A 56,193-nucleotide genomic window follows, 5' to 3' on the forward strand; every position below is an offset into this window, starting at 1 on the left:
AGCCCCTGTCCGTCAATGGCTTTCGCGCTGATAATCGCGTTTTTCGTCGCCTGCACCGCACCGTGTAAATGCATGTGCTGCCCAGCCCTTAAGGTTAAATCGCCACCCTGTGGCACTTCACCGTCAGCGGTTACGCCACTGGCCATTAACCCGGATTCGGTTTGGACAATGTCATTAGCCGTCACAACAATATTCTTTTTGGCCAGTATGCGACCTTCCTGTTTAAACGTTTTATCACTGCCAAGTGCGATATCACCATGCGCCTGAATATTGCCTGAGTTATTCAGGTCTCCACCGGTGTTAATCTGTAAGTTGGTCTGACTGTTAATCACCCCGGCATTACGGATGTTATCCGTCGCTTTGAGCGTTAAGTTTTCCTTGCTCAGTATCTTACCGCTATTGCTTACCTGACCGGTGGTACTGACCTGAAGACCGGCTTGACTGCCGATTGACCCGGCGTTAGTAATGCGGCCTTTTGCCTTAACCGTCATATTGCCCTGACTGACCCATGTACCGGTATTGACGATTTTACCTTCCGTTGTCAGGCTAAAATGACCTTTACTGCTCCCTAATTCACCGGCATTACGAACCCCAACCCCTTTCTCGGTGCCCACCATCTGGATTTTACCGGCATACATCCCGCCCAGTGCTGACACATCCAGTGCCACTTCCGGTTTTGGACTGTTATCCTCCGCTAACGGCGTGATAGTCTGTGCATTGCGGCTGACTTTATTACGACCGGTCACCACATTTAAATCATTGGCCCATACCGCCGAATTTATTGACACTGAACGGGCAATTAAATCCGTGTAACTTTGTCCGGTGCTGTCGAGCCCTTTACCGGCTACCGAAATATGCCCCTGCTCAACCTGATAACCGGTTAACTCTCCGTTGTCTATTATCGGTTTACCTGTGGTGAGCGTGCTTCGGTCTGCGTTAATAAAACCACATCCGTGACAGCTAATCCCGGACGGATTGGCGATGATGACCTGCGCTTTTTGACCGGCAACCTCAATGACCCCATTTAACTGGCTCGGGTTACGGGAGTTGACTTCGTTTAAGATGATTTTTGCTGAGCCTGTTTTTAAGTACTCATTACCTTGTACATAACCGCCAATCTGAGTTTGAGTGATTTTGCCGCTGTTATTTAAAATCACCCCACGCTGTGAAACATCAAACTGCTTGTATTTATTATGAGAAAGCCCTTTTTTGTTTGGCGTCTGAATATTGACCTGCGTGACCCCATTCGCTGCCTGAATAACCTGCGCCTGCTGCGTTTTCTTTGCCTGCGGGTCGGCAATAATTTGACTGCCATGAGCCGGTAAAGAGAGGGTGACAAACCCGAATGATATCGACATCAACAAGGTAACCGGTTTTAATGTTGCCAACACGGATTTAGATAAAGTCTGACCTAAACCTGATGTTGATTTTTCGTGACCGGTAGGGGTTTTTGCTATGTCAGCCACCACCATCTGCATGCCACGTTTTTTATTAAAGATAACCCGATATAAATCCTTATTCATGCTAATACCCTTATATAACCTTATACTGTAATTGTTTTGTTTATTATTGTTTTATGATGTTATTGTTTTTCTGTTAATCTATTGTTGTTTTGCTAATGTTTTCTTGAGTGAGTTATTGGCTGACGTTGTCCGGGACTAATCCTCTAAATTTGCAACGTCAGGCAATAAGATTAAAAACTCCAGTTAAGTGAAAAGCCTAATGTCATTGGATTAGTTTTAAATCCTTTTGGCTTACGAACAGGCATGCCGGCAAACAGGTCATAGTACATGCCAAAGTTACTGCCACGTACCCCCACCACACTGCCGGTTAAATGCCGACCTAACAGATATTCACTTTTTGCCCCGGATACTTCACCGGTATCAAACCCTAAATACGGCTCATGATTTAACGGTGCCTGCCATGACAACTCATTACGGACATACCAACCGCGGTCAGCTTTTAACGTCAACTCGCCATCAAAGCCACGTACACTCCAGCGTCCGCCAATCGAAAATTGGTCAGGTGAAGTTAAATTCCCTTTGCGCGTATATTGTCCCTGATAATCCAGACGATACCGGAACTGTTGTGAGCCCAGTGTAAAAGGAATGTTGGAGGAGAAATTAACGGAAATAATTTCCGCTAATGGAGTGATATTGGCCTCCCGGTCATACTCTTCCGGTGCCTTTTGGGCATTAAACCATCGTACCCCTTTTTGGAAAGAGACGCCGGCATCAAAAACCATATCATTGACATAATGACGATGTTGCAGTCCCAGCTGCCAGTAAGTCGTTTTTCGGCGCTGGATTTCAATTTCATTATCATCAATATAGTTATGCGATTGCTTTAATGTGATGCCATAATTAAGGGTGGTTTTTTGCGATTCATTTCGATGAATGACCCGACTTAACTGGAAATTGGCATTACGGCTGCGACCACTGTATTTGTAATCAACGAGTTGTCCGGCGACGGTTTGATGGTATTTATTCCCCGATAACGAGGCACTGAATAACCAGTAGCCAAACGGGACGGAGTAAGAAAACAGAAAATTCCGTGAGCCATATTTACTTTTGCCACTTAAATCCCGACCACCGGTGACATAAAAAGCATCACTTAACGATAATAAATTATCTAAATATAAAGTCACGCCACCCTGGTCTCGCCCGGTGCTTTTGGTCCCTGAATCATCGACTGATAAGCCTAAACGCCACATCTTAGACTGTTTTCGGCTGATAACAATATCACTTTCACCCGGTTTATCGCCCGGCACCAACTCCATCTGTGCGCTGACGGTTGGCAAACGTTGCAGATTTTCAAGTCCCTGCTCAATATCACGTAAATTCAGCGATTGTCCGGCATGTGCGGGCATAGCGGTGTATAACTGTGCATATTTATCACTCTCAGGGGCATAATGCACGTCACGAATTTTCCCTTCGACTAATAATAATTTCAGTTCACCCTCGTTTAGGTCTTGTTCTGGAGCAACCACCCGGGTTGTGATATAACCATAACTGATTAAGCGATCTTGAATCGCACTCATTAACAGGTTAATCCCTTCCGCCCCTAAACAGCGCTGCTCGGCTTGCTGTGCTAATTTTTTTAAGGGAACAAACCAAGCTAACTTATCACGTTCAACCAAATTAACTTTTTGAATATTGAAGCATAAAGGCTCCTGAGGGAATTGCATTTCCCCTAAGCTATCAATCGGTGGTAATAAGCGAATATCTGGCGAGGCAGGCGTTAATGTTTCCTGCAAGGCTTTATCATGCTCTTGCTGACGAATAAGCTGATTATCACTGAGGATCTTTAACCCTTCAGGCGGTTCAGTAGCAAACAGAAACGGTGAGACAGAGCAGAGTAAAACTGAGACGGGTAAATAAACCTTTAATAACGAATCCATAACAATACTTATATTATTTTAACAATAATCACATTCCATTGACATTGAGCTATGTTACTGTAAAGAAGATTGATTTGTCTACAATTATTTTATGCTTAATAATCAAAAAAAGAGGTTTGGAATAATTATTAGATTTTATATGTTAATTCTTTGTAAATTAGAGTGAGATAATTTTAAGTGTGATTGATTTAAATGAAGCTATCAATAACTACTATCTGTAAACTAAATTTATTATTAACTCTATAAACTATACAACATTGTTTCTCTATAAGCAGAAATTAATCTAAATTTAAATGTTTTAGCCTTCAATACCAACTTAGACTGGCAAAGAATAGGTAAAAGCTTTATACTAGCCGTTATATTGAGTATGGTAATTCCATACCGATTTACTCCGTTCTTTAACATCATCAATTGGAAGAAAATTATGCATCCGATGCTTAATATTGCTATTCGTGCTGCTCGCAAAGCAGGTAATGTTGCCATTAAGGCTTATGAAAATCCTAGTTCAATCGAAATTGATACTAAAGGTGCTAACGATTTTGCAACCAACGCAGATCGTGCTGCTGAAGCTTTAATTATTGAAACAATTAAAAAAGCGTATCCAGATCACACTATTATCGCTGAAGAAAGTGGTCTTGCTAAAGGTAGCGATGCCGATACGCAGTGGATAATCGACCCAATTGATGGTACCACAAATTTTATTAAGAATATCCCACATTTTGCTGTGTCTATCGCTGCTCGAGTTAAAGGTAAAACCGAAGTGGCAGTGGTTTATAATCCAATGAGCAATGAATTGTATACTGCTGCACGTGGTAAGGGTGCTCAGCTAAATGGCTATCGTATTCGTGTCAGTAATGCTAAAGATTTAAATGGAAGTATACTGGCAACCGCATTTCCATTTAAAGCGAAACAATATAGCGATAGCTATTTTGCAGTTTTACAAAAATTATTTACTAAATGCGGTGATTTTCGTCGCACTGGTTCAGCAGCATTAGATTTGGCTTATGTGGCAGCAGGTCGTTTAGATGGATTTTTCGAAATCGGTTTAAAACCTTGGGATATTGCGGCAGGTGAACTCATCTTACGTGAAGCTGGTGGTGTCATTACCGATTTTGCCGGTGGTAATAATTATATGGTATCTGGTAATGTTGTGGCTGGTAATCCACGAGTTGTGAAAGATTTATTAGTGTCTACTCAAAACGATTGGCCAGAAAAATTACGTAATTAATTTCTATTATGAACAGCGTTGTAATAACGCTGTTTCCTCTTATTTATTGCTTGTCTTTTTGATCACTAAGAAAAAGTAATTGATGCAAAGCATCTTGTATTAAAGTGATTATTGTTTAGGTTGGTCAGCTATTGCTGCCATTGTACAATTGATATTTAGTCCTTGGCGATTTAAACAATGGCTTCCCCATTGATACATTGCTTCTAATACAGGTTTAATACTTTTGCCAAAATCTGTTAAGGAATATTCTACTTTTGGTGGGACGACAGGAAACACTTTTCGGTTGATTAATTGATTGGATTCGAGTTCACGTAACTGCTGAGTTAACATTTTTGGTGTGGCGCAAGGAATTTCTTTTCGTAACTGAGAAAATCTTAATGTTTTGTTTGTCATCAGTTTCCATAAAATTAATGATTTATATTTACCTCCAATCATATTGATTGTTGTTTCAACCGGACAGTGAATAACAGATTCCAAGCTTTGCTCGTTGTTATAGGTTTTAACTAAATGATTTTTCACTTAATGCCTCAATAGTATCTTTTTGGATAGTATATATCAAAAAAGTGCATTCTTGTTATTCGAATAATTAGTATTAAAATATTTGTTAAGTAATCAAAAAAATTTGTTGAGAACGTTTTTTAATCTTAACAACCCTCTCACCAAAGGATGCGTCAAATGAAAACAGTTGAATATAATTTTTATGTTGAAGATATGAGCTGCGCATCATGCGTTAGTCGTGTTGAAAAGGCGATTAAAAAGGTTGATGGAGTAATTGATGTTAGCGTGAATCTAGCGACTGAAAAAGCAACCGTTAAAGCAAATTCAAATGTTAATTTAGCAACACTGATGTCAGCGGTAGACAAAGCAGGTTATCATGCGGTGAAAATGACGGATCAGCAAACGCATGCAAAAGATACTGAAAAACAAGCATCACTTTGGCCGATTGTGGTGTCCATTTTATTCGCTATTCCTTTTGTTTTACCAATGTTATTAGAGCCATTTGGTTTCCATTTAATGATGCCTGCATGGTTACAATTTATTCTGGCTTCGATTGTTCAATTCGGTCTTGGTGCTAAATTTTACCGAAGTGGTTTTAGTGCTTTAAAAGCTTTCACTGGTAATATGGATTTATTAGTGGCTATAGGTACCAGTGCAGCTTATGGTTTATCGTTATATCAATTAATTACAGGGCATTATGATCATCTCTATTTCGAATCATCTGTTGTAATTATAACTTTAATCTTAGTGGGTAAATGGTTAGAGTCAAGAGCGAAACATCAAACCACACAAGCGATCGAAGCACTTTCAGCATTAAGACCTGAAGTCGCTTTAGTCAGACAAGGGGATCACGAAATTAGTTTACCGATTAGCCAAGTTAAAGTGAACGATATTGTCGTGATTAAACCCGGTGAACGTATTCCAGTTGACGGTATTATTATGGAAGGCACATCCAGTAGTGATGAATCGATGTTAACCGGAGAAAGTTTTCCAGTTAATAAAACTGTTAATGATGTGGTCACGGGTGGTACCATTAATGGTGAAGGACTGATAATCGTCAAAACTACCACTATCCAATCTGATTCAAAACTGTCTAAAATTATTGAAATGGTCGAATCTGCACAGGCTAAAAAAGCACCTATTCAGCGAATTGTCGATCGTATCAGCGCAATTTTTGTCCCAGTCATTTTGATCATTGCTTTGATTACCTTATTGGCTTGGGGAATTATTTATCATGATTGGCAACAAGCATTACTTCATGCCGTTGCTGTATTGGTGATTGCTTGCCCATGTGCTTTAGGATTGGCAACACCCACAGCGATTATGGTTGGCACGGGTGTGGCTGCACGTCAAGGTATTTTGATTAAAGATGCTGAAGCTTTAGAAACATTGCATAATGTTAACACTGTCGCATTTGATAAAACAGGCACCTTAACAGAAGGTAAACCTGACTTGGTGGAAATCGATGTCGTTGGAACTGAAACACCCGATCAGATTTTGTCACTTGCTGCATCGATGCAAGCAGGTAGTGAACATCCATTAGCAAAAGCTATGTTATCTAAAGCTAAACAGTATGATTATGCGAAAAATATCACATCAGTAACAGGATCGGGCGTCATGGCAACGATTGATAATACCGAATACTATTTAGGAAGTTTGCGTTGGATGAAATCGTTAAACGCCTATTTTGTAAACATGGATGATAAAATAGATGAGCTAACCAGTAAAGGGTACACTATTTCATTTTTGGCTAAACAACAAGCTGAAGATAGTGTCGTGATACTTGCTTTATTTGGCTTTGCTGATGTGATTAAACCTGAAGCGAGAAATGCAATTGATGCATTACATCAATTGCATGTTAATACTGTCATGCTAACTGGTGATAATCAACAAGCGGCAAATTATGTGGGTCAACAATTAAACTTAGATAAAGTGATAGCTGAAGTGTTACCCCAAGATAAAGCCAACTATATTTATCAATTGCAAAAAGAGAGCCATACCAACACCAATAATCAAGTAGCAATGGTAGGGGATGGCATTAATGATGCGCCAGCGTTGGCTGCCGCTGATATCGGCATTGCCATGGGAACAGGTACTGATGTGGCAATGCATACGGCAAGTATTACCTTAATGCGAGGTAATTTATACCTTATCGCTGATGCTATTGATATTTCTCGTCGAACATATAATAAGATCAAACAAAACTTATTTTGGGCGTTTTTCTATAATTTAATTGGTATTCCATTAGCGACATTTGGTTTTTTAAACCCAATGATTGCTGGCGCTGCTATGGCTTTAAGTAGTGTTAGTGTGGTGACTAATGCATTATTACTAAAACGCTGGAAGCCAAGAGCAGAAGCAAAATAAAATTAGCTTGTTAACCTTTAACTTAAGGGGCAATGGATGGTGTCCCTTAATGATTTGATAGCTGATTGATAATGAGCAAGTGGCTTATTTCCTAAGTGACACGAAAATCAATTTGTGATCCTTTTCCTTGCTCAGTCACAAACACACCGACAGCGCAAATAAGTTGTTCATTATAATATATCAAAGGGATGCGTGTTCGCATCCAAGGTGGAATATGGTGTTCTTGCCATAGTTTTTTGATTGCTCTTGAGCCTTGACGATTAACGATTTGAAGTTGTCCTTGAGCATGAAAGCGTACGGTAACATGTTCGTCTCTGTTCGGTAGACGACACGTTAAATCATCTTGATAAAGAGCATGTAACTCACCGATATGATCAGGTAAAACTAAAGGCGAAGTCAGATCCCAATTTATGACTTGTTGTTCAGTATCTTTATAGAGTGGCAATAGATAAAGTAAATTTTGATAACGGCGAATTTGCTTATGGTGTAAAACGAATTGCGGATTAGCATCGTTCTTTGCTTGAACAACGGTTTGCCAAATAAGTGCTAGTTGTTTTTGGCTAGGCATCATAACGTGTTGATGTCGTAGCCACATGCGTAAAATGGCATTGCGTTTATATTCTGAATAATCGCGTAATGGCGACAAGCGTAGCTGACCTTGCTGGGTTAATACTTGATGAAAATCGTTAAGTAACAGCTCGTTAATTAAAGCTTCTTGTTGTTGGCAAAGCGATGCACTTCGGGCAACCATTTGTGAAAACTGAGGCCAACGTTGATCAATAATTGGCAAAACATTTAATCTAAGAAAATTGCGATCATAATGGTCATCTTGATTACTTTCATCTTCTATCCAAGTTAATTGATGCCAATTAGCATACGCTTCTATTTGTTTACGTGAAATAGTGAGTAACGGTCGAAGGTGTTGATGGCTTTCAACGGGCATGGCTGATAATCCAGACGGGCCACTTCCTCTTTTTAAAGCTAACAAAAACGTTTCGCATTGGTCATCAAGATGTTGTGCTGTGCATAGCATTTCATCGCTTTTCAAATGACGATAAATTGCTTGATAACGAGCATTTCGAGCTTGTTCTTCAATATTGCCTGCCGAGATATCAAGCTTAACCTTTTCAATAATAAAAGGGATTTCCCATTGTTGGCATTGTTGTTGGCAATGGCTTGCCCAATTATCTGCATTTTGACTTAAACCATGATGAATATAAATGGCTCGTACTGCTAAATCAGCTTGTTGCTGTTTCAATTTGACTAGTGCATGTAACAATACACTTGAATCAACCCCGCCACTATAAGCTACCAATAGCTTACGGTGTTTTTTTAAACATGTTGAAATGGTCTGTGTGATGGTTTGATCAATCATTACTTGACTTTGATTATCCATGTTTTTCCTGATTATACTAAGCTTTGTAGTGCATTTGCTTTATGATTATGCTGATTGATTCTTTCTAAACCAGCAGCAAGATCCGCAATTAAATCTTCAGGATCTTCAAGACCGATATGTAATCGGATGAGTGTGCCTGTAAAACTAATACCCGAAACAGGTCTAATTTTAGCTAGTTCTTCCGGTTGATTGGCTAAAATTAATGACTCAAATCCGCCCCATGAATAAGCCATAGAGAAATGGGTTAAATTATCCAGAAAATCGGAAAGTTGAACATCACTTAGGCGATCATGAAGTATAAAAGAAAATAGTCCACTTGCTCCCGTAAAATCACGCTTAAAAAATTCATGTCCTTTGCAACTTTCTAATGCTGGGTGATTCACTGTTGCAACTTGCGGGTGATTAGCCAACCATTTTGCTATTTTTAATCCACTTTCATGATGTTGTTTTAATCTGATAGCTAAGGTGCGTAACCCTCGTGCTGCCATATAAGCCGTATCGGCATCGCACATTTGTCCCATTAAATAAGAACGTTCTCGTAGTCTATCCCAGCATCTTTCATTAGCAACCGCGGTACCTAACATTGCATCAGAATGACCAATTAAATATTTTGTGCCTGCCTGAATTGAGATATCAATATCATGATCTAAGGCTTTAAATAATACACCAGCAGCCCAAGTTGTATCCATCATAATAATAATATCAGGATTTACATGGCGAATTGCTTTTACAATGGCAGGCACATCATGCACTTCCATGGTAATTGAGCTTGGCGATTCTAAAAATACGACTTTGGTATTCGGTTTAATATGGTTAGTGATATAGCGACCAACTAAAGGTGAAAAGTAATCGGTTTCGACGCCAAGATCCTTTAAAATATGATTACAAAATTCTTGAGTTGGTTCGTAGCTGGCTTCGGATACAAGGATATGATCCCCTGTTTTTACAAAAGCTAAAATGGCATTAGCAATTGCAGCTGCACCACATGGATAAAGATAACATCCGGCTCCGCCTTCAATTTCAATCATGGCATCTTGAAGTGAAAAGTGGGTTAATGTGCCTCGGCGTCCATAGAATAGTGCCCCTTTGGCTCGATTTTCTGTTGCTTCTTTTTTTGCAGCGACAGTATCGAAGACTAATGAAGAAGCACGCTGAATTACCGAATTTACAGCGCCTTGGGTATAGCGTTTTTTGCGACCAGCATTCACTAATTTGGTTTGTAATGACATGATGTATCCTTAGCTATCTGAGAAATTTTAATAACAGTTAGCATAGCATGCTGTTAAAATAGTAAAAAATAATTTTTATGAATACTGGCTTTTCAATTATGCTAATCGTCCAACTTGCCAATTTAAATACGGCGACAATTAATTATGCGTTGTTATCAGAGCAAATTATCAACGATGCCAATCAGATGAATGGGCAACGTAAAAAACAGTTTTTAATTTGTCGTTCGATATTAGCAGATTTGCTTAATCAGTATTGCCATTGCTCTACCTTGCCAACAATCGTAATCGGTGAAAATAGTCGCCCATGTTTTTTAGATCAAACTCTTCCCGATTTTAATATCAGCCATAGCCAAGATAGGGTAGCTGTCGCGATATCTTTAAACGGTAAAGTAGGTTTAGATATTGAACTTGCTCGCCAGCGTAAACACTATTTAAAAGTAGCAGAAAACTTTTTTGATAATGATGAATATCAATGGATGATAGCGCAAACCGATACATTATCGGCTTTTTGGCAACTATGGACGTTAAAAGAGTCTGCTTTAAAGCTGTATGCGAAAGGTGTTTGGCAAATGAAATCTGTTAAAATTGACCTTAATCACCAATTGATTCATGCTCCTTTTGCAAGTCATTTTTATTATCAATATCAGCAGGTTGACGATGTCCATTTGGCGGTCAATAGTAGTGTGCCAATAACAAGGTTTATCTTACAACGTTAAAGGCGCTAATCTGCCACATAAAAAATGTAGCAGATTAATATGTTGAATTAATTAATCGTTAGTTGTTAATAAACCTGATTCACTTAACGTTTTGTTAAAATCTTTATCCATAAAGAATAGATCACGCTTATTTTCACCGACCAATTCGAGTTTATCGACAATGCTTTTGAAGAGTTTTTCTTCTTCATGTTGTTCAGAAACATACCATTGTAAAAAGTTAAATGTCGAAAAATCTTTCTGTGTTAACGCATAATCAACTAGCGCATTAATTGCTTTGGTAATTTTAAGTTCGTGCTGATAAGCCACTTTAAATAATTCAAGTAAAGAAGGATATTGTGATTCAGGGGCTTCAATTTTGCCAATTAAAGCTAAGGAGCCACAATCTAAAACATAATCAAATAAACGCTCCATATGTTGGCGTTCTTCACCCGCATGATCTCTTAAAAACTTTCCGAAAGATGGAAAATTTTGGTCATCACACCAAGCACTCATTTGTAGGTACAGATTTGAAGAGTAAAACTCTAAATTTAATTGCTCATTAAGCTTTTTGACCATTTGATCAGTTAACATTTTTATTTCCTCACATTGCTATTTTATGACTTCACATTTCAATCGATAACATCGTTGATGTGATTATTATTTAAGTATAGATTAACTATCTATATCATTGATATTGTCTAAATTAGATAAAGGTCTTGAAGTACCTTTCTTTTGTTATTATCTAATTGATATTCCTGAGCTAACCAATTATCAATAGTCTGATAACGCTGTTTAATTGCCGTTATTGCGGCGGTTAGGTATGCTTCTTTAGCAGCAAAAATCACTTTTTGATTTTCAAGTTCGGTTGCCGTTAATTGGTTTTTATTCTGATTAAGAATGGTGTCACGAAAATCTTTTAATAATTGTTCGGTAAGTAAATAGTCTTGCATGACAACGTCTTCACTCACGCCTAATGCAAACAGTGTTAAAGCGACACCAATGCCCGTTCTATCCTTGCCGACAGCACAATGCTGAACTAAGGGTTGCCCATTACCATTTAATAAAATGTCAGTAAGTTTTTGATAAGCAGGATTATTGAAAGGTAATAATTGATAAAGTTTGATCATAAAATCAAAGGGTGACGTTTTTTTAATGGTAAAAATATCATCTTCAATTTCTGAGGTTAAACTGGCTGTCACTTCATCACTTAATGGATTTGCCGGAACATTAATATAGTTGGCATGACGCCATAAATTGTCGGGATAACGATTGATTTCGTTCGGATCTCGATAGTCTAAAATGTAGTGTAATTTTAATTCATTCGCTAAGAAGTCTTTTTCTTGTTCGCTAATACGTGAAAATTCACCTGCACGATATAATTTTCCTTTACGTATTTGACGTCCATCTTGTGTTTTAATTCCACCTAAATCACGAAAATTAATTCCATTTTTTATTGGTACAGCAGATGTCATAACGAATCCTTATTTATTCTTAACCTGCTTGCTATATTAGCATGTTTCTGATTAGAATTAAGCCATTGTTTTATTTTTATCAATAATTGGAGTTCTGCTTATGTCGATGTTATCTATTTTACTTTCTGAAAAACCTGCACCCTCGCAATGGGGTAAAGATGCACTACTGAGTTTTTCAGATGAATCAATTACCATTCATTATAAAACTGAGCATCGTTTAGGGGCAATTCAACGTGCAGGGCGTAAACTCGATAATCAAGGTATTAAATCGGTTAAACTTAGTGGTCAAGGATGGGATTTAGAAGCTTGTTGGCATTTTTGGTTGGGTTATCGTAATGCAAAAAACAACAATAAAGTCACTTGGGCAAAGCTGGATAGGAAAGATAAAGCAGAATTAACACATCGTCTGACCATTATTGATTGGTGTCGAGATATTGTTAACCAGCAAGCGGAAACATTGAGCCCACTTGAATTAGCTACGCAAAGTGCCAAACTCATCAGTCAATATTCGACAGACGTAACATACAAAATTATTTCAGGCGAAGCATTAAAAGAGCATGATTATATGGGGATCTATACTGTTGGTAAAGGCTCAGATAGACCGGCAGCGCTACTTGAACTTGATTATAATCCGGGTAAAAATCCAACAACACCGATTACTGCTTGTTTAGTGGGTAAAGGGATCACATTTGATTCTGGTGGTTATAGTTTAAAACCAAGTAGTTTTATGGAGTCGATGCGCTCAGATATGGGCGGAGCAGCGCTAGTCGCTGGTGCATTAGCGCTTGCTATTGCACGAGGCATAAATCACCGTATTAAACTTTATCTATGTTGTGCAGATAACTTAGTGAGTGGTAGCGCTTTTAAACTCGGGGATATTATTTGTTATCGTAATGGTAAAACAGTTGAAATTGATAATACCGATGCTGAAGGTCGTTTAGTGTTAGCCGATGGGTTAATTTGTGCCGATAATGATAAACCACATTATATTATCGATTGTGCAACATTGACGGGTGCAGCAAAAATTGCGGTGGGTAATGATTATCAATCACTACTTTCATTTGATGATAAATTTGCTCAATTGTTATTGGCAAGTAGCGATATTGAGCATGAAGCATTTTGGCGTTTACCGTTAGCCGAATTTCATCGCTCTCAATTTCCTTCATCATTTGCAGACATGTCCAATTCTGGATTACCTAACACAGCAGGGGCAAGTACTGCAGCGGCATTTTTATCACATTTTATTAAAAATTATCAGCAAAACTGGTTACATATCGATTGCTCAGCCACTTTCCGTAAAAGTGCAACTGCATTATGGGCAACAGGAGCAACAGGTGTTGGGGTAAGAACTATCGCTAACTTATTAAGTAAATTGAAATAAGATTAATATTTGTTTCAGGGGTGATTTATTTGTCGAAGTTTAAGTAAATGTGTTTAAAATTCGAATAATAATTAAGATAAATCATCTAACTGAAACAGATTAGATAATTAAAAAGAGTATCATAAAAATTAATAAAAAAAGAAGTTATATTAATTAGTTTATATGTTCGTAAACAACTCAATGATGGATTGTTATTAAATAATAATATCCATTAATTCAAATAAATAAGTTTAATAATTCTTAATAATTTTCCTAAATACTTTTATGACTAATATTCATAAAATACAAAAAAATAGATGTTTATTTTTTTGAATAAGATAGGAAAATTATGAAAAAGTTATTATTTATTGTATTAACCTCTTTATATTCATCATCTATCTATGCAATTCAATGTCATGTACCTAATGAACAAGAGGAATATGAAGAAATTATTGAAATTTGTAATGAAGAAGCTGAACAAGGTTTAGTTGATGCACAATATAATTTGGCTGTTTTGTATGATAAGAGCGATAAGGGTGATGAATATAAAAAGAAAGCCGCTTATTGGTATCAAAAGGCAGCAGAACAAGGTGATGTTGATGCACAGTTCAATTTAGCTCTTATGTATGATGAGGGAGAAGGCGTTGAAAAGGATAAGAAAAAAGCGATATATTGGTATCAAAAAGCAGCTGATCAAAATGATCCCGATGCGTTGAATAATCTTGGTGCTATGTACTATTATGGTGAAGGAGTTGAAGAAGATAGAGCATTAGCAGATAAGTACTTTAAACAAGCTTGCGACCTTGGAACAAAAGAAGGATGTGAAAATTATAGCAAATAGTCATGGTAGTTTGGTTAAACTGCCTATAAGATTTAGGCAGTTTAGTGATTAGCTGTAAATTTTTATTCTGATTCAACCATTACGATAGCTTTTTTGATATAGATTGGTTCAACAGGAACATCTTGATAAGGTCCCATTCGCTTAGTGGGCACATTTACAATTTTATCTACAATATCCATTCCTTTTATCACTTTGCCAAACACAGCATAACCATAATCTCCGGATGGATCATGATTAAGAAAATTGTTATCGACTACGTTAATAAAAAATTGACTCGTCGCGCTGTCAATGACGTTTGTTCTTGCCATTGCTATCGTACCTCGATCGTTTTTTAATCCATTATTGGCTTCATTTTTGATAGGAGCATTAGTTTCTTTAAGTTTTAATTGATTATTGAATCCACCCCCTTGAATCATAAAACCAGGTATGACTCGATGGAATATAAGATTTTCATAAAAACCTTTGTTGACATAATCAAGAAAGTTTTTAGAAGTTATTGGTGCATGTTCGTTGTCTAATTCAAGCTCAATATCTCCCATACTTGTTTGTAATAAAACTTTTGTATCTGCTAAAGCAATAAAAGATAGTGAAGATAGAAACACTGCTGTAAGTAACGTAATGATTTTTTTCATTATATTCATTCCTTAATCCATTTGTGTGCTGATTATACCGAATATTAAATTAATTTAAATAGTAATTATGCAAAATTCGTAAAATTTCTGGGGTGTCGATCGCAGTTTTGTTTATTTAATATTAATCAAAACATTAAACAATATAATGTTAATGAGTTTAAATGACATTTTGGGTTGTTGGAATCATTACCGATCTATATAGCTAAATAATATTGTTTTAAAAGGTAATTATCTGAATTTATCTTTAATTATTTATCAAGTAAACATTAAATTTTATTCATTAGATTATAACTTTTGTTTAGGGATTGAGAAATTATGCGTTGTTTATTATGTAATATGCCATTATATCTGGCAACTCATGGCGTTTGTAGTCAATGTATAAAAAATTTACCACAGCAAAATAAGGTATGTCATCAGTGTAGTTTACCTCATTCACTTACAACAGAGCGCTGTTATCGATGCATTGAACATAAACCAAATTGGGATATGCTAATTTCAACTAGCGAATATATTAATCCGTTGAAAAAATTAATTCATCAGCTTAAATTTTATCGAAAGGCAGAATTAGCTTTAGCTTTGGCGAGGTTAATGTTTTTGGCATGGTACAAAAGGCGATTATCAGAAGGTATTATTATTCCTGATTTGGTTACCTGTGTTCCGTTACATCATGTTCGGTATTGGTCTCGAGGATTTAATCAAGCAGAATTATTAGCAAAACCAATTGCAAAATGGATTAATCGCGATTTTGTTCCTTATTTACTTGTTCGAAGACAACGAGCTATAGATCAAAAAACTTTGTCACTTAAAGATCGTGTTAAAAATGTTGAAACACTTTATTTGTGTCGACAAAATCTTTCAAACAAATCGGTGTTGCTTATCGATGATATTGTAACAACGGGAAATACGATTAATGCAATTAGTCAGCAACTAAAAAAATGTGGGGCAACCTATATTCAAGTTATTTGTTTATGTCGAACAGTATTGTAAAATTGTAAACAGTCCCTATAATAACCAACATAGTTAGTCAACTATTATAACAAATCAATTAGGTAGTTTATTACCTAATTGCATCAAAAGTGAGGGGTTATGTCTATTATTACTATTTCTGAATCAGCTCAGCAACATTTCAAAAAACTACTAGCTAATCAACCACAAGATACACAAATCCGTGTCTTTGTCATGAATCCTGGTACGCCAAGTGCAGAGTGTGGTGTTTCCTATTGTCCTGCTGATACTGTAGAAGATAGTGATATAGAAGAAAAGTTTGCAGATTTTTCGGTATACATTGATGAAATGAGTGCACCATTTTTAGAAGAAACCGTTATCGATTATGTTACTGATGAATTAGGTTCGCAATTGACGTTAAAAGCGCCAAATTCCAAAATGAGAAAAGTCAGCGATGATGCACCTTTAATTGAACGCGTTAATTATACGATCCAAACTCAAATTAATCCTCAACTTGCCAGTCATGGCGGGATGGTAAGTTTAATTGAACTAACGGAAGACAATTATGTTGTACTTCAATTTGGAGGTGGATGTAATGGTTGTTCAATGGTTGATTATACGTTGAAAGAAGGAATTGAAAAACAATTATTAATGGAATTTCCTGAATTAGCAGGCGTTAAAGATGTGACTGAGCATCAAGCAGGAACACACTCTTTTTGTTAAGAAAAACTAAATAATTTGGATTTAAATCTTGCTTATTGCTAAGATTAAGTCATAATCGCATGATGTCTGCCAGTTCACTTTATGATGGGGTTTTATGAATCAAGTCAGCATTATTTCAGATCTTATCGTTTGGATTGAAAAAAATCTGGAGCAGCCTTTGTCTATTGATCATGTTGCTCAAAAATCAGGTTATTCAAAGTGGCATTTACAACGTATGTTTAAAGAGGTAACCGGTCAGGTACTTGGTACTTACATTCGTCATCGTAGGTTAACTTATGCTGCACTTTCTTTACGAATGACGAGTAAGCCGATTTTAGATATTGCCATGCAATATCGTTTTGATTCTCAGCAAACATTTACCCGTTCTTTTAAAAAACAGTTCAATGAAACCCCAGCAAGTTATCGACGTGCTGAATTTTGGGATCCAACTGGATTGACACCTGCAATCGAGCTTAATAAAACCCAGCTTACACTTCCTGAACCTACATTTGTTAATATGCCAAAACAGACATTTTGGGGTATTACTTATAAGAATAACTGTAATTTAAGTAAATTATTAGAGGAAGAAAATAAATTACGCAGTCAATTTTTTCATAATTATCTTTCCCGCTATACTCACAAAAATGAAATTTTGCCAGATAAGATTTATGCCTTTAACCGAATCTTGAAAAGCAAAGAAAATGCTAATGAACAAGAATTACTCTACACTATAGCGTTAGAACACAATAATCAACTTGAATATATAGAACAATTTGTTAGTGATGGTGGTTTGTATCTTTGTTTTAAATATATTGGAAGACCAGAAAATTTTAAAGATTTTATTTCTCAAGTTCATTTAGCTGCGATGCCTGCTTTAAAAGTTCATTTACGTTCTGGATGTCTAATCGAAATTCACCATAACCGCGATAAAAATACGGTTGAAACTGCTAAGGATATTCAACGAATGGAATGTGATTATTGCGTCCCTGTTGCTACAGAAAATGATGTTCTTATGAAGCAAAATTCGTAGCCATTTCAAATCTTAACCGAAACAAAACTTGCAACTAATTTATAATAAAATAAAGCTATTGCTATTTTAATAATGTTTTTTCTAACCATGTTTTAAATTTTGGAGATGCTTCTTTTAAGCTATTTGAACCTCGTGTCACAGTTGCAATTCCAATACCTAATTGTTCTTTAAGTTGTCTTTGATTAATTGAACCGTCAAGTAATGAATGAATTATCTTAACCCGAGTTATTAAAGCATCACGTTCGTCTACTGTTAAGAGCAATTTAAATATATCAAGGGAATAGCCATCTTTAAATGCTTGATGTAATAATTCTACCGTTTGTTTCCATTCTTGAGTTTTCATCATGCTCACCATTAATATTTTCTGTTAATCTCATTAGAAGTAAGAATATTATGATTTTTTTGACCTAATATATTTTGAAAAATATAATCATAAACCAAAACATTTTTAACATAGTTACGTGTCTCAGTAAAAGGAATGCTATCAATAAAAGCTACTGCATCAAGTTTTCCGTTACTATTTTTAAGCCAATTTTTAACTCGATTCGGGCCTGCATTGTAAGCGGCTGAAGCTAAAATACGGTTGTTACCATTTTGTTGATAAACATTATTGAGAAAATATGTTCCGAGTTCAATATTAGTTATAGGTTCAAATAATTGATTTGAAGAATAATAACTAACCGAACTGACTTTTTTGGACGTTTCTTTGGCTGTAGCAGGCATTAATTGCATTAGACCTTTTGCTCCAGCAGGTGATTGTACACGCGTATCCATTGCACTTTCTTGACGTGAAATTGCTAAGGCATAAGAAAGTGGTATTGCTTTTCCTTTTAGCGCATTAACATATATTTCTTTATACATGATTGGTAGACGTTCTGTCCAGTTATTCCAAAGCTTTCCAGAAATAGTTGCTTGAATACTTAAGTCTCCCCAGCCTTTTTGAAAAGCATATTTGGCTAAATCTAGGTAATCATCTGATTCATTTATATTATTTAACATATATCGCCATTCACGGCTTGATTCTGATAACATTTTCCAAAAACGTAGTTCATTGATACGTTTTATAACAGGCAGATTATCATATTTTGTTTTTAATTTAGAAATTTCTGATTTTGAACTTTTAGTTGATTGGTTATTAAGAGAATAGGGTTGATTAAGCATTTGAGCGCTGACCATACCATAAAAGCCACGATTAGCAGATAATTTTTTGAAAATAGCATTAGCTTCATTTTTTTTCTTATTGTTTAAATATACGCGTGCTTGCCAATATTGCCAATCCTCTTTTAATTTATCTTCTGACGTTAATTTTGATAACCAATAGGCAATTTCTTTAAAATTATTTTCATCAATCGCAAAACGAATGCGTTTTTCAACTAATGATGTGTCATGATATTTGGCAATATAATCATCACGCCATTTTATTTGTTCATTTGTCGCAGAATCATTAAAAAACCTATTTGCTAAATACTTTTGTAATGCAATGAGTTCGACTTCACTAAAATGTTGTTGTTTTTCAAGTTTAGGTAACAACAGTTGAGCAAAATTCATATCTGCTTTAACTAAACGGGGAAAAGAAGCTAAAACAATGTTTTTAGTAAAATTACTTCTTTTAATATTTTTTGAAAAATCTTCCAATTTTTTCGGGTCATCAATTAGCGCATTCAAATTATTTTTAGTTGTTTTATAGTCAGCATTTAGGAGGTTTGTTAGATAACGTGCTAGTTTTAAATTGTTAGCCTTAATAGCCAGTTCAATGCGTAATAAAATCAAATTAGCGGTTTGTTTTCCTGCTTTAGTCCATTCATTGAGTAATGGATCACATGCAGAAGGTAATTCATTACCTGTAAGCCATAATGATTCGACTGTATCAAAAACAGATTGATTCTTTCCTTGTTTTAATAAAGCATATTGATAGCGACAATTTGATGATGTTGAGTTATCGATTGGAAAATGGATAATTGCGTTCCAATCTTGACGATTAGTTAACTCAGCTAAAAAAGATTGAGATAATGAAGCCGTTAAAGGAAAATCATTATAATGGTTAACAAATTCACGGACTGCTTGAGGTGAAATTGATTTAATATTTTTTTGAAAATATTGTACTGCTGCATAGGGATATAGAGGATAATCTTCCAACGAATTAAGTAATGCAGATTGTTCATTAAAATTTAACGATTGATAGGAATTTAGCCATTTTTTATATTTATCTCTCAAATCCTGTTGAGTAGTAATTGCAATTACATGGTTAGTAAAAAGTAATCCTACTATCAAAATATAACGTGCTAATGATTTCATCCCTTTGCTCCTATAACTAGTTGCTTATTAGATTATCATATTTCAGTATAATTCGTCGATGATGAACTTTTTTGAGTAAAAACCTCTCTGATAGAATAGGTCAATAAAAATAATAAAATAAATCCCACTAAAATAGTCAACTAAATACTTGACTAAAATAAACGGATATATACAATACCTCTAATATATAGAGGAGCATGATTAATGAAATTGACATCAAAAGGAAGATATGCAGTAACTGCAATGTTGGATGTGGCGTTACATTCCAATTCAGGCCCCGTATCTCTTGCTGATATTTCAGAACGTCAAGAAATCTCACTTTCTTATCTTGAACAACTGTTTGCCCGTTTACGGAAAAATGGATTAGTCTCAAGTGTTCGAGGTCCTGGTGGTGGTTATGTACTTAGTCGTAGTATGGATCAAATAGCTATCAGTTCTATTGTTAAAGCAGTTGATGAAACTGTACACGCAACAAAGTGCCATGGTCTCGACGGATGTCAAGGTGGTGTTAGATGTTTAACTCATACGTTATGGAATGACTTAAGTGAACGAATTGATGACTTTTTAACAAGTATTACATTAAGTGAATTAGTTAATAATAAAGAAGTCAAAGCTGTTGCTAGTAGACAAAGCAATATCAAACACACCAGCATTAATTAATAAATTGAATACAGAATTTGTCATTAGGAGTCATTAATGAAACTACCTATTTATATGGATTATGCTGCAACTACGCCAGTAGATCCTAGAGTTGCTGAAAAAATGATGCAGTATTTAACTCTAGACGGCGTTTTTGGTAATCCCGCATCTCGTTCACATAAATTTGGTTGGCAAGCAGAAGAAGCGGTTGATATTGCACGAAATCAAATAGCCGATCTTATCGGTGCCGATTCACGAGAAATTGTTTTTACTTCTGGCGCGACTGAAGCGGACAATCTAGCCATTAAAGGTGCAGCACACTTTAATCAGGCTAAAGGTAAACATATTATTACGTGTAAAACTGAACATAAAGCCGTGCTTGATACTTGTCGCCAACTAGAACGAGAAGGTTATGAAGTAACGTATTTAGCACCTGAATCTGATGGAATATTAGATTTAAACAAACTCGCAGCAGCAATGCGTAGTGATACGACAGTGGTGTCTATCATGCATGTCAATAATGAGACAGGCGTCATACAAGATATCGAAAAAATTGGTGAAATGTGTCGTGAAAGAGGCATTGTTTTCCACGTGGATGCAACCCAAGCTGTTGGTAAATTACCGATTGATGTAACCAAATTGAAAGTAGACTTGATGTCTTTTTCAGGTCATAAAATCTATGGTCCAAAAGGTATCGGTGGGCTGTATGTAAGACGTAAACCACGTGTTCGTATCGAAGCCCAAATGCATGGTGGTGGTCATGAACGAGGCATGCGCTCTGGAACGCTACCTGTGCACCAAATTGTTGGTATGGGTGAAGCATATCGGATAGCAAAAGAAGAAATGGCTACTGAAATGCCACGTCTATTGGCACTCAAAAATCGGTTATGGAATGGTTTAAAAGATATAGAAGAAGTTTATCTAAATGGATCTTTAGAACACAGCGCACCAAATATTTTAAATGTCAGTTTTGCTTATATTGAAGGTGAATCGTTAATGATGGCATTAAAAGATTTGGCTGTATCTTCTGGCTCTGCCTGTACGTCAGCGAGTTTAGAACCTTCTTATGTATTGCGGGCACTAGGCCTCAATGATGAATTAGCACATAGCTCTATCCGTTTTTCACTAGGTCGATTTAGTACTGAAGAAGAAGTGGATTATGTCATTGAGTTAATCAAAAACTCTATTGATAAATTAAGAAACTTATCTCCACTTTGGGAAATGTTTAAAGATGGTGTTGATTTATCAAAAATAAAATGGTCAGCCCATTAAAATTAGGAGTAAATTATGGCATACAGTGAAAAAGTAGTCGATCATTACGAAAACCCTCGCAATGTCGGATCGTTCGATCAAAACGATCCGAATGTTGGTAGTGGTATGGTTGGTGCACCAGCCTGTGGCGATGTCATGCGACTTCAAATTAAAGTGAATGATGATGGCATTATTGAAGATGCGAAATTTAAAACTTATGGCTGTGGTAGCGCAATTGCTTCAAGTTCGTTAGTTACCGAATGGATTAAAGGTAAATCTTTAGATGAAGCACAAGCAATAAAAAATACGGATATTGCTAAAGAACTCGCTTTACCGCCAGTTAAAATTCACTGTTCAATTTTAGCTGAAGATGCAATCAAAGCGGCAATTGATGACTATAAGACTAAAAAAGGGCAAAGTTAATGGCTATTACATTAACCACTAGTGCAGCTGATCGTGTTCAAGCTTTTTTAACTAATCGTGGAAAAGGCATCGGTCTAAGATTAGGCGTTAAAACATCTGGTTGTTCGGGTATGGCTTATGTTTTAGAGTTTGCTGATACGATTAATGACGATGACAGTGTATTTGAAGACAAAAATGTCAAAGTTATCGTGGATAAAAAAAGCTTAGTCTATATTGATGGCACTGAACTTGATTTTGTTAAAGAAGGATTAAATGAAGGTTTTAAATTCAATAATCCTAATGCGCATAATGAGTGTGGTTGTGGCGAAAGCTTTAATGTTTAACTGAGGCATCAAGCGTGAATAATTATTTTGAGTTATTTCATCTACCTATTCAGTTACCTGTCGATACGCAGCAGTTAACATTACAATATCAACAATTACAAAGACAGTATCACCCTGATAATTTTGCAACGGCATCGGATAGTGAAAAAATGGCGATTATTCAAAAATCAGCCATGATTAATGATGCTTATCAAGTATTAAAAAATCCTATAAAAGCAGCTGAATATTTCCTATCTTTGCAAGGCTTTGATGTGGCAACGGAACAACATATTATTCATGATGCAGATTTTTTAATGGAGCAATTTGTTTTGCGTGAAAAGCTAGATGATATTGAAAGTCAGTCAAACTTTGAACTATTAGATAGCTTTGGGTCTGAAATATCAGGCCGCAAAAAAGATATTTATAATCAATTGTTGAACAATATATCGCAACAAGATTGGCAATCCGCTCTAAATCAAATCTACAAGATTCGTTATCTTACTCGATTAATAGAACAGATCGAAAAGTTACAAGAAAAGCAATATGCTTTATAATTTAAGATAAATAACACATCAAGTAGAGATAAGTTAAATGGCATTATTACAAATTAGTGAACCAGGTCAAACACCAGAACCACATCAACGTCGGATTGCGGTTGGCATTGATTTGGGTACGACCAACTCACTAGTTGCAACCGTTCGAAGCGGTAAATCTGAAGTCCTGCCAGATTTAGAAGGCGATTTTTTATTGCCTTCAGTTGTACATTATGGCGTTGATCATGATGATAATACTATTATCACAATTGGTAAAAATGCTAAAAACAGTGCTACTTCTGATCCAAAAAATACAGTAAGTTCAGTTAAGCGATTAATGGGAAGACGTCTTTCGGATATAGACATATCTCATTTCCCTTATCCATTATCCATGACAGAAAATGGTGTGCCATTACTAAATTTACCGAATCAGCAAGTTAATCCTATACAAGTCTCTGCTGAAATCTTGATTGCTCTAGCAGATCGGGCTAAAGCGAGTTTGAATGGTGAAATCGATGGTGTCGTCATCACCGTTCCCGCCTATTTTGATGATGCTCAACGACAGGCAACAAAAGATGCTGCTAAATTAGCTGGTTTACACGTTTTACGTTTGTTGAATGAACCTACTGCTGCAGCTATCGCTTATGGCCTTGATTCTGGAAAAGAAGGCATAATTGCTGTATATGATTTAGGTGGTGGGACTTTTGATATCTCTATTCTGCGTTTACATAAAGGCGTTTTTGAAGTTCTATCAACAGGGGGAGATTCTGCTCTTGGTGGTGATGACTTCGATCGTTTACTTGCGGAGTATATTAAAAACGAATTAGGGTTGATTAATCATCATGATGCACAGTTGAATCAGAGAATGATTCATCAAGCGGTTGACATTAAAATTGCTCTCAGCCATCAAGATGCTGTCACGGTAACATTTGATAATCAGGTCTTAACTATAACCCGACATCAATTTGAACAACTCATTGAACCGCTAGTTAAACGAACCTTAGCCGTTTGTCGGCGTGCATTAAAAGATGCTGATATTGATATCGATGAAATTGTTGAAGTGGTCATGGTGGGGGGATCTACCCGAATTCCGTTTGTGCGTGAATCGGTCGGTAATTATTTCAAAACAAAACCTTTAACTTCTATCGATCCAGATAAAGTAGTCGCTATTGGGGCTGCCATTCAAGCGGATATTTTAGTGGGTAATAAACCCGATTCTGATATGTTGTTGCTTGATGTAATTCCCTTATCTTTAGGCATCGAAACAATGGGTGAATTGGTTGAAAAAATCATTCCTCGTAATAGCACGATCCCTTGTGCAAGGGCGCAAGAATTTACAACGTTTAAAGATGGTCAGACCGCTATGATGATTCATGTTTTACAAGGTGAACGTGAAAATGTAGCAGATTGTCGATCGTTGGCGCAATTTATCTTACGTGGCATTCCGCCAATGCCTGCTGGTGGCGCACATATTCGTGTCACTTTCCAAGTGGATGCTGATGGATTGCTAAACGTAACGGCAATGGAAAAATCAACAGGTGTTGAAGCTGCAATACAAGTTAAGCCATCTTATGGGCTAACTGATAAAGAAATTGCAACTATGATTCAAGATTCCATCAATTACGCTCAACAAGATAAGCAAACTAGAATGCTTGCTGAACAAAAAGTTGAAGCAGCAAGAGTCCTTGAAAGTTTACAAAATGCATTAGATAAAGATGCTGACTTATTGAATGAGCATCAGCTTAATCAAATTTTAAATGCTAAACATCGTTTACAAGCGGTAAGCGAATCCAATGATATATACGAAATTGAAAAGCAAATTAAAATTGTTGATAACGTGACGCAGGATTTTGCGGCTAAGCGTATGGATAGATCCATTCGTCAAGCTTTAACCGGTCATAAAGTTGATGATATTTAACTAACGAGATTATTATGCCAAAAATTACTTTTTTACCAAATGCTGAACTTTGCCCTGAAGGGAAAACAGTTGAAGCGCAAGAAGGTGAATCTATTTTAGAAGTCGCTTTACGTAACGATATTGAAATTGAGCATGCTTGTGAAATGTCATGTGCTTGTTCAACTTGCCATTGTATTGTCCGTAAAGGTTTTGACTCACTTGAAGAGAGTGATGAACAAGAAGATGATATGTTAGATAAAGCGTGGGGCGTTGAACCACATAGTCGACTAAGTTGTCAGGCTCGTGTTGCCGATGAAGATCTTGAAGTTGAAATTCCAAGATATAGTCTTAATCATGCCAAAGAAGATCATTAGCCTTGTCGCCATCACTTCATGGCGACAGATTCCTCATTATCATCATTTTCTTAAGTAATCACTACAACTTGTTTGATTAGCTTGAAATTTAATCAATAAAAATGGTTTATCATTATTTTTAAGCTGATCAATAAAGCATCTATTATTAATTATTTCTTGCATTAGTTAATAATTTACGTATAATCATCGCCACTTTGTTTGTTGAATTTTTGATAAGCAAATGCGTATGAAGATATAATCCTTATTTAATAATATTGAATTATATCAACAATACTCCCGATCTGGGGGTTACGAAAAGAACGGATTACACTCTCCTGTCAATCGAAACAGGGTAAGAGGAGTAGTCTTTTGTTATAACTTTTAAATAGTGGAGCTCTGGTCTCATGTCGAACCAAAGAATCCGTATCCGGTTAAAAGCGTTTGATCATCGTTTGATTGATCAATCAACTGCTGAAATTGTAGAAACTGCGAAGCGCACTGGTGCGCAAGTTCGTGGTCCTATTCCATTACCGACACGCAAAGAGCGTTTCACCGTATTGATTTCTCCGCACGTTAATAAAGACGCGCGTGATCAATATGAGATTCGTACTCATAAACGTCTAGTTGATATTGTTGAGCCAACTGAAAAAACAGTTGATGCTTTAATGCGCCTAGATCTTGCTGCCGGTGTTGATGTGCAGATCAGTTTAGGTTAATCCTAAGCTGAATGATTGAGAGGTCTAAACAATGATTGGTTTAATCGGTCGTAAAGTAGGAATGACACGAATCTTCACCGAAGAAGGTGTTTCTATTCCTGTCACCGTAGTTGAAGTTCAAAGCAACCGCGTTACTCAAGTTAAAACTTTAGAGAACGATGGTTATCAAGCTATTCAGGTTACTACTGGCAGCAAAAAAGCAAGCCGTGTAAATAAACCTGAAGCAGGTCATTTTGCTAAGGCTGGCGTTGAAGCTGGTCGTGGTCTATGGGAATTCCGTTTTGAAGAAGGCGAATTTACTGTAGGGCAAAGTATTAACGTTGATATTTTCACAGACGTTAAAAAAGTTGATGTTACTGGAACATCTAAAGGTAAAGGTTTTGCTGGCGTAACTAAACGTTGGAACTTCCGTACTCAAGATGCAACTCATGGTAACTCTTTGGCACACCGTGGTCATGGCTCTATCGGTCAAAACCAAACTCCAGGTAAAGTGTTCAAAGGTCGTAAAATGGCAGGTCACCTAGGTAATGAACGTGTAACTGTTCAAAACTTAGATATTGTACGTGTTGATGCTGAACGCAACCTTTTATTAATTAAAGGTGCAGTTCCAGGCGCAATCAATAGTGACGTAATTGTTAAACCGGCAATCAAGGCTTAACGTCGAGGAGATAGAGATGGAATTAGTAGTAAAAGACGCGAAAGCGCTTTCTGTTTCCGAAACTACCTTCGGACGTGAGTTTAATGAAGCGTTAGTTCACCAAGTAGTTGTTGCTTATGCATCTGCTGCTCGTCAAGGCTCACGCGCACAAAAAACTCGTGCAGAAATCGCTGGTTCAGGCAAAAAACCATGGCGTCAAAAAGGCACAGGTCGTGCTCGTTCAGGTTCTATTAAGAGCCCAATCTGGCGTAGTGGTGGTGTAACATTTGCAGCAAAACCACAAGATCATAGCCAAAAAGTTAACCGTAAAATGTATCGTGGTGCATTAAAGAGTATTTTCTCTGAATTAGTGCGTCAAGAGCGTTTAGTTGTGGTTGAAACATTTACTGTTGAAGCACCTAAGACTAAATTATTAACTCAGAAATTAAATGATATGAATCTTAACGATGTCCTTATCATTACAACTGAAGTTGATGAGAATCTTTTCTTAGCAGCACGTAACTTGCATAAAGTTGATGTGCGTGATGTGGCAGGTATTGATCCAGTTAGTTTGATTGCATTTGACAAAGTGGTTATCACTGTTGATGCCGTTAAACAAGTAGAGGAGATGTTAGCATGATTCGTGAAGAGCGTCTGCTTAAAGTCCTGCGAGCACCACATGTTTCTGAAAAAGCATCTATTTCAATGGAAAAAACAAATACATTAGTATTGAAAGTTGCTAAAGATGCTACTAAGAGAGAGATTAAAGCCGCAGTTGAACAACTATTTGAAGTTAAAGTAGATGACGTTAATACACTTGTTGTTAAAGGCAAAGTAAAACGTCGTGGTCAACAAATTGGTCGCCGTAGCGACTGGAAAAAAGCTTACGTAACTTTAGCAGAAGGTCAAAACTTAGACCTTGCTGGCGTCGCTGAGTAATTCGGAGGAGTAAGAACAATGGCAGTTGTTAAGTGTAAACCTACATCTCCGGGTCGTCGCCACGTTGTTAAAGTGGTTAACCCAGAGTTGCATAAAGGTAAGCCTTATGCACCGTTGCTTGATTCAAAAAGCAAAACTGGTGGTCGCAATAATAATGGTCGTATCACTACCCGTCATATCGGTGGTGGTCATAAACAACATTATCGTATTGTTGACTTTAAGCGTAATAAAGATGGTATTCCAGCAGTTGTTGAACGTTTGGAATATGATCCAAACCGTAGTGCAAATATTGCATTGGTTTTATATAAAGACGGTGAACGTCGTTATATTTTAGCGCCTAAAGGCTTAAAAGCAGGTGATCAGATCCAATCTGGTGTTGATGCATCGATTAAAACAGGTAACTGTTTACCAATGCGCAATATTCCAGTCGGTTCTACCGTGCATAACATTGAAATGAAACCAGGTAAAGGCGGACAACTTGCTCGCTCAGCTGGTAGCTATGTTCAAATCGTTGCGCGTGATGGTGCATATGTAACATTACGTCTACGTTCAGGTGAAATGCGTAAAGTATTATCTGATTGTCGTGCCACTATTGGTGAAGTCGGTAATTCAGAACATATGCTTCGCGTACTAGGTAAAGCGGGTGCAACGCGTTGGCGTGGTGTTCGTCCTACTGTTCGTGGTACAGCAATGAACCCGGTAGACCATCCACATGGTGGTGGTGAAGGTCGTAACTTTGGTAAACATCCTGTGTCTCCATGGGGTCAAAAAGCCAAAGGATTGAAAACGCGTAGCAACAAACGTACTGATAAGTATATTGTTCGCCGTCGCAATAAGAAATAATTAATATAGAGGATTAGCTATGCCACGTTCTCTCAAGAAGGGTCCTTTTATTGACCTACACTTGCTGAAGAAGGTAGAGAAAGCGGTGGAAAGCGGGGACAAGAAACCAATTCGTACTTGGTCCCGTCGTTCAACGATCTTTCCTAACATGATCGGTTTGACCATCGCTGTCCATAATGGTCGTCAGCACGTTCCAGTTTATGTTTCCGACGAAATGGTTGGTCATAAATTGGGTGAATTCGCGCCGACTCGTACTTATCGCGGTCACGCTGCGGATAAGAAAGCTAAGAAGAAATAAGTAGGAGAAAGAGATGGAAACAATTGCAAAGTACCGCCACGCTCGTTCTTCTGCACAAAAAGTTCGCTTAGTTGCAGATCTTGTTCGCGGTAAAAAAGTGTCTCAGGCACTTGATATTTTAACGTACACCAATAAAAAAGCGGCTGTACTTGTTAAAAAAGTATTAGAGTCTGCTATTGCTAATGCAGAGCATAACGATGGTGCTGATATTGATGATCTAAAAGTTGCGAAAATTTTCGTAGACGAAGGCCCAACCATGAAGCGTATTATGCCTCGTGCGAAAGGTCGTGCAGATCGAATTTTGAAGCGTACGAGTCACATCACCGTGATCGTCTCAGATCGCTAGGCTGGAGAATAGCAATGGGTCAAAAAGTAAATCCAAATGGTATCCGATTAGGCATTGTCAAGCCTTGGACATCTACATGGTATTCGGGTACAAAGACATTCGCTGATAATTTAGAAAGTGATTTTAGAGTGCGTGAATTCTTAAACAAAGAATTAGCACAAGCGTCAATCTCTAAAATTGTAATCGACCGTTCAGCAGAAACTAACGTTCGCATTACTATTCACACTGCTCGTCCAGGTATCGTGATTGGTAAAAAAGGTGAGGACGTTGAAAAATTACGTAATGCCGTAGCTTCTATTGTCAATAAGTATAAAGACAAAAGAGAAAAACGTGATGTTGCAGTACAAATTAATATTGCTGAAGTTCGTAAACCTGAACTTGATGCAAAATTAGTTGCTGACAGCATTACTTCTCAGTTAGAACGCCGTGTTATGTTCCGTCGTGCAATGAAACGTGCGGTACAAAACGCAATGAAAGCGGGTGCTAAAGGTATCAAAGTTGAAGTAAGTGGTCGTTTAGGCGGCGCTGAAATTGCTCGCTCAGAGTGGTATCGTGAAGGTCGTGTACCTCTACATACACTACGAGCTGACATCGACTACGGAGTGTCTGAAGCATTAACTACCTATGGTATTATTGGTGTTAAAGTGTGGATCTTCAAAGGTGAGATCCTTGGTGGTATGGCTGCCGTTGAACAAGCAGAAAAACAACCTGCTGCTCAACCGAAAAAGCAGCGCAAAGGCCGAAAACAATAAGGAGCGTCGCTGATGTTACAACCAAAGCGTACAAAATTCCGTAAAGTGCACAAGGGCCGCAATCGTGGTCTAGCTGTGAGTACTGACGTAAGTTTCGGTACATTCGGTCTTAAGGCTGTGGGTCGTGGTCGTTTGACTGCGCGCCAGATCGAAGCAGCACGTCGTGCAATGACTCGTGCAGTTAAGCGTCAAGGTAAAATCTGGATTCGAGTTTTCCCTGATAAACCAATTACTGAAAAACCACTTGAAGTGCGTATGGGTAAAGGTAAGGGTAACGTTGAATACTGGGTTGCTCAGATTCAACCAGGTAAAGTCCTTTATGAAATGGACGGAGTACCGGAAGAAGTTGCTCGTGAAGCATTTGCGTTGGCAGCTGCAAAACTGCCAATTAAAACCACCTTTGTGATTAAGACGGTGATGTAAATGAAAGCAAAAGAGCTACGCGAAAAAAGCGTTGAAGAGTTAAATACTGAACTTCTTAATTTATTACGTGAGCAATTTAACTTACGTATGCAATTAGCTGGAGGTCAGTTGACACAGACTCATATGTTAAAACAAGTGCGTCGTAATATTGCACGAGTTAAAACGTTATTAACTGAAAAGGCGGGTGCGTAATATGACTACTGAAGTAAAAATTCGTACTCAGCAAGGTCGTGTTATTAGCGACAAAATGGATAAATCTATTACTGTAGCTATAGAACGTAAAGTGAAGCATCCGTTATATGGTAAGTTCATTAAACGTACGACTAAATTGCATGTACATGATGAAAACAACGAGTGTGGTATTGGTGATACTGTAGAAATTAAAGAGTGTCGTCCATTATCAAAAACCAAATCTTGGACTCTTGTTCGAATCGTAGAAAAAGCAGTTAGTTAATCTAATCGATTAAAAACTGTACATAATATAATAAACGGCTAAATGCAGCCGTTTATTTTATGCTATCCATTTTATTTGAGTGGTGTTATACTATGCGCCCTCACATATGTGGGTTTTTGGTTGTCTATTCTTATCCATGGTAGTTGAGGTGGATGAAGGTAGATTAGACAATAATTTATTTATACGGAGCATTAAAATGATCCAAGAACAGACTAGGCTAGATGTTGCCGATAACTCTGGCGCACGTAGTGTAATGTGTATCAAGGTTCTCGGTGGATCGCACCGTCGTTATGCAGCGGTAGGTGATATCATCAAGGTTACCATTAAAGAAGCAATTCCACGTGGTAAAGTTAAAAAAGGTGATGTACTTAAAGCTGTTGTCGTGCGCACTAGAAAAGGTGTTCGTCGTCCTGATGGATCTGTCATTCGTTTCGATCGCAATGCTTGTGTTATTTTAAACAATAACAGTGAGCAACCGATTGGTACGCGTATTTTTGGACCGGTCACTCGTGAACTTCGTTCTGAGAAGTTTATGAAGATCATTTCATTAGCACCAGAAGTACTGTAAGGAGCGGGTAATGGCAGCGAAAATCCGTCGAGAAGATGAAGTTATCGTGTTAACCGGTAAAGATAAAGGTAAACGCGGTAAAGTAAAAAGCGTTTTGTCTACAGGCAAAGTGATTGTTGAAGGTATTAATTTGGTGAAAAAACATCAAAAACCAGTACCTGCATTAAATCAAGAAGGTGGAATTGTTGAAAAAGAAGCACCAATCAATGTTTCTAATGTTGCAATTTATAATCCTGATACAGACAAAGCAGATCGCGTAGGCTTTCGTTTTGAAGACGGCAAAAAAGTCCGTTTTTTCAAGTCTACTAATAAATTAATCAATTAAGTAATTTGGAGTGTACGATGGCGAAACTGCATGATTACTACAAAGCACAGGTAGTAAATAAACTGCAAGAACAGTTTGGCTACAAATCTGTCATGCAAGTCCCTCGGATCGAAAAGATCACCTTGAATATGGGTGTGGGTGAAGCAATTACTGATAAGAAATTATTAGATAATGCGGTTGCAGATTTAGCAGCAATCAGTGGTCAAAAACCACTAGTCACTAAAGCACGCAAATCAGTTGCTGGTTTTAAAATCCGTCAAGGGTATCCTATTGGTTGTAAAGTCACTTTACGTGGCGAACGTATGTGGGAATTTTTTGAACGTCTAGTTTATATTGCTCTTCCTCGTACTCGAGATTTCCGCGGTTTAAGCGCAAAATCTTTCGATGGTCGTGGTAACTATAGCATGGGTGTTCGTGAGCAAATCGTTTTCCCTGAAATCGATTATGATAAAGTTGATCGTGTTCGTGGTTTAGATATTACTATCACAACAAGTGCACAATCAGATGAAGAAGGCCGAGCTTTATTATCTGCCTTTAACTTCCCATTTCGTAAGTAAGGTAGGGCATAATGGCTAAACAATCAATGATTGAACGCGATAAGAAACGCGTAAAGCTAGCAGAAAAATATTTTGCAAAGCGTCAAGAATTAAAAGCGATTATCTCTGATCTTAATGCATCAGATGAAGATCGTTGGAATGCAGTGCTTAAATTGCAAACGCTTCCTCGTGATTCTAGTCCATCACGTCAACGTCGTCGTTGTCGTCAAACCGGTCGTCCTCATGGCGTCCTTCGTAAGTTTGGTTTAAGCCGTATTAAGGTTCGTGAATCAGCCATGCGTGGTGAGATTCCTGGTCTTAAAAAGGCAAGTTGGTAATCAGGGGAGTGTTATAGATGAGCATGCAAGATCCTATAGCAGATATGTTGACCCGTATTCGTAACGGTCAAGCTGCGAATAAAGTTGCAGTCACCATGCCTTCCTCTAAGCTAAAAGTGGCTATTGCCAATGTGCTAAAGGAAGAAGGTTATATCGGGGACTTTAAAGTAGTTGGTGACACTAAGCCAGAGTTGGAAATTACACTGAAATATTTCCAAGGTAAGGCAGTAGTAGAAAGTATTAAACGTGTTAGCCGTCCAGGTTTACGTATTTATAAACGTAAAGATGAATTGCCAAAAGTTATGGCTGGACTAGGTATCGCAGTTGTTTCTACTTCTAAAGGTGTTATGACTGATCGTGCAGCACGCCAAGCAGGTCTTGGTGGTGAAATTATCTGCTACGTAGCGTAAGGGAGAAAAAAATGTCTCGTGTTGCAAAAGCACCTGTCGTTGTTCCTGCTGGCGTAGAGGTAAAACTCAATGGTCAGGTAATTACGATTAAAGGTAAAAATGGCGAGTTAACTCGTACAATTAATAATGCTGTTGTTATTAATCAAGAAGAAGGTCAAATTAAATTTGCACCTCGTGACGGCTTTGCGAATGCTTGGGCTCAAGCAGGTACTGCACGTGCGTTGATTAATGCAATGGTTATTGGTGTTACTGAAGGTTTTACTAAAAAACTTCAGCTAGTTGGTGTCGGTTATCGTGCACAAGTTAAAGGTAACGCAATTGGTCTGTCTCTTGGATATTCACATCCAATTGAGCATCAATTACCTGCTGGTGTAACCGCTGAATGTCCATCACAAACTGAAATCATACTAAAAAGTGCTGATAAACAGTTAATTGGACAAGTGGCAGCAGATATCCGTGCTTATCGTCGTCCTGAACCTTATAAAGGTAAAGGTGTTCGTTACGCAGATGAAGTTGTGCGTACTAAAGAAGCTAAGAAAAAGTAAGGTAACACTATGGATAAGAAATCAGCTCGTATCCGTCGTGCAACTAAAGCGCGTCGCAAGATGCATGAACTACTTGCAACTCGCTTAGTGGTTCACCGTACTCCGCGTCATATTTATGCGCAGATTATCGCACCAAACGGATCAGAAGTACTGGCAGCCGCTTCTACATTAGAAAAAGCTATCAGTGAAAGTTTAAAATACACCGGAAACAAAGATGCAGCAGCTGCAGTTGGTAAAGCAATCGCAGAGCGTGCATTAGCGAAAGATATCAAAGAAGTTTCTTTTGATCGTTCGGGTTTCCAATATCATGGTCGAGTTCAGGCGCTAGCAGATGCTGCTCGCGAAGCTGGCCTACAGTTCTAAGGTAGGAGTTAAAGATGTCAAACATCGAAAAACAAGCTGGTGAACTGCAGGAAAAACTAATCGCAGTTAACCGAGTTTCTAAAACCGTAAAAGGTGGTCGTATTTTTAGTTTTTCTGCACTAACAGTTGTTGGTGACGGTAATGGCCGCGTAGGTTTTGGATATGGTAAAGCACGTGAAGTGCCAGCAGCAATCCAAAAAGCAATGGAAAAAGCACGTCGCAATATGATTAATGTTGCTTTAGATAACGATACTTTACAGCATCCTGTTAAAGGTGCTCATACAGGTTCTCGTGTTTATATGCAACCAGCATCAGAAGGTACTGGTATTATCGCCGGTGGTGCAATGCGTGCTGTATTAGAAGTTGCTGGTGTTCGTAACGTTCTAGCTAAAGCATATGGTTCTACAAACCCAATTAATGTGGTTCGTGCAACGATTGATGGCTTAGAAAATATGAAATCACCAGAAATGGTTGCTGCTAAGCGTGGTAAAACCGTCGAAGAAATTTTGGGGTAATTAACCATGGCAAAGACAATTAAAATTACACAAACTCGTAGTTCTATTGGACGCATACCGAAGCATAAAGCAACGTTAGTTGGACTAGGATTACGTCGTATTGGTCATACTGTAGAGCGCGAGGATACTCCTGCTATTCGTGGTATGGTAAACCAAGTTTATTACATGGTCAAAGTTGAGGAGTAATAGTAATGCGTTTAAATACTTTATCTCCTGCTGAAGGTTCAAAGCATGCACCAAAACGTCTAGGCCGAGGTATCGGTTCTGGATTGGGTAAAACAGGTACTCGTGGTATTAAAGGTCAAAAATCACGTTCAGGTGGCGGCGTTCGTCGTGGCTTTGAAGGTGGTCAAATGCCTTTATATCGTCGTTTACCAAAATTTGGTTTTACTTCTCGTAAAGCTCTAGTTACAGCACAAGTTCGCCTTTCTGACTTAATGAAAGTTGAAGGTGATGTTGTTGACTTAAATAGCTTAAAAGTTGCAAATGTGATTAATTCACAAATCGAATATGCTAAAATTATGTTATCTGGTGAAATAACAAAACCTGTAACTATTCGTGGTATTCGAGTAACTAAAGGTGCTAAAGCTGCAATTGAAGCTGCTGGCGGAAAAATTGAGGAATAATTAGAAGATGGCAAAGCAACCAGGATTAGATTTTCAAAGTACCCGAGGCGGTAGTAGTGAGCTTAAAAGACGTTTACTATTTGTGCTTTTAGCGCTTATTGTTTTTCGTCTTGGTTCTTATATTCCCGTTCCTGGTATAGATACTAAAGCATTAATGGAACAATTAGCTAGAACATCACATGGTATTGTGGATATGTTTAATATGTTCTCTGGTGGTGCTTTAAGCCGTGCTTCAATTTTTTCTTTAGGGATAATGCCGTATATTTCTGCTTCAATTATTATGCAGCTATTAACAGCGATTAACCCTAAATTAGCAGAATTAAAGAAAGAAGGTGAATCTGGTCGAAAGAAAATTAGTCAGTATACTCGTTATGGTACTTTAGCCTTAGCTATTATACAGGCGGTTGGTATTTCGACTGGTTTACCAAATATTCCACAATTTGGACACATAGTCGTTAATCCTGGATTTTCTTTCTATTTTGTTGCATCGGTTAGTTTAGTCACGGGTACAATGTTTCTTATGTGGCTTGGAGAACAGATCACGGAGCGTGGAGTTGGTAATGGTATATCTATCATTATTTTCTCAGGTATCGTAGCAAGTCTACCTCCGGCAATATATCAAACTATTGAACAAGCTCGTTCTGGTGATTTGAATCCAATTCTATTATTAGCAATTGCAGTCTTAGTGGTAGCTATAACGTACTTTGTTGTATTTGTTGAGCGTGGTCAACGAAGAATTGTTGTTAATTATGCGCAACGACAACAGGGTCGTCGTGTTTATGCAGCACAACGTTCTGATTTACCATTAAAGATCAATATGGCTGGTGTTATTCCTGCAATATTTGCCTCAACAATTGTTATGTTACCATCAATGATGGCTTCTTGGTTCCAAGGAGATGGTGAGGGATGGCGATATATTTTCCTTGTTATAGGACAATGTTTTGCTCCAGACCAACCATTATATATAATCTTTTTTGCTGCTGCGATTGTCTTCTTTTGTTTCTTTTATACGGCATTGGTATTCAATCCTCGAGAAACAGCAGATCAGCTTAAAAAAGGTGGTGCATTTATTCCAGGGATTCGTCCAGGAGAACAAACATCTATATATATTGATAAAGTGATGACGCGTTTAACGTTAATCGGGGCAATATATATTACATTTGTTTGCTTGGTTCCAATGTTTATGACAAATGCAATGAAAGTTCCAGTTCTATTTGGTGGAACATCTTTACTGATTGTAGTTGTTGTAATCATGGATTTTATGGCACAAGTACAGACTTTGATGATGCCAAATCGTTATGAGTCAATGTTAAAGAAAGCGAATCTTAAAGGCTACGGCCGATAAGTTAGCCAGAAGTTACGGAGAAAAAAATGAAAGTTCGTGCTTCAGTCAAGAAATTATGCAGAAATTGTAAAATCATTAAACGTAACGGCATTGTTCGTGTTATTTGCGTTGAAGGTAAACATAAACAACGTCAAGGCTAATTTATTTAGTCTAAAAGTTGAACTTTTGCATATTTTACTTGCCAAAGTATAGTAAAGCTGGCTAGAATAGCCAGCCTAAATTTATTTGCAGACTTACTGTTTGAGTATCCTGAAAACGGGCTTTTCAGTATGGTGAGTTTGTTAAACATTAACAATAAAGGAGTGCATAGTGGCCCGTATAGCAGGCATTAACATTCCTGATCAGCAACATGCTGTAATTGCGTTACAAGCAATTTATGGTATCGGTAATACCCGCGCTAAGACAATTTGTGCTGAAGCAGGTATTCCTGAAAATGTTAAGATCAGAGAACTATCTGAAGATCAGATTGAGAAGTTACGTGAACAAGTCGCAAAATTTACCGTTGAAGGTGATTTACGTCGTGAAGTAACTATGAGTATCAAGCGTTTATTAGACCTTGGTTGTTATCGTGGCATGCGTCATCGTCGTGGACTTCCAGTCCGTGGTCAACGCACTAAGACTAACGCTCGTACCCGTAAGGGACCGCGTAAGCCAATCAAGAAATAATTGAGGTGATAATAAATGGCAAAGACACCTGTTCGTACACGTAAACGTGTTAAAAAGCAAGTTTCTGATGGTGTAGCTCATATTCATGCATCATTTAACAATACAATCGTAACAATTACCGATCGTCAAGGTAATGCGTTGGGTTGGGCAACCGCTGGTGGTTCTGGTTTCCGTGGCTCTCGTAAGTCCACTCCGTTTGCTGCTCAAGTAGCTGCTGAACGTTGTGCAGAAGCCGTAAAAGATTACGGAATTAAGAATCTGGAAGTTATGGTAAAAGGACCTGGTCCTGGTCGTGAGTCAACAATTCGTGCATTAAATGCAGCGGGTTATCGCATCACTAATATTACTGATGTTACTCCGATTCCTCATAACGGTTGTCGTCCACCAAAGAAACGTCGTGTTTAATTTTTTATTAAACATTGAATGTTTAGGATTATTGGAGAAATAAAATGGCAAGATATTTGGGACCAAAGCTCAAATTAAGTCGTCGTGAAGGTACTGATTTATTCCTTAAATCTGGTGTCCGAGCGGTTGATAGTAAATGTAAGTTAGAACAAGCTCCTGGACAACATGGTGCACGCAAACCGCGTTTATCAGATTATGGTGTTCAGTTACGTGAAAAACAAAAAGTTAGACGTATTTATGGAATTCTAGAACGTCAATTCCGTAATTACTACAAAAATGCTGCACGTATTAAAGGTAATACAGGTGAAAACCTATTAGGCCTTTTAGAACGTCGCTTAGATAACGTTGTTTATCGTATGGGATTTGGTGCTACTCGCGCTGAAGCTCGTCAATTAGTTAGTCATAAAGCTGTTCTTGTTAATGGTCATGTTGTGAACATTGCATCTTATCAAGTTTCACCTGAAGATGTAATTAGTGTTCGCGAAAAATCAAAAAAACAAGCACGTATTAAAGCCGCTTTAGAGTTAGCTGAACAACGTGAAAAACCAACCTGGTTAGAAGTTGATGCTAGCAAGATGGAAGGTGTTTTCAAACGCTTACCTGAACGTTCAGATTTATCTGCTGACATCAACGAACATTTGATCGTCGAACTTTACTCTAAGTAAAGTTTAGCACTTAAGAGAGGACATAATGCAGGGTTCTGTAACAGAGTTTTTAAAACCTCACCTAGTTGATGTTGTTCAATACACTCAAACTCATGCGAAAGTGACTTTAGAGCCACTTGAGCGTGGTTTTGGTCATACTTTAGGTAATGCACTACGCCGCATTTTATTATCATCAATGCCTGGATATGCAGTAACCGAAGTTGAAATTGACGGTGTTCTGCATGAGTACAGTACTAAAGAAGGCGTTCAAGAAGATGTACTTGATATTTTGCTTAATTTGAAAAAATTAGCAGTGCGTGTACATACTAAAGATGATGTTATGCTGACTTTAAATAAATCAGGAATTGGTGCGGTAACTGCATCTGATATCACTCATGATGGTGATGTTGAAATTGTTAATCCTGATTTAGTGATTTGTCATCTTACTGATGCAAATGCTTCAATTAGTATGCGTATTCGTGTACAACGAGGACGTGGTTATGTCCCTGCTTCTGCTCGCGTTAAGTCAGAAGATGAAGAGCGACCAATTGGTCGTTTATTAGTTGATGCATGTTATAGTCCCGTTGAGCGTATCGCTTATTCTGTCGATGCAGCTCGTGTGGAACAACGTACTGATTTAGATAAATTAGTTATCGATATGGAAACTAATGGTACGATTGATCCTGAAGAGGCTATTCGTCGTGCTTCAACTATTTTGGCTGAACAACTTGAAGCTTTCGTTGATTTACGTGATGTACGTCAACCTGAAGTTAAAGAAAATAAACCGGAATTTGATCCGATTCTTCTACGTCCAGTAGATGATCTCGAATTAACTGTTCGGTCTGCTAATTGCTTAAAAGCAGAAGCAGTTCATTATATTGGTGATTTAGTACAACGTACGGAAGTTGAGCTACTTAAAACCCCTAATCTTGGTAAGAAATCACTTACTGAAATTAAGGATGTGCTCGCATCTCGTGGTTTGTCTTTAGGCATGCGTCTTGAGAACTGGCCACCAGCAAGTATTGTTGAAGACTAAAATAAAATTTATATAAGAAGGATAAAGTTATGCGCCATCGTAAAAGTGGTCGTCAACTGAACCGAAATAGCAGCCATCGTCAAGCAATGTTTCGTAACATGACTAGTTCACTTGTTGAACATGAAATCATCAAAACTACATTGCCTAAAGCAAAAGAGTTGCGTCGTGTTGTTGAACCGTTAATTACGCTAGCCAAAAGCGATAGCGTAGCTAATCGCCGTTTGGCTTTTGCTCGTATCCGTGATAAAGATACAGTGAAAAAATTATTTTCAGATCTTGGTCCACGTTTTGCTACTCGTCCAGGTGGTTATGTACGTATTTTAAAATGTGGTTTCCGTGACGGAGATAATGCTCCAATGGCTTATATTGAATTAGTTGATCGCCCTGCAGTAGAAGCAGAAGCAACAGCTGAATAAGATTTTAAATCATTGTATACAAAAGCCGGCTATACGCCGGTTTTTTATTGATGATATCTATCACAGATCCTTTAACTTTGGTTTCCTTATCCTTAAGTTCATCGTATCTAAATCTACTATATTTCTATTCTTTTGATTGATTAAAAATTCAGCTTAGGTTGTTTTTAATAAACATATGGCATGAAAATCTATTGAGAGGGATTAGTTTAATTGAAATTTCAATGTTAATTTATTTTTAAGTAGATTTAGATATCGATGTTTTTACAACTCTTCTGGATACTTCAAATGTTAATTTAAGAACATCTAATAAATAAGTATTAATAGTCTTTTAAAAATAGGCTACATTATTATTTCATCATTGAGATATCTGACTATAAACATAATTAATAGTGTGGTGGTGGTGTTTCCTCAGATAAGTTAGCAATATTCGAAGTTTGAGTGGCTTGTAGTTTTTGTGATAATAGCATTAATTGTTCTTTTAGTTTACTGACATCGGCTTGAAGATTAGTTACAACTTGGTTTAATTCTTCAATGGTGATTTCTTGAAACGCAACTTTGGTTTCTAATAATTCAATTTGTTGTCTCATATCATTTTCACAGTTAGACTTTTTAAATATAAGTTTCTATTTTAAGTAAAATGAGCGATTAAATCCATCCTCGTTCAGCAAACGAGACATATTCACCTTTACCAATTACAATATGATCAATAATGCGGATATCAATTAATTCACAAACTTGATCCAATCTGCGTGTTAAGTTTCGATCTGCTTGACTTGGTTCTGCTAAACCTGATGGATGATTATGTGCTAAAATTAAAGAGGCAGCATTATATTGTAATGCTTTTCTGGCTACTTCTCTGGGATGAACTTCTACACAGTTATAAGTACCAATAAACATTTCTTCAGATGTAATGACGTGATTTTGATTGTCCAGAAAAATGACCATGAAGATTTCACGATCTTTATCTGCTAAGCGACTAGCTAAATAATGGTGAGTTAATGAAGGCGAAGTGAGATAATTTTCATTAGTCATTTTTACTTTTAAATATCGATGAGATAATTCAACAACAGCTTTGAGCTGAGTATACTTAACCGTTCCTAATCCATGTTTTTTACAAAACTGCTCATGACTGGCATTCATCAAATGATAAAACGAGCCAAATTCATTTAATAAATTTTGCGATAATTCTAAAACTGGTAATTTTCGGGTACCTGTACGTAAAAATAGCGCTAGTAATTCCGCATCACTTAGTGTTTCAACACCAAATTGTAAAAGTTTTTCTCTCGGCATTAGTTTGGGATATTCGGGCTGCATCATATTGATATTCCATGCATCAAAAAAATTAATTATTCTTAGAAAATTGAATTAATTGAATTGAAAATTGAGAAAACTGTGAATTGTTTCGCAAAAAAATGGATAATATTTCACATGATGATAAAAAAGCGCTATAAAGCGCTTTTTTGTAAATTAATATGATGACTTAATGGCAACCGCAGCTACCATGACCGCCACCACAACAACCACTATCTTCTTCATCTTCATGATCGTGTCCGCCACAGCCACAACCACCATGCCCATGTTCGTGACCATGTTCACCATGGATATGTCCATGCGCAATTTCTTCTTCGGTTGCTTCACGAATAGCTAACACTTCAACATTAAATTTTAAATCTTGTCCCGCTAACATGTGATTTCCGTCAATTGTCACAGTATCCCCATCAATTGCGGTAATTTCAACGGGTAAAGCGCCATGGTCGGTATCAGCAAAAAAGCGCATGCCAACTTCAAGTTCATCAACCCCGACAAATACATCACGTGGCACATTTTGCACCAGTGCATCATTAAAATCACCGTAAGCATTGATAAGTTCAACATCAAATTTATCACCAACTTGATGACCTTCTAGTGCATTTTCAAGCTCTTGTAATAAATTACCAGCGCCTTGTAAATATTCTAGAGGTGCAACAGCTGTTGCTTCGTCAACCAAAACCCCGTCTTTAGTGCGAACTTGGTATGCCAAACTGACTACTGTGTTTTTTGCTATTTTCATTTTTTCTCCAACAAACTTGTATTGAGCAAACATCTTTAGATTTTAACGGAAAATGAAGGATAAGTATTCATAATTTTTATTTTCCCTGCACTATTTATCGATATGATTATTTGTGTACTCGCTTTTTAAGTTATGATGTTAGTTGGTCATATGATGTATGCATATTGTTAGTGTGAACAAGATAAAAACAATCGATAAAAAATTCTTACAAGAAAGGCGTGGAACTTATGATATATCTGAATAGATTCAGAAATCAAAGGATGAAAATCAAATGAATGTATGGACTGCCCTTTTTAATCCTAAAAAATTAGAAAATAGACGAATAAAAAAAGCATCAATATCAATATTGATGCCTTTTTTATTTTTAAATAATACCTATTATTTAAGTTCTAACTCGTTCATTGCAGCAATGCTAAATCCACCGTCAACATGTACAACTTCACCAGTAATGCCCGATGCTAAGTTTGAACATAAAAATGCCGCGGAATTACCCACGTCTTCAATTGTAACTGTTCGACGAATTGGTGTAACCGATTCACAGTGTGATAACATTTTTCTGAAATCTTTAATGCCTGATGCTGCAAGGGTACGAATTGGACCAGCAGAGATAGCATTCACACGTATTCCTTCTGGCCCCATAGCATTTGCCATATAACGCACGTTTGCTTCTAGAGACGCTTTAGCAAGACCCATTACATTATAGTTAGGGATCGCTCTTTCAGCACCAAGATAAGAAAGGGTCACTAACGCTGAATTTGGATTCAACATCGAACGACATGCTTTAGCCATTGCAACAAAGCTATAAGAACTAATGTCGTGAGCGATAGCAAAACCTTCACGAGTGACGGCATTAACATAGTCACCGTCTAATTGATCGCCAGGCGCAAAAGCAATAGCATGAACAAAACCGTCAAATTTATCCCATGTTTTTGCTAGTTCTGTAAATAGGTTAGTAATACTATCATCGTGAGCAACATCACAAGGTAACACGATTTTAGAACCAAAGTCAGCCGCAAATTCTTCAACGCGTGCTTTTAATTTATCACTTTGATACGTGAATGCTAATTCTGCACCCTCACGATGCATTGCTTGTGCAATACCATAAGCAATAGAACGATTACTTGCAACACCGGTAACGAGTATGCGTTTACCTGTTAAAAATCCCATAAAGTTTTCCTCTATTATTTTACTATACAGTCTAGGATGGTGAAGATTATATGTTGATAAAGTCAACTTCGCTACTATAAATTTACTTTTAATGATTTTGTTTTGGTTGCTGAGTTACCAACAAAACGTTGTTTATCTCATCAATAATTGACTATAATAGTCAACTATTGATTTATTTAACTCGTGATAAAATTTTGAAAAACCTAATTTGTTATAAAACATTACCTGTTTGGAATGCTAAATCATTACCTCAATCATTTTGTGAAAAACATAATACGCAAGTTGGCACTTGGGCTAAGCTCAATATCCTAGTGGGCAGTATCGATTTTGAGATATTAACTGAACAAGGGGAAATCATATCGCAACATCATTATGATGTTTCTCACCAGCCTCCCTTTATTTTGCCTCAGCAATGGCATCGTATCGCTCAGGTATCTGAAAATTTACAATGCCAACTATCATTTCACTGTTTACCAGAAGACTATACTTTTAAAAAGTATCAAATGACCAAAACACATTCTGAAGTGCTAGCGGCAAGCAAAATTATCCCGTTAGGAAAGGTATTGGATTTAGGCTGTGGTTCGGGACGCAATTCGCTCTATTTACAGCTACTTGGTTTTGATGTGAATGCAGTTGATAAATCCGAATTAAGTATTGGTAATTTAAATCAAATCATCAATGATGAAAACCTAAAGCACATTAATGCAAAGGTATATGATATCAATCAAGCAAATTTAGAAGGTGAGTATGATTTTGTTCTTTCAACGGTTGTCATGATGTTTTTACAACCTGAAAAAATCCCTGAAATTATTGATAATATGCAAAAATTGACTAAATCGGGTGGTTATAATCTTATTGTAAGCGCTATGTCTACTTCTGATTATCCTTGTTCTGTGGGGTTTTCATTTACGTTTAAAGAAAATGAATTGCGGAAATATTATCAGGATTGGGAAATACTGAAATATAACGAAAATGTTGGAGAATTACATAAAACCGATAGTCAGGGTAATCGAATTAAATTGAGATTTGCGACTTTGCTAGCTAAAAAAAGGTAATCATTACAGGATGATTCATCCTGTAATTTTTTACATTGATTAATTAGTTGGTACTTAGTTTTTCACCAACAACAAACCAAGCTTTGCGAGAGTTTAATAAATCTTGAGCTGACATCGGTTTTTTTCCGGCTGGTTGTAACAGTGTCATATTTAATGCACCATCGCTTGTTGCAATGCATATCCCTTTTTTGTCTGCTTGTAAAATAGTACCGACTGGTTGATTGTGGTGAGTGGATATCACTTCTGCTTGCCATACTTTCACTGGTTCACCATTAACTTCAAAATAACTAACAGGCCAAGGATTGAAGGCGCGGACACAACGTTCAAGTTGCTGTGCCGATAAATTCCAATCAAGTTTAGCTTCTTGTTTAGATAATTTTTCAGCGTAAGTGACCTGTGATGGATCCTGTTTTTCAGGTTGGATTTTCCCTTCAGTAATGAGTGTTAAAGTATCAAGTAGTCCTTGTGGACCTAATTGCGCCAGTTTGTTATATAACGTTGCACTTGTATCAGAAGGTTCAATTGGACAGGTAAGTTTATATAACATATCACCCGTATCAAGCCCAGCATTCATTTGCATAATTGTGATACCGGTTAAAGTATCTCCAGCCCAACAAGCGCGTTGAATAGGAGCTGCGCCTCGCCATCTTGGTAGTAATGAACCATGCACATTTAAACAACCTAGTTTAGGCATATCAAGCACAGCTTGCGGTAAAATAAGACCATATGCCACCACAATCATAATGTCGGCATTTAGCTCCGCAATGATTTTTTGGTTTTCTTCTGTTTTGAGCGTTGCCGGTTGATAAACAGGGAGATGATTTTCAATCGCTAATTGTTTAACCGGACTTGCGGTTAATTTATTACCACGTCCGGCAGGGCGATCGGGCTGAGTAAAAACTGCAATAACATTATGTTTAGCATCAATTAATGCTTTTAAATGGGTTGCTGCAAAGTCAGGAGTACCAGCAAAAATAATATTTAATGGCTTGGCTGTTTGTGGCATATGTCTATAATCCATCATCAAAAAACTCGGATAATTATAACTTAATTTTCATTAAGAATCTTTAATCAAAAAGAATCGATATGTTGGTTTTATCAAACTGATGATGAATTAATAGTTAAAAAGGGAAAAATATTGGTACTAATGCAATATTCACCGCCATAACGAGAAACGTTAAAGGTACACCGACTTTTACAAAGTCACTAAAGCTGTAACCACCTGGCGCAACGACCATGGTTTTTACCGGCGAAGAGACCGGCGTGATAAAGGAAGCAGAGGTCGCTATAGCCACAGTCATTGCAAACGGATAAGGTGAATAACCAAATTTTATTGCCAGATCAATTGCAATAGGGGCAATGAGTATTGCTGTAGCCGTATTAGAAATAAAGAGACCAACAGTTGAACATAATAAGAAAATGAAGGTCAGCACCATATACGGACTGAAAGAACGTAAATGAATTTCTAACCATGCCGATATGAGCGAAATGCCGCCGGTTTTATTCAGTGCTAAAGCAAACGGCATCATACCGATGATCAAAATGAGTGTTGGCCAGTGTATCGATTTATAAGCACTATTCATGTCGATGCAGCGTGTTGCTCCCATTAAAAGACAAGCTATTAGGGCAGCTACGACATTAGGAACAAGCCCCGTTACCATCAATATAATCATAATAGCTAAATTAATTAATGCTGCAAATGCTTGAGAACTTGCAGGTGCAACATCATCAATATCCGACGGATAATCCAAAACAACAAAATCATTGGTACGAGTTTGTAATTTTTGAATCGATCCCCAATCCCCACATACTAGTAAGGTATCACTCATTTCTAAACGTTCTTGGAATAAGTTATTGGTATCAACAGGGGCATGATTACGCCAAATTCCAATTACGGTTAAAAAGTATTTTTCTCTAAAATCGATTTCATTGAGTGTTTTGCCACAAAGTGACGATTCAGGTAATAGCGCCACTTCTGCCATGCCAACTTCTTTCACTTGTTCCGAAAAATATTCACCCCGTAAAACTTTAGGTTCAAGATTATTGGTCGATAAAAATGTTCGATAATCGGCTTCGGAGTGGGACATATCTAATAATAAAATATCGTTTTCCCGAAATTCTGTTGCCCCGTTAACGGGGATTAACACTTTTTGAAATTTGCGCCAACGTTCAATACCAATAACATTGACACCGTGTTCACTTCGTAAATGTAGACCATCAATCGTACGACCAACAAAAGGCGAGCCTGGTAATATTTGTGCACGATGTGCCCGACCAATTAATTTATAGTCTCTGATTAAATCTGTGATTTTTCTTCTTTGTGGCTGGGTATTTGTCGGAGAAACTTGTTGAGCTGTTAACAACCAATTGCGCGTTAATATACAATAAATGACGCCAACAACAAGCACACCTAACCCAATAGGAGTGATAGAGAAAAAACCGAATTCGGTTAAATTTGCTCGATTTAACTCACTATTAACCACCAGATTAGGTGCGGTTGCAACCAATGTCATCATGCCACTAATTAAAGCGGCAATACACAGAGGCATCATTAATTTTTTAACATGAATACCCGTATGATTGGCAATACTGATGGCAACAGGAATAAAGATAGCGACAACGCCTGTAGAACTCATTATTGAACCCAGTAACGCCACACCGAGCATAATACAGGTAATAATTCGAACATCATTTTTTCCGGATACCTTAAGAATATATTCGCTCATTTTGAACGAAATGCCAGTACGGACTAAACTTTCACCAATGATAAACAATAATGCAATTAAAATGATATTAGGATCGCTAAACCCCGAAAACGCTTCAGCAGGCGTTAAAATACCCGTGACTGAAATAGCTGTAATGGTTAGCAGTGCAATAATATCCATTCTTAATTTGCTGAATGAAAACATTAAAATTGCAATCAATAGCAATAAACAAACAGTAATAAGCGGATAATATTCGATAAAGTAATGAGGCAAAAATGCAGTTAAAGAGGTTAATAAATTTTGCCCGGATGACAAATTTTCCACAAAAAGTCACTCTATGAGAACGATTGGATTTTAACCATAATACCTTGATTTATTGTAATAGGGAATATTTTCCAAAAAAGTTTATTCTCAAAAAAATTAACGAATATTACATTTTTAACATTTTTTGCTTTTTTTTTCATAACCTATTCGCTTTATTAAAACTTAGGTGTAATTTAGTTAACTTAGATTATTTAATCTGTTAATTGTGTCTAGGAGACAGTATGTCATTAAAAAAATCAGTTGCACAAATTATTATCGAAGTCTTAGAGGAAGCTGGTGTGAAACACTGTTATGGTATTGTGGGTGATACACTCAATTACATTACCAGTGCCATTAAAAAAAGTGACATTGAGTGGGTGCATGTTCGACACGAAGAAGTTGGAGCTTTTGCAGCAGGAGCCGAGGCTTATCTGACTAATCAGCTAACTGCATGTGCTGGTTCTTGTGGGCCGGGAAGCTTACATTTTATCAATGGTATTTATGAAGCTCAGCGCAATAAAGCACCTGTTATTCTCTTAGCCAGTCAACTGGTTACCTCACAACAGGGAACAGATTTTCCGCAAGAAGTTGATTTTGAATCTGTTTATAAAAATTGTTCTGTCTTTTGTCGTCAAATTAACGATCCTACTCAAGCAAGACAGATTACGACGGCTGCCGTTCAAGCTGCAATAAATCAACGTGGCGTTGCTGTTCTGGTTATTCCTTATAATATTAGTTTAGAAAAAGTGGAAGATAAAAGTGGGCATAAAATTTATCATCCTAATCCGATCATTCGCCCATCAGATACAGAGCTTGCCCAAATTGCAGAAATCTTAAATAAAAATCAAAAAGTGGCTATTTTTGCCGGACAAGGCGCAAATGGCGCTCATGATGAATTAATCGCACTTGCCGAAAAATTGAAATCGCCCATTGTGCATACATCAAGAGGTAAGGATTTTGTTGAATACAATAACCCTTACAATGTCGGTATGACGGGTATGTTTGGCGTTGAATCAGGATTAACCGCCATTAAAGAGTGTGATGTGCTGCTAATGTTAGGCGCTGATTTTGCATGGTCTCAATTTTACCCAAATGATGCCACCATTATTCAAGTTGATATCGATGCAACTCACCTTGGTCGACGTCATCCAGTGAGTGTAGGTGTTGTTGGCAGTAGTCAACCTACTTTGGCGGCTTTAATCCCTTTAGTTGAAGAAAAACAAGATGCTGCATTTTTAGAAAAATGCCGCCAATTATATATGAAAGCAATGGATAAATTGAACAAAAAAGCCATGCCTTCAAAATCAACGATTCATCCGCAATATTTAACGGAATTAGTTGATAAATATGCTAATGATGATGCTGTTCTATGTGCTGATGTGGGTTCAGCAATGGTTTGGGCTTGTCGACACTTTAATACTAATGGAAAAAGACGCACGGTCATCAGTTTAAAACATGGCACCATGGCTAATGCTATGCCACAAGCTTTAGGCGTACAAAAAGCATTTCCTAACCGACAAGTGATAACGCTATCGGGTGATGGTGGCATTAGTATGCTATTAGGGGATTTACTGACGACTATTCAAGAACAGTTACCGATAAAAATTATTGTATTAAATAACAGCTCTCTCAACTTTGTCGAATTAGAGCAAAAAGTAGAAGGAATTGTGGATCATTACACCGATTTACACAATCCAGACTTTGCTAAAGTGGCTAGTGCAATGGGACTGTTTTCGATCAGAGTAGAAGATTCAGATTTACTTGAAGCAGCGATGCAATCATTTTTAGCACATTCTGGACCTGCCTTATTAGATGTCAAAACAAGTGCTAATGAGCTTGTTATGCCACCGGAAATTCAAGCGTCTCAAGTGATGGGAATGGCGCTATATAGCGTCAAAGCATCATTGAGTGGCAAAATGGGGGATGTTGTAAATTTATTAGTGGATAATTTTATTAAAAAATAATGTTAAATTATCTCGATTATTCTGCCGATACCATCGGCAGAATAGTTGATGATACATTACCAACTGATTAACAATAATTGCAGAAAGTGATGGTTTAGCTGTAACAGATTTTCTGTATGATACATTCGGTATCATTGACTACATCGGCTAAAGGTTGTTCGATATTAACGGTATAAACATCGTTTTCATCTCGAGATGGTTCTTCTAAAGTATCAAATTGGGATTGTAACATTCCCGTTTTTTGATAATGACCTTGACGTTCAGCTAAACGGTTTGCAATGACCTCAAACCCACCTTTTAAATAAATAAAATGAATATTTTTATTTTCGCCTCGAATAATATCTCGGTATTGTTTTTTTAACGCTGAGCAGATAATAATTGAAATTGGATTAACATTGCTCATGGCAAATACTGCATCACTAATTAAACGAAGCCACGGCATTCTATCTTCATCATCTAGAGGCATACCACTGCGCATTTTTAAAATATTGGCTTTAGGATGTAAAAAATCACCATCTAAAAAAGCGGCATCAAGATCATAAGCCACATGTTTGGCAACAGCTGATTTACCACTTCCTGATACCCCCATTAATACAAACACCTGTTGAGTTTTTTGTGACACAAAGACCTCTTACCTTTCCGTTTTTTATCAATAATATTCTGAGTATTTTAATGATATTTTCAATATCGAGAACGCGCTTTTGTGATGAAGATCATGAACTATATTATGCCCAATCATAAATTTATCACAATCAATTTCAAATTTTACTTAAAAAATAGATTTCGATCACAAAAATAATAATTGCCATTTGCTTTTAAATTCGAAAGAAAATAATCTTTCATTATAGCTTTTGATTTCGAAAGTATTATTAAAAAAATGAAGAAAGGCAATAAGGGTGATCAAAGATGAACAAATGTCAGCTCTTTATCGAAGATGATCTTCGATTTAACAATGAACAAGAAGTGCTTACTTATATTAGTGAACAACTACAACGAAAAGGGATTGTCAAAAAAAGTCATTTAGAAGCATTGATAGAAAGGGAAAAAACATTTCCAACGGGTATTGCGCTTGATGGTTATGCGGTTGCCATTCCTCATTGTGAAGCTAAGCATGCTATATCGCCGGCTATCTTTATTGTTCGAACACTATCACCTGTTGCGTTTAATCGAGCAGATGAAGACAGTATTGTAGAGGTTTCATTAATCATTTCACTGGTCGTGACTTCACCAGAAGATCAACTCACGCTTTTAAAAGCATTATTTTCAAATTTACAAGATAAAGAGTTCTATCACTTCTTATTAAATGCACAGCAAGGTCAGATAGCTGAGCGATTTAATAACGTGATATTTAATTAGAAAGTTGTTTAGGAGGCATTATGAAAAAAAAGATTATTGTTGCGTGTGGTGGTGCAGTTGCAACATCAACTTTGGCTGCAGAAGAGATAAAAGAACTCTGCAAAGAAAATAATATTAAGTTAGATCTTGTTCAGTGTCGTATTAATGAAATTAATACTTTTATTGATGATGTCGATTTGATCTGTACTACAGCCAGAATGGATCAAACTTTTGGTGATATCCCGATTGTACACGGTATGCCTTTTGTTTCGGGGGTAGGGATTGATCAGCTAAAAGATAAAATATTGTCGATTCTAAAAGGATAAGTATATGTTTACCGAAATTATGCAGTACATTTTGGATCTTGGCCCTTCAGTCATGTTGCCGATTGTGATTATTCTCTTTTCGTTAGTGTTAAGAATGAAAGTGGGTGATGCCTTAAAAGCTGGCATTCATATAGGCATCGGTTTTGTTGGAATCGGTTTGGTTGTGGGGTTGCTCACAAGTTCAGTTGGACCAGCAGCAAAAGCCATGGCAGAAAGATTTGATATCAGTTTGAATGTTATTGATGTTGGTTGGCCCGGCGCTGCGCCGATGACATGGGCATCACAAATTGCTTTAGTTGCAATTCCCATTGCTATAGCCGTCAATATTGTGATGTTGGTTTCTAAACTCACTCGAGTTGTTAATGTTGATATTTGGAATATTTGGCACATGACCTTTACTGGTGCACTGGTTTATATCGCATCTGGATCCTACTGGTTAGGTATCGCAGGCGTGATTGTCCATGCCATTATTGCTTATAAGCTAGGGGATTGGTTTGCCAAAGATACTAAAGAGTTTTTTGAACTTGAAGGTATTGCTGTTCCGCATGGCACATCTGCTTATTGTGGACCAATTGCGGTATTTGTTGATGCTGTGATTGAGAAAATACCTGTTATTAATAAGATTAACTTTAACGCCGTTGACATGCAAAAAAGATTTGGCGCGTTTGGCGAACCGGTCACTGTTGGATTATTTATGGGGATCTTGTTAGGAATATTAGCCGGATATGGCGTTAAAGAGACATTACAACTTGCTATTCAAACAGCCGCAGTAATGTTATTGATGCCACGCGTAATTAAACCGATTATGGATGGCTTAACACCAATATCTAAACAGGCACGTAAACATTTACAATCTAAATTTGGTGGGCAAGATTTTCTTATTGGTTTAGATCCTGCTCTACTATTAGGACATTCAACCGTTGTTTCGGCTAGTTTAATTTTTATTCCTTTAAGTATTTTTATCGCCATTATATTACCGGGTAATGAGGTCTTACCCTTTGGGGATTTAGCAACGATTGGCTTCTTCATTGCGATGGGGGTAGCGATTCACCAAGGTAATTTATTTAGAATTATTCTTTCTGGTTCCATCATCATTGCTATCACGCTATGGATTGCTACACAAATGATTCCGCTTACGACCCAATTAGCCCTCAATGCAGGTACGATCAATTCCGATACCGGTATTTCAGTCGGTGCTATGGATCAAGGTGGATCGCCTATTACTTATATCATGGTTCAACTAGTCAATTTGAAACAACCTATTGGATTTATCGCTATTGGAATTTTCTATCTTTTCTGCCTATTTTTAACATGGAAACGAGCTCGAAAATATCAAGGTGCAACTGGGCAAAATTAAGTAAATAGAGGCGATAAACACTAAGCAATAAGTTATTGAAATGAAGTTGATTTCTATGCTTTCACTGAAATGTCAGTGAAAGCATGCATTAACAAAATTGATTATTTAAAAAGGAACATAAAATGAAAGTGATTCTAGTCAATGAAGGAGGTACGTTATCTATAAAGGATATTCCAGTACCCCAAATAATCTCACCGGATCAGATTTTAGTTAAAGTCGCTTATTCGGGATTGTGTGGCTCGGATATACCTCGAATATTTCATCATGGCGCACATTTTTACCCTATTACACTGGGGCATGAATTTAGTGGTGTTGTGACAGAATTAGGTAGCGGTGTGACCGAATTTGAAATAGGTGATTTAATCTCATGTGCCCCTTTATTGCCATGCTTTGCTTGTGATGAGTGTAAAAAACATTATTACTCGCTTTGTAAGCACTATACCTTTGTTGGCTCAAGAATAACGGGGGGATTTGCTGAGTATATTTTATTAAATAAAAAAAATGCCTTTAAATTGCCAAAAGGCGTTACACCACTTCAAGGGGCTTTTTTCGAACCAATGACAGTGGGAATGCATGCCATTTTATTAGCTGGTGGTTGCCAAGATAAAAACGTGGTCATTGTAGGCGGCGGTACAATTGGATTGCTTGCTATGCAATGCGCAAAAGCAATGGGTGCCAACACGGTAACTGTTCTTGATATTAATGACGATCGCCTTCTGCTAGCTAAACGCTTAGGCGCAGATCAGGTCTATAACTCAAAAGACCTTACAGCAGATGAAATTTATCAAGCATTATCAATCAATCGGTTTGATCAGTTGGTATTAGAAACGGCTGGATCACCGATTACCGTTAAACTCGCCATTGAGATTGCTGGCCCACGAGCTCAAATTGGTTTGGTTGGCACTTTACATAATGATCTGACGCTTTCAGAAAAAATATTTAGTTTAATTTTACGAAAAGAACTACAAATTTTAGGTAGTTGGATGAATTATTCTGCGCCATGGCCAGGCAAAGAGTGGCAACTGGTAAGCCAATTTTTTGTAGAAGGAAAAATAAAACTGGATGAACTGGTTGCCGGTATCGGTGATTTTGATTCGTTTATTGAGCAAGTTACCAGTTTAAATGGGCGAGCCATGAATGGAAAAATATTGCTCAACTGCAATTAACTATTGATTAACGTCAATCATTGAAAATGAAAACTTATCTTTTGATTTTGTTTGTTATACACTGCTGAAAAGATTTCGAAAAAGGAAATATTATGAACGCAAGTGAAAGACGCCAACAAATTATAGATATTCTTAATATGAAAGGTACGGTATTGGTCAGTGATCTGTCAGAACAGTATGGTGTTTCTGAAGTGACCATTAGAACAGACCTTAGATTATTAGAAAAACAAGGCGTGCTAAGCCGATTTCATGGTGGTGCAACCAAAATTATTGACAATGATGACATCAAGTCATTTAAAGAATTGCAATTAGAAGAACGTTATCAGCGATTTATTGAAGCTAAAAAACGCATTGCAATTGAAGCAGTTAAACATGTTAAAGAAGGCGATATTATTATTTTAGATAGTGGTAGCACCACGATGTTGATAGCTGAAGAACTGGTTAAATTAAAGCATATCACTGTCATTACCAATAGTCTTACCTCTGCTTTTATTCTCTCCGACAATAGTGACATTATGTTATTTATATGTGGCGGAACACTCAGACACAAGACTCGCTCTTTTCATGGAAAAATTGCTGAGCAATCGTTAGACGGCATCTCTGCTGATATTTTATTTGTCGGCGCAGATGGAATCGATGCAAAACGAGGAATAACAACGTTTAATGAAGGTTACACCATTAGTAATATTATGGCAAATGCCGCTAAAAAAGTCGTCGCAGTTTTAGATTCATCTAAATTTGGACGCAATGGAATCAACATCGTGTTACCGCTCAATAAATTAGACACTATCATTACGGATTCGGGTATTGATGATAGGTGTCGACAAGAATTTGAGCAGCAAGGCGTCAATTTAATAGCGGTTTAAGATATTTTTCTGGTCATGGTGTACTACTTTTTTAAGACAATTGAGTGGAGCGAAAAACGTTATTTTCATCAATACGGTTTAAGTCTTTTTTAACCAGTTGAAAATAGGTGTTAGTTTAAAGATTACGGTTGCTCAATGGTTATTTCTCACAAAGCATTAACATGTAGGTGAGAATATGATATTAACGATTACAATGAATCCTTCAGTGGATATCGCATACCCTTTAAATAAATTAATTATTGATGATATTAATCGGGTATCGAATGTAAAAAAGACAGCTGGTGGTAAAGGGCTTAACGTGACCCGAGGTATAAAATTTTCTGGTATACCTGTTTTAGCCTCTGGCATTATTGGTGGAACAACTGGTGAATACATAAAAAAGCAGTTAGACAAAGATAACATTGCTTATTGCTTTTATATAACTAAACAGGAGTCAAGAAACTGCATTGCTATTTTGCATGAAGGCAATCAAACCGAAATTTTAGAGTCAGGCCCAGAGTTGGACAGTAATGATGTTGAACAATTTCTGAACCATTATGAAACCATGCTTGAGCAAGCCAAAATCATCACAATATCGGGGTCATTGCCTCAAGGTTTTCCCATCGATTTTTATGTCAAATTGATTGAACAAGCTGAAAAACGTCAAATTCCGGTGTTGTTAGATTCATCAGGCAAAATGCTCTATGCAACACTGATTTCAAAACACAAACCTTATTTAATCAAGCCAAATAAAGAAGAATTACAACAAATCATTGAGATGAAGATTGATGCGGATGATACCCATTCATTAATCCAGGCACTCAACCATCCGTTATTAAGTGACATTCCGATTATTGTTATCTCATTAGGGAAAAATGGAGCGTTTGCGCGTTGCCATCATCAATATTATCAAGCCTCAATTCCCCAAATTAAGGTCATTAATCCGGTGGGATCAGGAGATATTACTTTAGCTGGGCTGGCAGTCAGCTTGCATGAAAATGAATCGATTGAAATGATGTTAGCTCGAGCTATGACGATGGGAATGCTCAATGCCATGGAATCACAGACAGGGTTTGTGAATATGCGTCATTACGACCACTATTATCAACAAGTGAAAATTACAAAAATTATCTAAAAATATAAGGTTAATTAGGAGTGACTTATGTATCTTATTTCTAGTCAAGAGATGTTAAAAAAAGCCCAACGTGAAAAATATGCCGTACCTGCGTTTAATATACACAATTTGGAAACCATTCAAGTTGTGGTTGATACAGCTAAAAAAATGGAATCACCGGTTATACTCGCAGCAACACCGTCAACTTATCAATATGCAGGCACACCCTACTTAATTAATATTTGCAAAACCGCAGCACAAATGCTGCGCTTTCCATTTGCGTTACATTTGGATCACCACGAAAACATCAGTGATATCAAAGAAAAAATTGAGGCAGGTATTCGCTCGATTATGATTGATGCTTCACATCATCCCTATGAAGAAAATATTGAAATTGTGAAAAAAATGGTTGAATTTAGTCATCAATATAATGCAAGTGTTGAAGCCGAATTAGGTAGGCTTGGTGGGCAAGAAGATGATTTAATTGTTGAAGATAAAGAGAGTGCATTTACAGATCCGGATGCCGCCAAAGCGTATGTCGAGCGCACAGGTATCGATTCGCTGGCTGTTGCCATTGGTTCAGCTCATGGGCTCTATAAAGGTGAACCTAAACTTGATTTTGAACGGTTAGCCAAAATACGCGATAAAGTTGATATTCCACTGGTATTACATGGCGCATCGGGTATCCCTGAAGTGATGGTAAAAAAATCGATTTCCTTAGGCATTTGTAAAGTGAATGTGGCAACGGAATTAAAAATTGCTTTTTCAGATGCGTTAAAGCTAGATTTTAATCATCACCCTGATGCTAACGATCCAAGACATTATATGCAACCAGCTAAATTAGCTATGGCTAAAATTGTGGAAGAAAAAATTCGCATTTGTGGAAGTGCAGGAAAATTATAATAGAAAAGTATGGGTAATTAACTTGAAATGAGCGTTAATTTATTACACTGGCAGTCACTTACTGTCAGTTATTAATGGGGGGTATGTATTGTCACTAAAAAGTGATTTTCATAGTTATAATGGTGAACTCATTTTATTTTTACAAAATGAGTGACTCACGGCTAACATCAAAATACCTCGTTAGGTTTTAGGATTTGATAGAGTGTGCTTAAGTGACTTTTTAAGCACACGATCGACAAAATTAATGTTATTGGATGAGATGATTCAGC

General features: G+C 37.2%; 70 protein-coding genes (2 of these 70 only partly in view). 52 read left to right on the top strand and 18 right to left on the bottom strand.

What is annotated here, in order from left to right; translation table 11 throughout:
- Both GYM75_RS00775 and GYM75_RS00780 read right to left on the bottom strand, forming a co-directional pair.
- A protein-coding gene (locus GYM75_RS00775) for a hemagglutinin repeat-containing protein (protein ID WP_220216321.1) crosses the window boundary here: on the bottom strand, positions 1–1,523 show its beginning. Its footprint begins 6,877 nt before the window's first position; only the first 1,523 of its 8,400 coding nucleotides appear in the window; the start codon lies at positions 1,521–1,523; the stop codon falls past the left edge of the window.
- Between the two features lie 170 nt (positions 1,524–1,693).
- Complete coding sequence (locus GYM75_RS00780) at positions 1,694–3,400, bottom strand: ShlB/FhaC/HecB family hemolysin secretion/activation protein (protein WP_220216322.1); 1,707 nt, start codon at positions 3,398–3,400, stop codon at positions 1,694–1,696.
- A 424-nt stretch (positions 3,401–3,824) separates the two neighbouring features.
- Here GYM75_RS00780 and suhB point away from each other — a divergent pair, with 424 nt between their 5' ends.
- Positions 3,825–4,628, top strand: coding sequence for an inositol-1-monophosphatase (gene suhB / locus GYM75_RS00785; RefSeq protein WP_220216323.1), 804 nt, complete (start codon positions 3,825–3,827; stop codon positions 4,626–4,628).
- Between the two features lie 108 nt (positions 4,629–4,736).
- On the opposite strand, the gene GYM75_RS00790 is transcribed toward suhB, so the two are convergent.
- Complete coding sequence (locus GYM75_RS00790) at positions 4,737–5,063, bottom strand: helix-turn-helix domain-containing protein (protein WP_081299091.1); 327 nt, start codon at positions 5,061–5,063, stop codon at positions 4,737–4,739.
- 240 nt (positions 5,064–5,303) lie between these two features.
- Here GYM75_RS00790 and GYM75_RS00795 point away from each other — a divergent pair, with 240 nt between their 5' ends.
- Positions 5,304–7,493: a cation-translocating P-type ATPase gene (locus tag GYM75_RS00795; protein ID WP_220216324.1), complete on the top strand. Its 2,190-nt coding sequence runs from the start codon at positions 5,304–5,306 to the stop codon at positions 7,491–7,493.
- Between the two features lie 91 nt (positions 7,494–7,584).
- On the opposite strand, the gene tilS is transcribed toward GYM75_RS00795, so the two are convergent.
- Together tilS and metC are read right to left on the bottom strand one after the other, a co-directional pair.
- Positions 7,585–8,868 carry a tRNA lysidine(34) synthetase TilS gene (gene tilS, locus GYM75_RS00800; protein ID WP_370632148.1) on the bottom strand — a complete coding sequence of 428 codons (1,284 nt, stop codon included), beginning with the start codon at positions 8,866–8,868 and terminating at the stop codon, positions 7,585–7,587.
- A 32-nt stretch (positions 8,869–8,900) separates the two neighbouring features.
- Positions 8,901–10,118, bottom strand: coding sequence for a cystathionine beta-lyase (metC, locus tag GYM75_RS00805; RefSeq protein WP_220216326.1), 1,218 nt, complete (start codon positions 10,116–10,118; stop codon positions 8,901–8,903).
- 77 nt (positions 10,119–10,195) lie between these two features.
- On the opposite strand from metC, the gene GYM75_RS00810 reads away from it, so the two are divergent.
- Positions 10,196–10,834 carry a 4'-phosphopantetheinyl transferase superfamily protein gene (locus GYM75_RS00810; RefSeq protein ID WP_220216327.1) on the top strand — a complete coding sequence of 213 codons (639 nt, stop codon included), beginning with the start codon at positions 10,196–10,198 and terminating at the stop codon, positions 10,832–10,834.
- A 51-nt stretch (positions 10,835–10,885) separates the two neighbouring features.
- Here GYM75_RS00810 and ftnA read toward each other — a convergent pair whose 3' ends face one another.
- On the bottom strand, positions 10,886–11,404 hold the full coding sequence (gene ftnA / locus GYM75_RS00815) for a non-heme ferritin (protein ID WP_065558561.1): 519 nt from the start codon (positions 11,402–11,404) through the stop codon (positions 10,886–10,888).
- Positions 11,405–11,511: 107 nt separating this feature from the next.
- Positions 11,512–12,285 carry a tyrosine-protein phosphatase gene (locus tag GYM75_RS00820; RefSeq protein ID WP_220216328.1) on the bottom strand — a complete coding sequence of 258 codons (774 nt, stop codon included), beginning with the start codon at positions 12,283–12,285 and terminating at the stop codon, positions 11,512–11,514.
- Positions 12,286–12,379: 94 nt separating this feature from the next.
- Here GYM75_RS00820 and pepB point away from each other — a divergent pair, with 94 nt between their 5' ends.
- Positions 12,380–13,666 (top strand): aminopeptidase PepB, encoded by a 1,287-nt coding sequence (gene pepB / locus GYM75_RS00825; RefSeq protein WP_363317391.1) that lies wholly within the window; start codon positions 12,380–12,382, stop codon positions 13,664–13,666.
- A 328-nt stretch (positions 13,667–13,994) separates the two neighbouring features.
- Positions 13,995–14,486, top strand: a complete 492-nt coding sequence (locus GYM75_RS00830; protein WP_220216330.1) for a tetratricopeptide repeat protein — start codon at positions 13,995–13,997, stop codon at positions 14,484–14,486.
- Between the two features lie 62 nt (positions 14,487–14,548).
- Here the strand turns inward: GYM75_RS00830 and GYM75_RS00835 are convergent, their stop codons facing one another.
- Positions 14,549–15,121 carry a peptidylprolyl isomerase gene (locus tag GYM75_RS00835; RefSeq protein WP_220217264.1) on the bottom strand — a complete coding sequence of 191 codons (573 nt, stop codon included), beginning with the start codon at positions 15,119–15,121 and terminating at the stop codon, positions 14,549–14,551.
- A 312-nt stretch (positions 15,122–15,433) separates the two neighbouring features.
- Here GYM75_RS00835 and GYM75_RS00840 point away from each other — a divergent pair, with 312 nt between their 5' ends.
- From GYM75_RS00840 to robA, 3 genes are all read left to right on the top strand, one after another.
- Positions 15,434–16,105 carry a phosphoribosyltransferase family protein gene (locus GYM75_RS00840; RefSeq protein WP_220216331.1) on the top strand — a complete coding sequence of 224 codons (672 nt, stop codon included), beginning with the start codon at positions 15,434–15,436 and terminating at the stop codon, positions 16,103–16,105.
- A gap of 105 nt (positions 16,106–16,210) precedes the next feature.
- On the top strand, positions 16,211–16,786 hold the full coding sequence (gene nfuA, locus GYM75_RS00845; protein WP_065558691.1) for a Fe-S biogenesis protein NfuA: 576 nt from the start codon (positions 16,211–16,213) through the stop codon (positions 16,784–16,786).
- 94 nt (positions 16,787–16,880) lie between these two features.
- Positions 16,881–17,795 carry an MDR efflux pump AcrAB transcriptional activator RobA gene (gene robA / locus GYM75_RS00850; RefSeq protein WP_220216332.1) on the top strand — a complete coding sequence of 305 codons (915 nt, stop codon included), beginning with the start codon at positions 16,881–16,883 and terminating at the stop codon, positions 17,793–17,795.
- Positions 17,796–17,856: 61 nt separating this feature from the next.
- Here robA and trpR read toward each other — a convergent pair whose 3' ends face one another.
- Both trpR and sltY read right to left on the bottom strand, forming a co-directional pair.
- Positions 17,857–18,138, bottom strand: coding sequence for a trp operon repressor (gene trpR / locus GYM75_RS00855; protein ID WP_220216333.1), 282 nt, complete (start codon positions 18,136–18,138; stop codon positions 17,857–17,859).
- Between the two features lie 11 nt (positions 18,139–18,149).
- Positions 18,150–20,090: a murein transglycosylase gene (gene sltY / locus GYM75_RS00860; protein WP_220216334.1), complete on the bottom strand. Its 1,941-nt coding sequence runs from the start codon at positions 20,088–20,090 to the stop codon at positions 18,150–18,152.
- 204 nt (positions 20,091–20,294) lie between these two features.
- Here sltY and iscR point away from each other — a divergent pair, with 204 nt between their 5' ends.
- The 35 genes from iscR to rplQ all read left to right on the top strand — a co-directional run bounded on the left by iscR (position 20,295) and on the right by rplQ (position 39,634).
- A complete protein-coding gene (iscR, locus tag GYM75_RS00865) occupies positions 20,295–20,750 on the top strand; it encodes a Fe-S cluster assembly transcriptional regulator IscR (RefSeq protein ID WP_220216335.1) in 456 nt (151 codons plus the stop codon).
- A 36-nt stretch (positions 20,751–20,786) separates the two neighbouring features.
- Complete coding sequence (locus GYM75_RS00870; RefSeq protein WP_220216336.1) at positions 20,787–22,001, top strand: IscS subfamily cysteine desulfurase; 1,215 nt, start codon at positions 20,787–20,789, stop codon at positions 21,999–22,001.
- 15 nt (positions 22,002–22,016) lie between these two features.
- Positions 22,017–22,403: a Fe-S cluster assembly scaffold IscU gene (gene iscU / locus GYM75_RS00875; RefSeq protein WP_065558572.1), complete on the top strand. Its 387-nt coding sequence runs from the start codon at positions 22,017–22,019 to the stop codon at positions 22,401–22,403.
- Positions 22,403–22,726 (top strand): iron-sulfur cluster assembly protein IscA, encoded by a 324-nt coding sequence (gene iscA, locus GYM75_RS00880; protein WP_065558573.1) that lies wholly within the window; start codon positions 22,403–22,405, stop codon positions 22,724–22,726. Before iscU ends, iscA begins: the two co-directional genes overlap by 1 nt.
- A gap of 14 nt (positions 22,727–22,740) precedes the next feature.
- On the top strand, positions 22,741–23,259 hold the full coding sequence (gene hscB, locus GYM75_RS00885) for a co-chaperone HscB (RefSeq protein ID WP_220216337.1): 519 nt from the start codon (positions 22,741–22,743) through the stop codon (positions 23,257–23,259).
- Between the two features lie 37 nt (positions 23,260–23,296).
- Positions 23,297–25,156 (top strand): Fe-S protein assembly chaperone HscA, encoded by a 1,860-nt coding sequence (gene hscA / locus GYM75_RS00890; protein ID WP_220216338.1) that lies wholly within the window; start codon positions 23,297–23,299, stop codon positions 25,154–25,156.
- A gap of 14 nt (positions 25,157–25,170) precedes the next feature.
- Positions 25,171–25,509: an ISC system 2Fe-2S type ferredoxin gene (gene fdx / locus GYM75_RS00895; RefSeq protein WP_065558576.1), complete on the top strand. Its 339-nt coding sequence runs from the start codon at positions 25,171–25,173 to the stop codon at positions 25,507–25,509.
- Between the two features lie 383 nt (positions 25,510–25,892).
- Positions 25,893–26,204: a 30S ribosomal protein S10 gene (rpsJ, locus tag GYM75_RS00900; RefSeq protein WP_006120582.1), complete on the top strand. Its 312-nt coding sequence runs from the start codon at positions 25,893–25,895 to the stop codon at positions 26,202–26,204.
- A 31-nt stretch (positions 26,205–26,235) separates the two neighbouring features.
- On the top strand, positions 26,236–26,862 hold the full coding sequence (gene rplC / locus GYM75_RS00905) for a 50S ribosomal protein L3 (RefSeq protein ID WP_065558577.1): 627 nt from the start codon (positions 26,236–26,238) through the stop codon (positions 26,860–26,862).
- A 16-nt stretch (positions 26,863–26,878) separates the two neighbouring features.
- Positions 26,879–27,481 (top strand): 50S ribosomal protein L4, encoded by a 603-nt coding sequence (gene rplD / locus GYM75_RS00910; RefSeq protein WP_065558578.1) that lies wholly within the window; start codon positions 26,879–26,881, stop codon positions 27,479–27,481.
- Entirely contained in the window at positions 27,478–27,780 is a 303-nt protein-coding gene (gene rplW, locus GYM75_RS00915) for a 50S ribosomal protein L23 (RefSeq protein WP_034885052.1), read from the top strand. Before rplD ends, rplW begins: the two co-directional genes overlap by 4 nt.
- Positions 27,781–27,798: 18 nt before the next feature.
- Complete coding sequence (gene rplB / locus GYM75_RS00920) at positions 27,799–28,623, top strand: 50S ribosomal protein L2 (protein ID WP_065558580.1); 825 nt, start codon at positions 27,799–27,801, stop codon at positions 28,621–28,623.
- A gap of 19 nt (positions 28,624–28,642) precedes the next feature.
- Positions 28,643–28,921: a 30S ribosomal protein S19 gene (gene rpsS / locus GYM75_RS00925; RefSeq protein ID WP_024496505.1), complete on the top strand. Its 279-nt coding sequence runs from the start codon at positions 28,643–28,645 to the stop codon at positions 28,919–28,921.
- A 13-nt stretch (positions 28,922–28,934) separates the two neighbouring features.
- Complete coding sequence (gene rplV / locus GYM75_RS00930; protein ID WP_034884235.1) at positions 28,935–29,267, top strand: 50S ribosomal protein L22; 333 nt, start codon at positions 28,935–28,937, stop codon at positions 29,265–29,267.
- Positions 29,268–29,281: 14 nt separating this feature from the next.
- Positions 29,282–30,019 carry a 30S ribosomal protein S3 gene (rpsC, locus tag GYM75_RS00935; protein ID WP_065558582.1) on the top strand — a complete coding sequence of 246 codons (738 nt, stop codon included), beginning with the start codon at positions 29,282–29,284 and terminating at the stop codon, positions 30,017–30,019.
- A 12-nt stretch (positions 30,020–30,031) separates the two neighbouring features.
- The gene (gene rplP / locus GYM75_RS00940) at positions 30,032–30,442 is read left to right on the top strand and encodes a 50S ribosomal protein L16 (protein ID WP_025314389.1); all 411 of its coding nucleotides are present in this window, start codon (positions 30,032–30,034) and stop codon (positions 30,440–30,442) included.
- Complete coding sequence (gene rpmC / locus GYM75_RS00945) at positions 30,443–30,634, top strand: 50S ribosomal protein L29 (RefSeq protein ID WP_034902373.1); 192 nt, start codon at positions 30,443–30,445, stop codon at positions 30,632–30,634. It begins immediately after the preceding gene.
- A 1-nt stretch (position 30,635) separates the two neighbouring features.
- Positions 30,636–30,896: a 30S ribosomal protein S17 gene (rpsQ, locus tag GYM75_RS00950; protein ID WP_025314391.1), complete on the top strand. Its 261-nt coding sequence runs from the start codon at positions 30,636–30,638 to the stop codon at positions 30,894–30,896.
- Positions 30,897–31,092: 196 nt separating this feature from the next.
- Positions 31,093–31,464, top strand: a complete 372-nt coding sequence (gene rplN, locus GYM75_RS00955; RefSeq protein WP_025314392.1) for a 50S ribosomal protein L14 — start codon at positions 31,093–31,095, stop codon at positions 31,462–31,464.
- A 10-nt stretch (positions 31,465–31,474) separates the two neighbouring features.
- Positions 31,475–31,789, top strand: a complete 315-nt coding sequence (gene rplX, locus GYM75_RS00960) for a 50S ribosomal protein L24 (RefSeq protein ID WP_220216339.1) — start codon at positions 31,475–31,477, stop codon at positions 31,787–31,789.
- Positions 31,790–31,806: 17 nt separating this feature from the next.
- Complete coding sequence (rplE, locus tag GYM75_RS00965; RefSeq protein WP_065558584.1) at positions 31,807–32,346, top strand: 50S ribosomal protein L5; 540 nt, start codon at positions 31,807–31,809, stop codon at positions 32,344–32,346.
- Positions 32,347–32,357: 11 nt separating this feature from the next.
- Complete coding sequence (gene rpsN / locus GYM75_RS00970; RefSeq protein ID WP_025314395.1) at positions 32,358–32,663, top strand: 30S ribosomal protein S14; 306 nt, start codon at positions 32,358–32,360, stop codon at positions 32,661–32,663.
- 17 nt (positions 32,664–32,680) lie between these two features.
- Entirely contained in the window at positions 32,681–33,073 is a 393-nt protein-coding gene (gene rpsH, locus GYM75_RS00975; RefSeq protein WP_220216340.1) for a 30S ribosomal protein S8, read from the top strand.
- A gap of 11 nt (positions 33,074–33,084) precedes the next feature.
- On the top strand, positions 33,085–33,618 hold the full coding sequence (gene rplF, locus GYM75_RS00980; protein ID WP_065558586.1) for a 50S ribosomal protein L6: 534 nt from the start codon (positions 33,085–33,087) through the stop codon (positions 33,616–33,618).
- Between the two features lie 9 nt (positions 33,619–33,627).
- A complete protein-coding gene (gene rplR / locus GYM75_RS00985; RefSeq protein WP_025314398.1) occupies positions 33,628–33,981 on the top strand; it encodes a 50S ribosomal protein L18 in 354 nt (117 codons plus the stop codon).
- Between the two features lie 14 nt (positions 33,982–33,995).
- Positions 33,996–34,496, top strand: a complete 501-nt coding sequence (gene rpsE / locus GYM75_RS00990; protein WP_220216341.1) for a 30S ribosomal protein S5 — start codon at positions 33,996–33,998, stop codon at positions 34,494–34,496.
- A gap of 6 nt (positions 34,497–34,502) precedes the next feature.
- On the top strand, positions 34,503–34,682 hold the full coding sequence (rpmD, locus tag GYM75_RS00995; RefSeq protein WP_065558587.1) for a 50S ribosomal protein L30: 180 nt from the start codon (positions 34,503–34,505) through the stop codon (positions 34,680–34,682).
- A 5-nt stretch (positions 34,683–34,687) separates the two neighbouring features.
- Complete coding sequence (rplO, locus tag GYM75_RS01000; RefSeq protein ID WP_220216342.1) at positions 34,688–35,122, top strand: 50S ribosomal protein L15; 435 nt, start codon at positions 34,688–34,690, stop codon at positions 35,120–35,122.
- A gap of 7 nt (positions 35,123–35,129) precedes the next feature.
- Complete coding sequence (gene secY, locus GYM75_RS01005) at positions 35,130–36,467, top strand: preprotein translocase subunit SecY (RefSeq protein ID WP_220216343.1); 1,338 nt, start codon at positions 35,130–35,132, stop codon at positions 36,465–36,467.
- Between the two features lie 26 nt (positions 36,468–36,493).
- A complete protein-coding gene (gene rpmJ, locus GYM75_RS01010) occupies positions 36,494–36,607 on the top strand; it encodes a 50S ribosomal protein L36 (RefSeq protein ID WP_025314403.1) in 114 nt (37 codons plus the stop codon).
- A gap of 169 nt (positions 36,608–36,776) precedes the next feature.
- A complete protein-coding gene (gene rpsM, locus GYM75_RS01015) occupies positions 36,777–37,133 on the top strand; it encodes a 30S ribosomal protein S13 (protein WP_034948025.1) in 357 nt (118 codons plus the stop codon).
- A 15-nt stretch (positions 37,134–37,148) separates the two neighbouring features.
- The gene (rpsK, locus tag GYM75_RS01020) at positions 37,149–37,538 is read left to right on the top strand and encodes a 30S ribosomal protein S11 (RefSeq protein WP_034948028.1); all 390 of its coding nucleotides are present in this window, start codon (positions 37,149–37,151) and stop codon (positions 37,536–37,538) included.
- A 44-nt stretch (positions 37,539–37,582) separates the two neighbouring features.
- The gene (gene rpsD / locus GYM75_RS01025) at positions 37,583–38,203 is read left to right on the top strand and encodes a 30S ribosomal protein S4 (RefSeq protein WP_065558591.1); all 621 of its coding nucleotides are present in this window, start codon (positions 37,583–37,585) and stop codon (positions 38,201–38,203) included.
- A gap of 25 nt (positions 38,204–38,228) precedes the next feature.
- Positions 38,229–39,218, top strand: a complete 990-nt coding sequence (rpoA, locus tag GYM75_RS01030) for a DNA-directed RNA polymerase subunit alpha (RefSeq protein ID WP_220216344.1) — start codon at positions 38,229–38,231, stop codon at positions 39,216–39,218.
- Between the two features lie 29 nt (positions 39,219–39,247).
- Positions 39,248–39,634 (top strand): 50S ribosomal protein L17, encoded by a 387-nt coding sequence (rplQ, locus tag GYM75_RS01035; RefSeq protein ID WP_065558593.1) that lies wholly within the window; start codon positions 39,248–39,250, stop codon positions 39,632–39,634.
- Between the two features lie 383 nt (positions 39,635–40,017).
- On the opposite strand, the gene GYM75_RS01040 is transcribed toward rplQ, so the two are convergent.
- From GYM75_RS01040 to fabI, 4 genes are all read right to left on the bottom strand, one after another.
- The gene (locus tag GYM75_RS01040; protein WP_220216345.1) at positions 40,018–40,221 is read right to left on the bottom strand and encodes a SlyX family protein; all 204 of its coding nucleotides are present in this window, start codon (positions 40,219–40,221) and stop codon (positions 40,018–40,020) included.
- 58 nt (positions 40,222–40,279) lie between these two features.
- The gene (gene radC, locus GYM75_RS01045; RefSeq protein WP_220217265.1) at positions 40,280–40,948 is read right to left on the bottom strand and encodes a DNA repair protein RadC; all 669 of its coding nucleotides are present in this window, start codon (positions 40,946–40,948) and stop codon (positions 40,280–40,282) included.
- A 166-nt stretch (positions 40,949–41,114) separates the two neighbouring features.
- On the bottom strand, positions 41,115–41,684 hold the full coding sequence (slyD, locus tag GYM75_RS01050; protein ID WP_220216346.1) for a peptidylprolyl isomerase: 570 nt from the start codon (positions 41,682–41,684) through the stop codon (positions 41,115–41,117).
- A gap of 378 nt (positions 41,685–42,062) precedes the next feature.
- A complete protein-coding gene (gene fabI / locus GYM75_RS01055) occupies positions 42,063–42,851 on the bottom strand; it encodes an enoyl-ACP reductase FabI (protein WP_220216347.1) in 789 nt (262 codons plus the stop codon).
- A 194-nt stretch (positions 42,852–43,045) separates the two neighbouring features.
- Here fabI and tehB point away from each other — a divergent pair, with 194 nt between their 5' ends.
- Positions 43,046–43,906, top strand: coding sequence for an SAM-dependent methyltransferase TehB (gene tehB, locus GYM75_RS01060; RefSeq protein WP_220216348.1), 861 nt, complete (start codon positions 43,046–43,048; stop codon positions 43,904–43,906).
- 43 nt (positions 43,907–43,949) lie between these two features.
- Here the strand turns inward: tehB and fmt are convergent, their stop codons facing one another.
- Positions 43,950–44,912 carry a methionyl-tRNA formyltransferase gene (fmt, locus tag GYM75_RS01065; protein WP_220216349.1) on the bottom strand — a complete coding sequence of 321 codons (963 nt, stop codon included), beginning with the start codon at positions 44,910–44,912 and terminating at the stop codon, positions 43,950–43,952.
- A 115-nt stretch (positions 44,913–45,027) separates the two neighbouring features.
- Positions 45,028–46,869, bottom strand: coding sequence for an SLC13 family permease (locus GYM75_RS01070; protein ID WP_363317349.1), 1,842 nt, complete (start codon positions 46,867–46,869; stop codon positions 45,028–45,030).
- A gap of 287 nt (positions 46,870–47,156) precedes the next feature.
- On the opposite strand from GYM75_RS01070, the gene GYM75_RS01075 reads away from it, so the two are divergent.
- Complete coding sequence (locus GYM75_RS01075; RefSeq protein WP_220216351.1) at positions 47,157–48,878, top strand: thiamine pyrophosphate-dependent enzyme; 1,722 nt, start codon at positions 47,157–47,159, stop codon at positions 48,876–48,878.
- A 94-nt stretch (positions 48,879–48,972) separates the two neighbouring features.
- Here GYM75_RS01075 and GYM75_RS01080 read toward each other — a convergent pair whose 3' ends face one another.
- Positions 48,973–49,467, bottom strand: a complete 495-nt coding sequence (locus GYM75_RS01080) for a gluconokinase, GntK/IdnK-type (RefSeq protein ID WP_370632149.1) — start codon at positions 49,465–49,467, stop codon at positions 48,973–48,975.
- Positions 49,468–49,784: 317 nt separating this feature from the next.
- Here GYM75_RS01080 and gatA point away from each other — a divergent pair, with 317 nt between their 5' ends.
- The 7 genes from gatA to GYM75_RS01115 all read left to right on the top strand — a co-directional run bounded on the left by gatA (position 49,785) and on the right by GYM75_RS01115 (position 55,924).
- Complete coding sequence (gene gatA, locus GYM75_RS01085) at positions 49,785–50,234, top strand: PTS galactitol transporter subunit IIA (protein ID WP_220216353.1); 450 nt, start codon at positions 49,785–49,787, stop codon at positions 50,232–50,234.
- 20 nt (positions 50,235–50,254) lie between these two features.
- Positions 50,255–50,539, top strand: a complete 285-nt coding sequence (gatB, locus tag GYM75_RS01090) for a PTS galactitol transporter subunit IIB (protein WP_220216354.1) — start codon at positions 50,255–50,257, stop codon at positions 50,537–50,539.
- A gap of 4 nt (positions 50,540–50,543) precedes the next feature.
- A complete protein-coding gene (locus GYM75_RS01095) occupies positions 50,544–51,896 on the top strand; it encodes a PTS galactitol transporter subunit IIC (protein ID WP_220216355.1) in 1,353 nt (450 codons plus the stop codon).
- Positions 51,897–52,018: 122 nt separating this feature from the next.
- Positions 52,019–53,062 carry an alcohol dehydrogenase catalytic domain-containing protein gene (locus tag GYM75_RS01100; protein WP_220216356.1) on the top strand — a complete coding sequence of 348 codons (1,044 nt, stop codon included), beginning with the start codon at positions 52,019–52,021 and terminating at the stop codon, positions 53,060–53,062.
- A gap of 92 nt (positions 53,063–53,154) precedes the next feature.
- Complete coding sequence (locus GYM75_RS01105) at positions 53,155–53,928, top strand: DeoR/GlpR family DNA-binding transcription regulator (RefSeq protein WP_220216357.1); 774 nt, start codon at positions 53,155–53,157, stop codon at positions 53,926–53,928.
- A 175-nt stretch (positions 53,929–54,103) separates the two neighbouring features.
- Positions 54,104–55,042, top strand: coding sequence for a hexose kinase (locus GYM75_RS01110; protein WP_220216358.1), 939 nt, complete (start codon positions 54,104–54,106; stop codon positions 55,040–55,042).
- Between the two features lie 27 nt (positions 55,043–55,069).
- Positions 55,070–55,924, top strand: a complete 855-nt coding sequence (locus GYM75_RS01115; protein WP_220216359.1) for a tagatose bisphosphate family class II aldolase — start codon at positions 55,070–55,072, stop codon at positions 55,922–55,924.
- Positions 55,925–56,171: 247 nt separating this feature from the next.
- Here GYM75_RS01115 and agp read toward each other — a convergent pair whose 3' ends face one another.
- On the bottom strand, positions 56,172–56,193 hold the 3' portion of the coding sequence (agp, locus tag GYM75_RS01120) for a bifunctional glucose-1-phosphatase/inositol phosphatase (RefSeq protein WP_220216360.1). 1,238 nt of this gene lie beyond the right edge of the window; only the last 22 of its 1,260 coding nucleotides appear in the window; the start codon falls outside the window, past its right edge; its stop codon occupies positions 56,172–56,174.

It is taken from the genome of Gilliamella sp. ESL0441 (assembly GCF_019469185.1).
Classification (GTDB): domain Bacteria; phylum Pseudomonadota; class Gammaproteobacteria; order Enterobacterales; family Orbaceae; genus Gilliamella.

Excerpts from the sequence above, each read along its gene's own strand:
- hscA (WP_220216338.1), top strand. The coding sequence starts at position 23,297 with ATGGCATTATTACAAATTAGTGAACCAGGTCAAACACCAGAACCACAT.
- rplQ (WP_065558593.1), top strand. The coding sequence starts at position 39,248 with ATGCGCCATCGTAAAAGTGGTCGTCAACTGAACCGAAATAGCAGCCAT.
- rplC (WP_065558577.1), top strand. The coding sequence starts at position 26,236 with ATGATTGGTTTAATCGGTCGTAAAGTAGGAATGACACGAATCTTCACC.
- rpoA (WP_220216344.1), top strand. The coding sequence starts at position 38,229 with ATGCAGGGTTCTGTAACAGAGTTTTTAAAACCTCACCTAGTTGATGTT.
- rplP (WP_025314389.1), top strand. The coding sequence starts at position 30,032 with ATGTTACAACCAAAGCGTACAAAATTCCGTAAAGTGCACAAGGGCCGC.
- trpR (WP_220216333.1), bottom strand. The coding sequence starts at position 18,138 with ATGAAAACTCAAGAATGGAAACAAACGGTAGAATTATTACATCAAGCA.
- fdx (WP_065558576.1), top strand. The coding sequence starts at position 25,171 with ATGCCAAAAATTACTTTTTTACCAAATGCTGAACTTTGCCCTGAAGGG.
- iscA (WP_065558573.1), top strand. The coding sequence starts at position 22,403 with ATGGCTATTACATTAACCACTAGTGCAGCTGATCGTGTTCAAGCTTTT.
- robA (WP_220216332.1), top strand. The coding sequence starts at position 16,881 with ATGAATCAAGTCAGCATTATTTCAGATCTTATCGTTTGGATTGAAAAA.
- rpsC (WP_065558582.1), top strand. The coding sequence starts at position 29,282 with ATGGGTCAAAAAGTAAATCCAAATGGTATCCGATTAGGCATTGTCAAG.
- rpsE (WP_220216341.1), top strand. The coding sequence starts at position 33,996 with ATGTCAAACATCGAAAAACAAGCTGGTGAACTGCAGGAAAAACTAATC.
- secY (WP_220216343.1), top strand. The coding sequence starts at position 35,130 with ATGGCAAAGCAACCAGGATTAGATTTTCAAAGTACCCGAGGCGGTAGT.
- GYM75_RS00840 (WP_220216331.1), top strand. The coding sequence starts at position 15,434 with ATGCGTTGTTTATTATGTAATATGCCATTATATCTGGCAACTCATGGC.
- rpsS (WP_024496505.1), top strand. The coding sequence starts at position 28,643 with ATGCCACGTTCTCTCAAGAAGGGTCCTTTTATTGACCTACACTTGCTG.
- rpmD (WP_065558587.1), top strand. The coding sequence starts at position 34,503 with ATGGCAAAGACAATTAAAATTACACAAACTCGTAGTTCTATTGGACGC.
- GYM75_RS01095 (WP_220216355.1), top strand. The coding sequence starts at position 50,544 with ATGTTTACCGAAATTATGCAGTACATTTTGGATCTTGGCCCTTCAGTC.
- rpmJ (WP_025314403.1), top strand. The coding sequence starts at position 36,494 with ATGAAAGTTCGTGCTTCAGTCAAGAAATTATGCAGAAATTGTAAAATC.
- GYM75_RS00810 (WP_220216327.1), top strand. The coding sequence starts at position 10,196 with ATGAATACTGGCTTTTCAATTATGCTAATCGTCCAACTTGCCAATTTA.
- GYM75_RS00820 (WP_220216328.1), bottom strand. The coding sequence starts at position 12,285 with ATGACATCTGCTGTACCAATAAAAAATGGAATTAATTTTCGTGATTTA.
- GYM75_RS01105 (WP_220216357.1), top strand. The coding sequence starts at position 53,155 with ATGAACGCAAGTGAAAGACGCCAACAAATTATAGATATTCTTAATATG.
- GYM75_RS01115 (WP_220216359.1), top strand. The coding sequence starts at position 55,070 with ATGTATCTTATTTCTAGTCAAGAGATGTTAAAAAAAGCCCAACGTGAA.
- rpsQ (WP_025314391.1), top strand. The coding sequence starts at position 30,636 with ATGACTACTGAAGTAAAAATTCGTACTCAGCAAGGTCGTGTTATTAGC.
- rplF (WP_065558586.1), top strand. The coding sequence starts at position 33,085 with ATGTCTCGTGTTGCAAAAGCACCTGTCGTTGTTCCTGCTGGCGTAGAG.
- GYM75_RS00870 (WP_220216336.1), top strand. The coding sequence starts at position 20,787 with ATGAAACTACCTATTTATATGGATTATGCTGCAACTACGCCAGTAGAT.
- rpsJ (WP_006120582.1), top strand. The coding sequence starts at position 25,893 with ATGTCGAACCAAAGAATCCGTATCCGGTTAAAAGCGTTTGATCATCGT.
- rplD (WP_065558578.1), top strand. The coding sequence starts at position 26,879 with ATGGAATTAGTAGTAAAAGACGCGAAAGCGCTTTCTGTTTCCGAAACT.
- iscU (WP_065558572.1), top strand. The coding sequence starts at position 22,017 with ATGGCATACAGTGAAAAAGTAGTCGATCATTACGAAAACCCTCGCAAT.
- rplW (WP_034885052.1), top strand. The coding sequence starts at position 27,478 with ATGATTCGTGAAGAGCGTCTGCTTAAAGTCCTGCGAGCACCACATGTT.
- tilS (WP_370632148.1), bottom strand. The coding sequence starts at position 8,868 with ATGATTGATCAAACCATCACACAGACCATTTCAACATGTTTAAAAAAA.
- rplR (WP_025314398.1), top strand. The coding sequence starts at position 33,628 with ATGGATAAGAAATCAGCTCGTATCCGTCGTGCAACTAAAGCGCGTCGC.
- GYM75_RS01080 (WP_370632149.1), bottom strand. The coding sequence starts at position 49,467 with ATGGGGGTATCAGGAAGTGGTAAATCAGCTGTTGCCAAACATGTGGCT.
- rpsD (WP_065558591.1), top strand. The coding sequence starts at position 37,583 with ATGGCAAGATATTTGGGACCAAAGCTCAAATTAAGTCGTCGTGAAGGT.
- rplB (WP_065558580.1), top strand. The coding sequence starts at position 27,799 with ATGGCAGTTGTTAAGTGTAAACCTACATCTCCGGGTCGTCGCCACGTT.
- metC (WP_220216326.1), bottom strand. The coding sequence starts at position 10,118 with ATGTCATTACAAACCAAATTAGTGAATGCTGGTCGCAAAAAACGCTAT.
- GYM75_RS01110 (WP_220216358.1), top strand. The coding sequence starts at position 54,104 with ATGATATTAACGATTACAATGAATCCTTCAGTGGATATCGCATACCCT.
- iscR (WP_220216335.1), top strand. The coding sequence starts at position 20,295 with ATGAAATTGACATCAAAAGGAAGATATGCAGTAACTGCAATGTTGGAT.
- gatA (WP_220216353.1), top strand. The coding sequence starts at position 49,785 with ATGAACAAATGTCAGCTCTTTATCGAAGATGATCTTCGATTTAACAAT.
- rplN (WP_025314392.1), top strand. The coding sequence starts at position 31,093 with ATGATCCAAGAACAGACTAGGCTAGATGTTGCCGATAACTCTGGCGCA.
- GYM75_RS01075 (WP_220216351.1), top strand. The coding sequence starts at position 47,157 with ATGTCATTAAAAAAATCAGTTGCACAAATTATTATCGAAGTCTTAGAG.
- ftnA (WP_065558561.1), bottom strand. The coding sequence starts at position 11,404 with ATGTTAACTGATCAAATGGTCAAAAAGCTTAATGAGCAATTAAATTTA.
- slyD (WP_220216346.1), bottom strand. The coding sequence starts at position 41,684 with ATGAAAATAGCAAAAAACACAGTAGTCAGTTTGGCATACCAAGTTCGC.
- radC (WP_220217265.1), bottom strand. The coding sequence starts at position 40,948 with ATGCAGCCCGAATATCCCAAACTAATGCCGAGAGAAAAACTTTTACAA.
- fmt (WP_220216349.1), bottom strand. The coding sequence starts at position 44,912 with ATGCCACAAACAGCCAAGCCATTAAATATTATTTTTGCTGGTACTCCT.
- GYM75_RS00830 (WP_220216330.1), top strand. The coding sequence starts at position 13,995 with ATGAAAAAGTTATTATTTATTGTATTAACCTCTTTATATTCATCATCT.
- gatB (WP_220216354.1), top strand. The coding sequence starts at position 50,255 with ATGAAAAAAAAGATTATTGTTGCGTGTGGTGGTGCAGTTGCAACATCA.
- rplO (WP_220216342.1), top strand. The coding sequence starts at position 34,688 with ATGCGTTTAAATACTTTATCTCCTGCTGAAGGTTCAAAGCATGCACCA.
- suhB (WP_220216323.1), top strand. The coding sequence starts at position 3,825 with ATGCATCCGATGCTTAATATTGCTATTCGTGCTGCTCGCAAAGCAGGT.
- GYM75_RS00790 (WP_081299091.1), bottom strand. The coding sequence starts at position 5,063 with ATGATTGGAGGTAAATATAAATCATTAATTTTATGGAAACTGATGACA.
- GYM75_RS01040 (WP_220216345.1), bottom strand. The coding sequence starts at position 40,221 with ATGAGACAACAAATTGAATTATTAGAAACCAAAGTTGCGTTTCAAGAA.
- GYM75_RS00795 (WP_220216324.1), top strand. The coding sequence starts at position 5,304 with ATGAAAACAGTTGAATATAATTTTTATGTTGAAGATATGAGCTGCGCA.
- rplE (WP_065558584.1), top strand. The coding sequence starts at position 31,807 with ATGGCGAAACTGCATGATTACTACAAAGCACAGGTAGTAAATAAACTG.
- rpsN (WP_025314395.1), top strand. The coding sequence starts at position 32,358 with ATGGCTAAACAATCAATGATTGAACGCGATAAGAAACGCGTAAAGCTA.
- GYM75_RS01100 (WP_220216356.1), top strand. The coding sequence starts at position 52,019 with ATGAAAGTGATTCTAGTCAATGAAGGAGGTACGTTATCTATAAAGGAT.
- GYM75_RS00780 (WP_220216322.1), bottom strand. The coding sequence starts at position 3,400 with ATGGATTCGTTATTAAAGGTTTATTTACCCGTCTCAGTTTTACTCTGC.
- sltY (WP_220216334.1), bottom strand. The coding sequence starts at position 20,090 with ATGAAATCATTAGCACGTTATATTTTGATAGTAGGATTACTTTTTACT.
- rplX (WP_220216339.1), top strand. The coding sequence starts at position 31,475 with ATGGCAGCGAAAATCCGTCGAGAAGATGAAGTTATCGTGTTAACCGGT.
- fabI (WP_220216347.1), bottom strand. The coding sequence starts at position 42,851 with ATGGGATTTTTAACAGGTAAACGCATACTCGTTACCGGTGTTGCAAGT.
- rpsH (WP_220216340.1), top strand. The coding sequence starts at position 32,681 with ATGAGCATGCAAGATCCTATAGCAGATATGTTGACCCGTATTCGTAAC.
- rpsK (WP_034948028.1), top strand. The coding sequence starts at position 37,149 with ATGGCAAAGACACCTGTTCGTACACGTAAACGTGTTAAAAAGCAAGTT.
- rplV (WP_034884235.1), top strand. The coding sequence starts at position 28,935 with ATGGAAACAATTGCAAAGTACCGCCACGCTCGTTCTTCTGCACAAAAA.
- rpmC (WP_034902373.1), top strand. The coding sequence starts at position 30,443 with ATGAAAGCAAAAGAGCTACGCGAAAAAAGCGTTGAAGAGTTAAATACT.